50 protein-coding genes (2 of these 50 only partly in view) are annotated in these 56,713 nt (G+C 62.7%); 23 read left to right on the top strand and 27 right to left on the bottom strand.

Translation table 11 applies throughout. From position 1 onward, the window contains the following. Positions 1–574, bottom strand: the 5' portion of a protein-coding gene (locus ACYVL5_RS12325; RefSeq protein WP_460595877.1) for a transposase. It extends 380 nt beyond the left edge of the window; the window shows 574 of its 954 coding nt (coding positions 1–574); the start codon lies at positions 572–574; its stop codon lies beyond the left edge, outside the window. Between the two features lie 117 nt (positions 575–691). Beyond that, positions 692–3,817 (bottom strand): hypothetical protein, encoded by a 3,126-nt coding sequence (locus ACYVL5_RS12320; RefSeq protein WP_460595876.1) that lies wholly within the window; start codon positions 3,815–3,817, stop codon positions 692–694. A gap of 411 nt (positions 3,818–4,228) precedes the next feature. On the opposite strand from ACYVL5_RS12320, the gene ACYVL5_RS12315 reads away from it, so the two are divergent. Both ACYVL5_RS12315 and ACYVL5_RS12310 read left to right on the top strand, forming a co-directional pair. Continuing rightward, entirely contained in the window at positions 4,229–6,721 is a 2,493-nt protein-coding gene (locus ACYVL5_RS12315; RefSeq protein WP_460595875.1) for a PAS domain-containing protein, read from the top strand. A gap of 273 nt (positions 6,722–6,994) precedes the next feature. After that, complete coding sequence (locus tag ACYVL5_RS12310; protein WP_460595874.1) at positions 6,995–7,210, top strand: hypothetical protein; 216 nt, start codon at positions 6,995–6,997, stop codon at positions 7,208–7,210. Positions 7,211–7,321: 111 nt separating this feature from the next. Here ACYVL5_RS12310 and ACYVL5_RS12305 read toward each other — a convergent pair whose 3' ends face one another. Continuing rightward, a complete protein-coding gene (locus tag ACYVL5_RS12305) occupies positions 7,322–9,409 on the bottom strand; it encodes a methyl-accepting chemotaxis protein (protein WP_460595873.1) in 2,088 nt (695 codons plus the stop codon). A 236-nt stretch (positions 9,410–9,645) separates the two neighbouring features. Between ACYVL5_RS12305 and ACYVL5_RS12300 the strand changes: the two genes are divergently transcribed. Further along, entirely contained in the window at positions 9,646–10,107 is a 462-nt protein-coding gene (locus ACYVL5_RS12300) for a hypothetical protein (protein WP_460595872.1), read from the top strand. Between the two features lie 90 nt (positions 10,108–10,197). On the opposite strand, the gene ACYVL5_RS12295 is transcribed toward ACYVL5_RS12300, so the two are convergent. The 5 genes from ACYVL5_RS12295 to ACYVL5_RS12275 all read right to left on the bottom strand — a co-directional run bounded on the left by ACYVL5_RS12295 (position 10,198) and on the right by ACYVL5_RS12275 (position 15,058). Next, the gene (locus ACYVL5_RS12295) at positions 10,198–10,398 is read right to left on the bottom strand and encodes a cold-shock protein (RefSeq protein WP_460595871.1); all 201 of its coding nucleotides are present in this window, start codon (positions 10,396–10,398) and stop codon (positions 10,198–10,200) included. A gap of 175 nt (positions 10,399–10,573) precedes the next feature. Beyond that, the gene (locus ACYVL5_RS12290) at positions 10,574–11,461 is read right to left on the bottom strand and encodes a DUF4384 domain-containing protein (protein ID WP_460595870.1); all 888 of its coding nucleotides are present in this window, start codon (positions 11,459–11,461) and stop codon (positions 10,574–10,576) included. After that, the gene (locus ACYVL5_RS12285) at positions 11,458–13,233 is read right to left on the bottom strand and encodes a caspase family protein (protein ID WP_460595869.1); all 1,776 of its coding nucleotides are present in this window, start codon (positions 13,231–13,233) and stop codon (positions 11,458–11,460) included. The genes ACYVL5_RS12290 and ACYVL5_RS12285 overlap by 4 nt, the downstream gene beginning before the upstream one ends. Before the next feature lie 67 nt (positions 13,234–13,300). Beyond that, positions 13,301–13,651: a hypothetical protein gene (locus ACYVL5_RS12280; protein ID WP_460595868.1), complete on the bottom strand. Its 351-nt coding sequence runs from the start codon at positions 13,649–13,651 to the stop codon at positions 13,301–13,303. Positions 13,652–14,179: 528 nt separating this feature from the next. Then, positions 14,180–15,058 (bottom strand): AraC family transcriptional regulator, encoded by an 879-nt coding sequence (locus ACYVL5_RS12275; RefSeq protein WP_460595867.1) that lies wholly within the window; start codon positions 15,056–15,058, stop codon positions 14,180–14,182. A 465-nt stretch (positions 15,059–15,523) separates the two neighbouring features. Here ACYVL5_RS12275 and ACYVL5_RS12270 point away from each other — a divergent pair, with 465 nt between their 5' ends. Further along, a complete protein-coding gene (locus tag ACYVL5_RS12270) occupies positions 15,524–15,883 on the top strand; it encodes a cytochrome C (protein WP_460595866.1) in 360 nt (119 codons plus the stop codon). A gap of 29 nt (positions 15,884–15,912) precedes the next feature. On the opposite strand, the gene ACYVL5_RS12265 is transcribed toward ACYVL5_RS12270, so the two are convergent. From ACYVL5_RS12265 to ACYVL5_RS12245, 5 genes are all read right to left on the bottom strand, one after another. After that, the gene (locus tag ACYVL5_RS12265; RefSeq protein WP_460595865.1) at positions 15,913–16,581 is read right to left on the bottom strand and encodes a HesA/MoeB/ThiF family protein; all 669 of its coding nucleotides are present in this window, start codon (positions 16,579–16,581) and stop codon (positions 15,913–15,915) included. Then, positions 16,582–16,866, bottom strand: coding sequence for a MoaD/ThiS family protein (locus tag ACYVL5_RS12260; RefSeq protein ID WP_460595864.1), 285 nt, complete (start codon positions 16,864–16,866; stop codon positions 16,582–16,584). It lies immediately after the preceding gene. Between the two features lie 8 nt (positions 16,867–16,874). Next, positions 16,875–18,095: an NAD(P)/FAD-dependent oxidoreductase gene (locus ACYVL5_RS12255; protein ID WP_460595863.1), complete on the bottom strand. Its 1,221-nt coding sequence runs from the start codon at positions 18,093–18,095 to the stop codon at positions 16,875–16,877. A 252-nt stretch (positions 18,096–18,347) separates the two neighbouring features. Then, on the bottom strand, positions 18,348–20,153 hold the full coding sequence (locus ACYVL5_RS12250) for an aldehyde ferredoxin oxidoreductase family protein (protein ID WP_460595862.1): 1,806 nt from the start codon (positions 20,151–20,153) through the stop codon (positions 18,348–18,350). 1 nt (position 20,154) lies between these two features. After that, complete coding sequence (locus ACYVL5_RS12245; RefSeq protein WP_460595861.1) at positions 20,155–20,634, bottom strand: 4Fe-4S dicluster domain-containing protein; 480 nt, start codon at positions 20,632–20,634, stop codon at positions 20,155–20,157. A gap of 388 nt (positions 20,635–21,022) precedes the next feature. Here ACYVL5_RS12245 and ACYVL5_RS12240 point away from each other — a divergent pair, with 388 nt between their 5' ends. The 3 genes from ACYVL5_RS12240 (at position 21,023) to ACYVL5_RS12230 (ending at position 24,000) form a co-directional block, all read left to right on the top strand. After that, positions 21,023–22,666 carry a methyl-accepting chemotaxis protein gene (locus ACYVL5_RS12240; protein ID WP_460595860.1) on the top strand — a complete coding sequence of 548 codons (1,644 nt, stop codon included), beginning with the start codon at positions 21,023–21,025 and terminating at the stop codon, positions 22,664–22,666. Positions 22,667–22,954: 288 nt separating this feature from the next. Then, the gene (locus tag ACYVL5_RS12235; RefSeq protein ID WP_460595859.1) at positions 22,955–23,365 is read left to right on the top strand and encodes a response regulator; all 411 of its coding nucleotides are present in this window, start codon (positions 22,955–22,957) and stop codon (positions 23,363–23,365) included. A gap of 122 nt (positions 23,366–23,487) precedes the next feature. Then, positions 23,488–24,000, top strand: a complete 513-nt coding sequence (locus ACYVL5_RS12230) for a hypothetical protein (RefSeq protein ID WP_460595858.1) — start codon at positions 23,488–23,490, stop codon at positions 23,998–24,000. A gap of 89 nt (positions 24,001–24,089) precedes the next feature. On the opposite strand, the gene ACYVL5_RS12225 is transcribed toward ACYVL5_RS12230, so the two are convergent. Then, positions 24,090–24,797, bottom strand: a complete 708-nt coding sequence (locus tag ACYVL5_RS12225) for a hypothetical protein (protein ID WP_460595857.1) — start codon at positions 24,795–24,797, stop codon at positions 24,090–24,092. A gap of 444 nt (positions 24,798–25,241) precedes the next feature. Here ACYVL5_RS12225 and ACYVL5_RS12220 point away from each other — a divergent pair, with 444 nt between their 5' ends. The 5 genes from ACYVL5_RS12220 (at position 25,242) to ACYVL5_RS12200 (ending at position 31,380) form a co-directional block, all read left to right on the top strand. Continuing rightward, the gene (locus ACYVL5_RS12220) at positions 25,242–26,987 is read left to right on the top strand and encodes an ATP-binding protein (protein ID WP_460595856.1); all 1,746 of its coding nucleotides are present in this window, start codon (positions 25,242–25,244) and stop codon (positions 26,985–26,987) included. Beyond that, on the top strand, positions 26,984–28,681 hold the full coding sequence (locus ACYVL5_RS12215) for a sensor histidine kinase (RefSeq protein ID WP_460595855.1): 1,698 nt from the start codon (positions 26,984–26,986) through the stop codon (positions 28,679–28,681). Before ACYVL5_RS12220 ends, ACYVL5_RS12215 begins: the two co-directional genes overlap by 4 nt. Before the next feature lie 3 nt (positions 28,682–28,684). Beyond that, positions 28,685–29,047 (top strand): response regulator, encoded by a 363-nt coding sequence (locus ACYVL5_RS12210; protein WP_460595854.1) that lies wholly within the window; start codon positions 28,685–28,687, stop codon positions 29,045–29,047. Between the two features lie 118 nt (positions 29,048–29,165). Continuing rightward, entirely contained in the window at positions 29,166–30,833 is a 1,668-nt protein-coding gene (locus ACYVL5_RS12205) for a response regulator (protein ID WP_460595853.1), read from the top strand. After that, positions 30,820–31,380 carry a hypothetical protein gene (locus ACYVL5_RS12200; RefSeq protein WP_460595852.1) on the top strand — a complete coding sequence of 187 codons (561 nt, stop codon included), beginning with the start codon at positions 30,820–30,822 and terminating at the stop codon, positions 31,378–31,380. Before ACYVL5_RS12205 ends, ACYVL5_RS12200 begins: the two co-directional genes overlap by 14 nt. Before the next feature lie 19 nt (positions 31,381–31,399). Here the strand turns inward: ACYVL5_RS12200 and ACYVL5_RS12195 are convergent, their stop codons facing one another. Continuing rightward, on the bottom strand, positions 31,400–31,879 hold the full coding sequence (locus ACYVL5_RS12195) for a hypothetical protein (RefSeq protein ID WP_460595851.1): 480 nt from the start codon (positions 31,877–31,879) through the stop codon (positions 31,400–31,402). Between the two features lie 276 nt (positions 31,880–32,155). On the opposite strand from ACYVL5_RS12195, the gene ACYVL5_RS12190 reads away from it, so the two are divergent. The 3 genes from ACYVL5_RS12190 to ACYVL5_RS12180 are packed head-to-tail and all read left to right on the top strand — an operon-like array spanning position 32,156 to position 34,697. Then, positions 32,156–32,812, top strand: a complete 657-nt coding sequence (locus tag ACYVL5_RS12190) for a hypothetical protein (RefSeq protein ID WP_460595850.1) — start codon at positions 32,156–32,158, stop codon at positions 32,810–32,812. A gap of 50 nt (positions 32,813–32,862) precedes the next feature. Beyond that, on the top strand, positions 32,863–34,014 hold the full coding sequence (locus ACYVL5_RS12185) for a sensor histidine kinase (protein ID WP_460595849.1): 1,152 nt from the start codon (positions 32,863–32,865) through the stop codon (positions 34,012–34,014). Further along, complete coding sequence (locus tag ACYVL5_RS12180) at positions 34,011–34,697, top strand: response regulator transcription factor (protein WP_460595848.1); 687 nt, start codon at positions 34,011–34,013, stop codon at positions 34,695–34,697. Before ACYVL5_RS12185 ends, ACYVL5_RS12180 begins: the two co-directional genes overlap by 4 nt. 7 nt (positions 34,698–34,704) lie before the next feature. Here the strand turns inward: ACYVL5_RS12180 and ACYVL5_RS12175 are convergent, their stop codons facing one another. Beyond that, the gene (locus ACYVL5_RS12175; RefSeq protein ID WP_460595847.1) at positions 34,705–35,646 is read right to left on the bottom strand and encodes a DUF1207 domain-containing protein; all 942 of its coding nucleotides are present in this window, start codon (positions 35,644–35,646) and stop codon (positions 34,705–34,707) included. A 346-nt stretch (positions 35,647–35,992) separates the two neighbouring features. Between ACYVL5_RS12175 and ACYVL5_RS12170 the strand changes: the two genes are divergently transcribed. Both ACYVL5_RS12170 and ACYVL5_RS12165 read left to right on the top strand, forming a co-directional pair. After that, positions 35,993–36,535, top strand: coding sequence for an HDIG domain-containing metalloprotein (locus ACYVL5_RS12170; RefSeq protein ID WP_460595846.1), 543 nt, complete (start codon positions 35,993–35,995; stop codon positions 36,533–36,535). 248 nt (positions 36,536–36,783) lie between these two features. Beyond that, positions 36,784–37,044, top strand: a complete 261-nt coding sequence (locus tag ACYVL5_RS12165; RefSeq protein WP_460595845.1) for a hypothetical protein — start codon at positions 36,784–36,786, stop codon at positions 37,042–37,044. A 78-nt stretch (positions 37,045–37,122) separates the two neighbouring features. Here the strand turns inward: ACYVL5_RS12165 and ACYVL5_RS12160 are convergent, their stop codons facing one another. Together ACYVL5_RS12160 and ACYVL5_RS12155 are read right to left on the bottom strand one after the other, a co-directional pair. Next, entirely contained in the window at positions 37,123–37,554 is a 432-nt protein-coding gene (locus ACYVL5_RS12160; protein WP_460595844.1) for a hypothetical protein, read from the bottom strand. Between the two features lie 30 nt (positions 37,555–37,584). After that, a complete protein-coding gene (locus ACYVL5_RS12155) occupies positions 37,585–38,796 on the bottom strand; it encodes a radical SAM protein (protein WP_460595843.1) in 1,212 nt (403 codons plus the stop codon). Positions 38,797–39,181: 385 nt separating this feature from the next. Here ACYVL5_RS12155 and ACYVL5_RS12150 point away from each other — a divergent pair, with 385 nt between their 5' ends. From ACYVL5_RS12150 to ACYVL5_RS12140, 3 genes are all read left to right on the top strand, one after another. Beyond that, positions 39,182–40,309, top strand: coding sequence for an acyltransferase family protein (locus ACYVL5_RS12150; protein WP_460595842.1), 1,128 nt, complete (start codon positions 39,182–39,184; stop codon positions 40,307–40,309). Positions 40,310–40,476: 167 nt separating this feature from the next. Then, the gene (locus tag ACYVL5_RS12145; RefSeq protein ID WP_460595841.1) at positions 40,477–41,430 is read left to right on the top strand and encodes a DMT family transporter; all 954 of its coding nucleotides are present in this window, start codon (positions 40,477–40,479) and stop codon (positions 41,428–41,430) included. A 147-nt stretch (positions 41,431–41,577) separates the two neighbouring features. After that, positions 41,578–42,012: a hypothetical protein gene (locus tag ACYVL5_RS12140; RefSeq protein ID WP_460595840.1), complete on the top strand. Its 435-nt coding sequence runs from the start codon at positions 41,578–41,580 to the stop codon at positions 42,010–42,012. Between the two features lie 157 nt (positions 42,013–42,169). Here ACYVL5_RS12140 and gdhA read toward each other — a convergent pair whose 3' ends face one another. Continuing rightward, positions 42,170–43,519 carry a glutamate dehydrogenase gene (gene gdhA, locus ACYVL5_RS12135; RefSeq protein WP_460595839.1) on the bottom strand — a complete coding sequence of 450 codons (1,350 nt, stop codon included), beginning with the start codon at positions 43,517–43,519 and terminating at the stop codon, positions 42,170–42,172. A gap of 270 nt (positions 43,520–43,789) precedes the next feature. Between gdhA and ACYVL5_RS12130 the strand changes: the two genes are divergently transcribed. Beyond that, entirely contained in the window at positions 43,790–44,008 is a 219-nt protein-coding gene (locus ACYVL5_RS12130) for a hypothetical protein (RefSeq protein ID WP_460595838.1), read from the top strand. Positions 44,009–44,074: 66 nt separating this feature from the next. Here the strand turns inward: ACYVL5_RS12130 and ACYVL5_RS12125 are convergent, their stop codons facing one another. From ACYVL5_RS12125 to ACYVL5_RS12105, 5 genes are all read right to left on the bottom strand, one after another. After that, complete coding sequence (locus ACYVL5_RS12125) at positions 44,075–45,205, bottom strand: sodium ion-translocating decarboxylase subunit beta (protein ID WP_460595837.1); 1,131 nt, start codon at positions 45,203–45,205, stop codon at positions 44,075–44,077. Positions 45,206–45,236: 31 nt separating this feature from the next. Next, on the bottom strand, positions 45,237–45,398 hold the full coding sequence (locus ACYVL5_RS12120) for a hypothetical protein (RefSeq protein ID WP_199384664.1): 162 nt from the start codon (positions 45,396–45,398) through the stop codon (positions 45,237–45,239). 110 nt (positions 45,399–45,508) lie between these two features. Next, positions 45,509–45,919 (bottom strand): acetyl-CoA carboxylase biotin carboxylase subunit family protein, encoded by a 411-nt coding sequence (locus tag ACYVL5_RS12115; RefSeq protein WP_460595836.1) that lies wholly within the window; start codon positions 45,917–45,919, stop codon positions 45,509–45,511. A 12-nt stretch (positions 45,920–45,931) separates the two neighbouring features. Beyond that, entirely contained in the window at positions 45,932–46,204 is a 273-nt protein-coding gene (locus ACYVL5_RS12110) for a hypothetical protein (RefSeq protein WP_460595835.1), read from the bottom strand. A gap of 10 nt (positions 46,205–46,214) precedes the next feature. Continuing rightward, positions 46,215–47,768 (bottom strand): acyl-CoA carboxylase subunit beta, encoded by a 1,554-nt coding sequence (locus ACYVL5_RS12105; protein ID WP_460595834.1) that lies wholly within the window; start codon positions 47,766–47,768, stop codon positions 46,215–46,217. 646 nt (positions 47,769–48,414) lie between these two features. Between ACYVL5_RS12105 and ACYVL5_RS12100 the strand changes: the two genes are divergently transcribed. Next, a complete protein-coding gene (locus ACYVL5_RS12100; RefSeq protein ID WP_460595833.1) occupies positions 48,415–50,997 on the top strand; it encodes a sigma 54-interacting transcriptional regulator in 2,583 nt (860 codons plus the stop codon). Positions 50,998–51,060: 63 nt separating this feature from the next. Here the strand turns inward: ACYVL5_RS12100 and ACYVL5_RS12095 are convergent, their stop codons facing one another. Then, the gene (locus ACYVL5_RS12095) at positions 51,061–52,764 is read right to left on the bottom strand and encodes a methyl-accepting chemotaxis protein (protein WP_460595832.1); all 1,704 of its coding nucleotides are present in this window, start codon (positions 52,762–52,764) and stop codon (positions 51,061–51,063) included. 300 nt (positions 52,765–53,064) lie between these two features. Here ACYVL5_RS12095 and ACYVL5_RS12090 point away from each other — a divergent pair, with 300 nt between their 5' ends. Then, on the top strand, positions 53,065–53,871 hold the full coding sequence (locus ACYVL5_RS12090; RefSeq protein WP_460595831.1) for a hypothetical protein: 807 nt from the start codon (positions 53,065–53,067) through the stop codon (positions 53,869–53,871). A 225-nt stretch (positions 53,872–54,096) separates the two neighbouring features. Here ACYVL5_RS12090 and ACYVL5_RS12085 read toward each other — a convergent pair whose 3' ends face one another. Together ACYVL5_RS12085 and ACYVL5_RS12080 are read right to left on the bottom strand one after the other, a co-directional pair. After that, the gene (locus tag ACYVL5_RS12085; RefSeq protein WP_460595830.1) at positions 54,097–56,415 is read right to left on the bottom strand and encodes an OmpA family protein; all 2,319 of its coding nucleotides are present in this window, start codon (positions 56,413–56,415) and stop codon (positions 54,097–54,099) included. Between the two features lie 46 nt (positions 56,416–56,461). Beyond that, positions 56,462–56,713: the 3' end of a caspase family protein gene (locus ACYVL5_RS12080; protein ID WP_460595829.1), read on the bottom strand. 915 nt of this gene lie beyond the right edge of the window; only the last 252 of its 1,167 coding nucleotides appear in the window; the start codon falls outside the window, past its right edge — the gene reads right to left on this strand; its stop codon occupies positions 56,462–56,464.

The raw sequence follows: 56,713 nt of genomic DNA, 5'->3' as shown, positions 1-56,713 counted from the left end.
GCAGTAGAGGGGACTCGTATTCTTTCCCTATCATCTCCTCAACGTAACCCTGATACCTCTTCTCAGGGCTAATACCACCCTGACTCAACATGCCGAGAATGAAATTGGTGTGCAACCAACCAGGGGCTTGATCGTTTCCAATGTAGGCTGAGTAACTCGACCAGCGATACAGCACCGGAGTTGGAACGATTTCGGCGCGAACAGGGTTCAGGTGAACATACCTTGTTAATTCGAGGGCGTAGTGATCCGCCTCGACGAGGATCGCATGATATCTACCTTGGAACAGGTGGCCTGCATGTTTCCATTTGGTGTTGTAGTAGGTGGTGTAGGCACCGTTAATGTGCCTCATTATCTCAGACAGATTGCCATGCGGGGTCTGGAAGAATAGGTGGTAGTGATTCGTCATGAGGCAGTAACAGAGGATATTGGCTCCGTAACGCTCAGTAGCCGAGGAAAGGTATTCTAAGAATTTTCCCCGATCCCTGGGGCTCCGGTAGATCCCCTTCTTACCATCCCCCCGTGACGTTACATGGTAGTAAGCCCCAGGGAATTCAATCCGTAAGGGTCGTGCCATTGTTTCTTCCTCCTTGAAGGAGGGTACCACTTGTTGGGGCGGATTCCAGACCTGACCCCCCTCTACCTGAGACCTGACCCCCCTCTACCTGCCCCCTCTACCTGTGACAAAACTTGCTCACTGCGGTGCCTCGGGCGGCAGCGTGGATGGCTGAACAATGGTGAAACGGTCCGGGGCCTGGATCAGCTTGACGAATTCCTCCATGGCCGCCTCATCTTCAACTTGGTCCGGCCTGAGCAACTCCCGCCATTCGAGTAACGAATCCACCTCCCCGGTGATGTCACGAATCTTAAGGGTGTCTGTCGTCTGGTCGAAGTCCCAGCAATACCATCTGGCAGGTGTCTCGGTCGATGCCATCCGCGCAATTGAGAATTTCTGGCTGAACTTGTTGGTTGAGAAGTCGTAGAACATGCCCCATTGATCAGAGCCAAGGAGGACGGTGCTTTTCTCGACGCAAATACGCGCCAGGGTGGCGAGTTCGATTTGAGCAAAGCTTACCGCTTTGTGGTATTGCTTTACCGAGTAGAGCTTGAGATTCAACGCATGTACGATCCCATCCCCAGTCGTGTACATGTGGCCCTTTTCGGGGTCGATGCCGATGCAGGAGAGCTCCTGCCTCATCCCGACCCGGCTGCACCTTTTCGGCGGGGTCAGGTTGCTCTCCAGGGTCACGGTGGTCTCCTTCCCGACAACGACGAATTTGTCCGGGTGGGAGGAAAGCCTATGCACGGCCTTAATCTCGTCCCTTAGTTCGAAAGACGCGACGGTGCTGCCGCCAAAAGGGCCCAGGGTCTGCTTCACGCCCCGGGACCTTTCCGGTTCCCGAATAAACGCGTAGTAAGCGTTGTCCTTGCCGCTGGAAAGAAACAGTCCCGCGAAGCATGCCCCCGGTTGGTATGTGAATTGGCTGGTAAATTCGAAAGTGGCGGTGAACCTGCTTTCCGTCTCCGAAAGGATGGCCTTCCACACGTTGTTATTAGTTTTCGTGTTGACGAACAGAAACAGATCCTTCTCCGGCAGGAAGTCCATCACGGCGAGATCTTTGAAGTTGGGGGAGCGGTACCTGGTCGCCTTGTTACGAATGACGTTCACGACGACAATGGTCTCGTCGTCCTGGCTGAAAAGCAGATGACGCGGCGAGGAACAGAGCACCTCCATCCCGGCAGGAGCCGATGTTTCCGCGAGCGCCTCGTGGGGGGCGGGCAAATCAGCCATGTTGACTGGCTCGGCTGAGATCGCGAAAGTATTTTCTACTTCGTTGTCGATCAGCCTCAGGTATTCTTGCACATACTGGTGGTTATTTGCTTCTCTGAGCTCCGCCGCCTCCACGAGGTTCCCCAAAAGGAGGGCGCTGCGGTAGTCGAATATGCCGACGTTGCGGCCGGGGGGGGCGGCAAGAGATGCCAGGGTGGCTTCCGCATCCATCCGGTAGCCGGCCGCTTCCTCTGCAGGCAGTACCGGCAATCGCCTTCGAATGCGGACGACCAACCTTTTAGCCTCGGCAAGGAGAGCCGCCTTGGCCGGCCACATCGTCTGCTCCATATCCTCAGCACCCTCCGCCTCCTCCGTATCCTCCGTATCCTCCGCCTCCTCCGTATCCTCCGTTTCCTCCGTATCCGTATCCTCCTCCCCATCATCCTCACAGGCTTCCTCGGTTTCTACCATCTCCTCTATCTCCGTCCCAAGCTCATCGAGGCGCGCCAACATAAGGCGGATCTCGCCTCTCGCCTTTTCCTGTTCCGTTTCGAGAGCCCTGTCGTATTCCTCCCTGAAAGCGGGATAGGAGAGGAAGTACGGTTTCAAGGTCCGGGCAAGATCCCAGCAACCTTCGGTCGTTCCTTCCACAAGCAGCCGCTTCAGTCTCACGAAACCAAGCCACAGCTCTTTCGCTTCCGGGTCCGGGAGCCTTTGCAGTCTCGCGTTGCGGTACAAAACGGAGAGGCGGGTATCGACGCGGCAGGCACGCCGGTAGCACTCCGCGTCCCCCTGGCGCGCGAGCCAAAGCAGGATGTCGAAGCATTCGCTCCACTGTTGGCTGGCGCAGCAGGCATCGAGGGCCCTGAGGCGGTCTTCCAGCGCCTCCCGTTTCTGTCCGGCCTTTTCCCGTGCTATGAGCTCCCGGATCTTCTCCCCGTTCTCTTTGTCCAGCTCGAGAAGCTTGGCGAGCAGATCAAGCCTTTCCGCCGCCGTTACGCTGCCTCCCAGTAGATTCCAGAGCGTTTGCGCCTCGGTCGCGGACTTTCGGGCCTCGATCGTCACCTTCAACTGGCGGGCTTCGCGGCAGTGCGGATAAAGGGACAGCGCTTTTTGAACAAGCGATTCCGCCCGAGCCAGATCATTGCGGGCTAAGCTCTCCTCCACCTCGCGTAACAACGGCTCCACGTCGGCGAAGATAGCGGACTCTATCTCTTTTCTTAGACCGGCAATGGCGGCAACGAAGCCATTCTTTTCCTCGGCGAGGCTGAGAAGATCGTAGGCCTGTGAGAGCTTGCCGTCCCTGAAGGAGATGTCGGCGTAGGCATGGAGGGCGCTTTTCCCAAGATCCCCAGGATGGGCGGCGTCCAGCAGGGCCCGCGCCTCGGCGATCATTCCGTTGCCGTAATAGGCCAAGGCGAGTAGTTCGCGGACAGCCTTATTGTTCAGCACTGGCCGGGGCTGTGCCAGCAGGAGCTCGATGGTCCTCTGATAGGCCCCCATGTCCCCCATCAGCATCTGGGCCGCCTTCACCAGTCGCTGCAGATCGCTGGTGTCGGTGATACGGAGGCCCGCCAGCAATTCCTCCGCCTGAGGGTACTCGTACCGCTCGATCAGTAGTTCTGCATTTTTGACGAGTTCCCTGGGTGAGCACGATGTCGCATCTCTCGCGGGCTCCGCACCGAACGCGTTTTTGGTCGCGGGTTTAGTGGCGGGCGGAGCAATTTCCCCGACGGTGTCGAGTGCCTTGAGCGAGAGGGCGGAGTAATCCGCGTGGCAGGCATCAACGGAGGGGAGGGTTTTATGTTTGATAAGAACGATTCCCGGGCTGCAAGGATGGGGCACCAGGTGGAAGACTTCGCCGTAGTTTTCCAGCAGCAAGTTCTGTAGCCGGTTCTTGATCCGGTAGCCGTGTTCCCGGTCGGTCTCGCATAGCTGAAGCGAGGTAGGGTTGATCCGCTTTATAAGGGAGATGATTTCCTGGGAGTTTGGAATGTGGGTGGCGTCGAGGACTCCTTCGGCGGATTGGACAAGATGTTGCCAGCTCATACTCCCTCCTGTGAATGCGGCGCAGTGAACGGTGGAGCCCCTTCGGTTTGGCCTGAAGCAAGGCCCCGGAAGCACGGCGCAACGCTTAGCCCCCCGTTGCCTGACGGCAAGGAGGGAGCAGATGAATAATTTCTAACCATTTTAGGCTGAAGGATGTGGCTGTCAATGGCCGCAGGCTCCTGGTTGCCAGTAACAGAGAAGGCTGCGCGCTTGACGGTCTGGGGATCATCCAGAAGAGGTGGGGAGTTACGCTTTCTCTGTAATCCAGGAGGGCGGTTTTCTTTTCTGTAATGAAATCGATGGCGTTGCTGATATAGTTCTCAGACCGTTAAGACGGCAAACCTCCACTGAGTTTCTGCACCCCGGCTATTCCAACCACGCACATTTTCTGAATGGGAAGGAATCACTTTCATGGACGCCTCGAGCTATCAGGAAATCAGGGAACTCTTCGATAATTACATTCGGATGTACTCGACTCGCGACGATTTGCTGACGGCCTGGTTCAGTGACGATTTCTCGGGCATAACCGGTAGCGGCGATTATCTCGTCAAGGACCGTGAGGCGTGGGTCGCGGTCACCCGTCAGGACTTCGCACAGGTCAAGGACCCCATAAACATCGAACTGAAGGATCTCTCGATCCAGTTGCTGGCCGAAACGATCGCGGTGACCAGCAGCACCTTCGTCATCCATCTCCCCATCGAGGAGCACATACTTTCGAAAAAAATCGCCCGCCTCGTGCTGATATTCCGCAGGGAGGACGCCGGTTGGAAGATCTCCCATAGCAGCATCTCGGTCTCCTTCGGCGTCGCGGACGAGGGGGAGATCTATCCGCTCAAGGACCTGCAGGATCGCAACCGGCACCTGGAGGCGCTGGTGGCGGAGCGGACCGGCCAGCTCTCCGAGGCGAACGAAAAGCTTAAGCGGGTAAACGAGGAGTTGGCCCGGGAGGTCGAAAAACAGAAGGCGGCCGAACTGGCCAACGCGAGGTTATTGCTGCGCCAGCGGGCCGTTCTGGACAACCTGCCGATGATGGCCTGGCTGAAGAACACCGAGGGGCGGCTGGAGATGATCAACGAGCAGTACGCGAGATCGGCCGGCCGGACGGTGGAGGAGTGCCTCGGCAAGACCGACTTCGACCTCTTCCCCGGGGATATGGCCGCCGATTACGTGGCGGACGACCGGGAGGTCTGCGCGTCGGGAAGGACCAAGCACGTGGAGGAGCGGATAGCGACCCCGGCCGGGACCAGATGGCATTCCACCTTCAAGACGCCGCTCTTCGACGAACTGGGAAGGGTGGTCGGGACCACGGGAATCGCCGAGGACATCACCGAGAGAAAGCAGGCGGAGGAACTCCTCTCCTATGCCACCTCGCTGACCAGCGCCGCCCTCGAATCCACCCCCGATGGGATCCTGGTCGTCAACCGCAACGGGGAGATCGCGCGCTGGAACCGGAAGTTCGTCGAGCTCTGGGAGGTCCCGGAGGAGCTGCTGGTCACCGACGTGAAGGACCCCGTGCTCCCCTACATCGCCTCCCGGATGGTCAAGCCTGACGAGTTCCTGGCGAAAGTGCATGAGCTCTACGCCCGCCCGGAAGCTTCCGGCCAGGACCAGCTTGCCCTCGCCGATGGACGTCATTTCGACCGCTACACCCAGCCGTTGAAGATAGGTGACGAGATCGTGGGACGCTTCTGGTCCTACCGGGATGTGACCGATCTCAAGAAGCACCAGCTGGAACGGTTACGCATAGAGAAACTGGAATCGCTGGGACTCCTCGCCGGCGGCATAGCCCACGACTTCAACAACATCCTGACCGGCGTCATGGGTAACGTCTCCATTGCGCTGCTGTTTCTGGACGCTACCCATAAATCGTTCAAGCCGCTGGAGGAGGCGGAAAAGGCATCGCTGCGGGCCACGGAGCTCGCCCACCAGTTGCTCACCTTCGCCCGCGGAGGGGAGCCGGTCAGAAAGGTGGTTTCCCTCCCCAACATCGTCAACGAGTCGGTGGAGCTCGGGTTGAGCGGGTCAAACGTGAGGGGGGTGGTCGACATTCCCGACACGATCCACGCGATCGACGCGGACGAGGGGCAGCTTTGCCAGGTCCTGCACAACATAGTCATCAACGCCTCGCAGGCCATGCCGGGGGGCGGTACGCTGGCGGTGACCGCCCGTAACGAGAGGCTTGTCGATGGCAACGCCCTGGGCCTCGCTCCCGGAAACTACGTCCGGCTGACGGTGGCCGACCAGGGGTGCGGCATGACGGAAGAGGTGATGGGGAAGATATTCGACCCCTACTTCACCACCAAATCGGGAGGGAACGGGCTGGGGCTGGCTTCCGTCTATTCCATAATAACGAGGCATGGCGGACACGTCGGTGTCGCCTCCACCCTCGGCAGGGGGACCACCTTCACCATTCACCTCCCCTCTATCGGGGAGACCTATCAGGCCCATGCGGCCGAGTCTGCCGCCCAAGAGGGGGGCGACCAGCACGGGGGTGGAGCGGTTCTCGTGATGGACGACGAGGCGATGATCAGGGATTTGGCGGCCTTGATGCTCGTGGAGTTGGGCTACCGGGTAACCACCTGCGCGGAGGGCGCCGAGGCCGTCCGGTTGTACGGGGAGGCCCTCCGGGCGGGTACCACCTTCGCGGCGGTGATCATGGATCTCACCATTCCGGGGGGGATGGGTGGGAAGGAGGCGGCGGAGAGGATTCTGGCCATGGATGCCGACGCCAACCTGATCGTATCAAGCGGATACTCCAACGACCCGATAATGGCGGACTATCCCGCCTACGGGTTCCGGGCGGCGGTGGCCAAGCCTTACACGATCAAGAGCCTGGGGGAAAAATTGACCTCTTTGGGCTCGGTTAAAGGTCCCCTCTCACCGGGAGGGCCGCTCCACGTCTGATTTGTACTCAGATAGCGAAAGGTTGGCTGAGAGCCGGCACAAGAGGACCGGCTGTTACGGACGGAAGGGATCGGCAGGGGGCTTGGTGCCCTAGATGGGTGGCACCAGTCCCCTTCCACGTCTGGGCGCAGGATGACTCTGAGCTCGGAGGCCATTATCCTCAGGAGGTTGGGCCAAAGGAGAAGGGGGACAACGCCCATGCAATTATGCCTTTCGCCAAAGGACGAGGGAGATATCCGTGCAATTATGCCTTTCTCTCTTCGCGGCGACGACTTGGGCATAAGCTTGTCCACCTGCCTTTCCGGGGAGCTGATCCACCTGAGGGTAAAGGACAGCCAAGGCCAGGTCGTCTACCAGGTCTGTGGCCAAGACTGCGACGACCTGGGGAGGCAGTTGGCCCTGACGGCGATTCAGAAGATGTCGACCGACCAACTGAAAATCCTCCACAAGACGCCGCTCAAGAAAGTCTTGGGCCTTGCCGCCCGGTGACCCAGGGAGGGGAACTCCCGTGCGCCTCATGGCCGCGGGGAAAACTACCGCCGGATGCCCCCGGCATTGCGCCTGCGATGGCAAGATCCCGGCGGTAACAGGGGATGAGGGTCAGGAGGTGGTGCGGTCGGCGGTGCGGAAGGCGGACATCTCGCGGTGGAGGGCGTCCACCTGGGCGGTCAGCCCCTGAACGGCACGGGCGAGCCCCCCGCTGGCTTCGAGGTTGCCGCCCGCCGAGCGGGTGATGGTTTCCATCTCGGCGGCGATGCGGATGCCGCAGGCGCGCTGCTCGCTGCAGGCGTCCTTGATCCGCTGAACCATGGCGGTGATGCGTTCGGTGGCCTGGGCGATCTCGGCGCTGGCGCCGTTGTGTTCCCGGGCGGAGTTGCACACCTGGCTGTTGAGACTCTTCATCTGCTCCACGGTGACGACGATCAGTTCGCTCCCTTTCTCCTGCTCCCTGGTCGCCTGCCTGATCTGCCTCACCATGTCGGACATCTGCTCCATCCCCTTCATGATCATCTGACCACCCTTCCCCTGCTCGACGGTGGCCTGGGCGATCTCCGCCACGTGACCGGCGGAGACCTTCATCCCACCGACGATCCGCTCCAGGGCATCTCCGGATTGGCGGGAGAGCGCGGCTCCCGAGTCGATACTGGCCTGCGACGCCTGGAGGGTGTTCACTGCCGAAGCGGTCTTTTCCAGGACGTCGTTGATGACCCGGCCTATTTCGACGGTGGAGGATCTGGTCTGGTCGGCCAGCTGCTTGATCTCCCCGGCTACCACCCCGAACCCCTTGCCGTGCTCGCCGGCCTGGGCGGCGATGATGGCGGCATTGAGGGCCAAGAGGTTGGTCTGGGAGGTTATGCCGTCGATCACGTCGAGGATGGCCCCAATCCCGGCGGCGCTGCCGGAGAGGGCGGAAATGACTTCGGCGGTGCTCCGGTAGGCGGCCCGTATCTCGTCGATGCCGGCGATGGTGGCCTGGACGCAGGCTCTTCCCGCCTCGGCTTCGGCGAGGACGTCGTTGGAGATGCGCGCGGTGGTCTCCGCGTTCTCCCCCACCTGGCGGATGGAGTATTCCATCTGCTGGATGGAGGCGCCGGCGTTGGAGGAGACTTCCATCAGCCCCTGCACGCTCAGGCCGATCTGTTTTGCCGCGGCGCTCATCTCGGTCACCGAGGAACCCACCTCCTCGACCGCGGTGGCGAGCCTTTCCATGGTAAGTGCCACCTCTTCCACGCTGGCCCGCATCTCCAGGGTGGAGGAGGCTGTTTCGGCGGTGGAGACGGCAAGAACCTCGATCCCCTCGCTCACCATCTGGGCGGAGGCGTGGATGGCGTTGGCGGCCTGGGAGGCCTGGGCGACGGCGCGGGCCTGGGTCTGCGCCCCTTCGGTTACCACGTCGGCCGAGGCGGAGACCGTTTCGGAGATTTCGGAGAGCGACCGGCAGTTTTGGTTGACGTGATCGACCATGTCGTTCAGGCCGGAAACCATGGCATGCTGGGCGGTCAGCAGGGCCCCCACTTCACCCCCTAAGCCCTTAAGCCCGGTGTCGGTCGAGATGGCGAGATCGCCGGTGGCCAGCCGGTTGGCCAGGTCTGCCGCCTGCTGGACCGGTCGCGCGATCCTCCTGCTGATGAGGATGCTCCCGACGGAGAGAAGCAAAATGAGGACGGTGCCGCAGGCGATGTTCCATTTGAGGAAGCTCGACTTCAGCTCGTTGAAGTAGTCGGCCTTATTGACTCCCGGCACCACCCACACGTTCCAGGAGCCGATGTAGCGGTAGGCCACCATCTTCTCCTGGCCGGTGCTCTGGGCGGTGTACTCGTAGAAGCCGTCGCCGGGATGGCTGCGGATGTAGTCGATGTGCGGCTGGCCCGCCAGGTTTCTCCCTTCCTCCTTGTAGTGCACGATCAGGGTGCCGGCGGGGTCGAGCAGGTAGACGTACCCGCTCTTGCCGATCTTCACGTCGTAGATCGCCTTCTTGAAACTCTCGTCTCGCAGGGCGTCGGGCTTTACCGCGGCGATGTAGTTGACGCTCTTCTCCAGTGCGTCGGCAACCGCAGTCACGTCCGCCTTCATGATGTTCTTGATCTCGCGGACGGCGACGAAATAGGAGAGGGTGACGCTGGCGGTTACCGCAAGGAACCCCAGGGCGGTCAGGAGGGTAAGCTTGGCTTTGATGCTGGAGAACATACGGCCCTTTCACAAGAAGAAGAGTAATTCCGGCTCTCTTTCCCGCCGATGGCGCGAAGTTTCTCATTATTGCACATATCGGGGAAAACATACCAAATAGTTATTTTCCATGAAAGGTGGGTAACGGGGAGGTGCGAGGCCGCCTCAGGGTTTGTCCGTCTCACTCATAGAACATGCCCCTGCCTTTGACTGCCTCTGTTTCGTTGTCAAATACCGTCGAATCAAAAGGAGTGAACATGCAAAAACTGCTCTTGCCGCTTTTCGTCCTGCTCTTGTTGTTGGGATGCAAGCCCGGTACGGATGCGGGACCAAAAAGCGGGCCGGCGCCCAAGGCGGGTGCCATGAGGTACGCCCTCGCTGTGCGGGATTTGAAGAAAGAAGGTGCGAAGACCTCTCCTTTGGAGGAGAAGTTTCTGACTGGCATCATCCTGGAACTGAAGAAGCAAGGCGGTCTGGAGCTGGTGCAGTCTCCGGCGGATGCGGATTATCTATTGTCGGTGAGCGTGAAGAAGGCGGATAAGCTGAGTGCTGTCCTCGGCAGGGAGCACCTCCTGGAATCCGTCACCTACGTGAATTACGCCGGCAAGAACGGATGGAGTGCTCCTCAACTGGTCACGGGAGACGACGGGGCCATCAAGGAGGAGTGCTCCCGAATCGTCATCCAGTTCGTGCAGTTTCTTTCCGACCAAAAGAAGTAGCAAAAAAGGGGGGGGCCGCCAGTCAGGCAAAAAAAAGCCCCGGGGTTGCCGGGGCTTCTTTGTATCGTGTTTCTGGAATCTCGCTTGAGGCTAGATCCGGGTCACGTTGGCGGCCTGGAGGCCTTTCGGGCCTTTGACGACCTCGAATTTTACGCTATCGCCTTCAGCCAGGGATTTGAAGCCGTCGCCGCTGATGGCGGAGAAGTGGCAGAAAACATCATCGCCGTTCTCCTGCTGAATGAAACCAAACCCCTTGCTGTCGTTAAACCATTTTACAGTACCGTTTACCATTTACTTTGCTTTCCTTTGTTCTACTTGCGTTATTGTCCAGATTGGACCTGTGTCACCCTATCAGCTGTGCCGGGATAACGCAAGCTATATATGCGACAAATCGAAAAAAGATGAAATCGGCCACGGACGACCCCTTCTGGAGGGGTGACGGCTGGCGGGGCCGCTGGCCGGTAAGCTACGGTGTTATCGTGTAGGATGTCACCGCCTCTCCCCAGTCGGTGGCTTCCAGCTGGTTCAGCTTCCTGGCCAAATCGCCTACCAGCCCGGTGGAGCGAGCGTCGTAGACCTGAAAAATCCCCTCCTGGAACCCCTTCTCAAGGAGGATCTCTCGCCCGCGAGTCGCGATGAGCTTCACCTTCTCGCGGGACGGCTTATGCTTCATCCCCGGGAGGGAATTTGCTTCCAGGTGGATGGGGGTGTTGTCGGGAGGGAAAACGTACACCGTACCTGCCCGGGCATGATTATCGTTCAGCAGGCAGTTTGGAAAAAGAAGGGTCACCGAGTTGTCCGCGGCAATCGAGAAGATGTACACGTAACTGTCGGCGCTGACCTGGTAATGGATCTGGATCCGGTCCCCCTCCCTCAGTTCATGGCGCGAGAGCGCCAGCTTTATTTCCAGTCCCTGCTCCTGGGGGAGTACCGGACTGACGAGCGCCTTCAGCTTCACTCGGAAGAGGTTCGGGTCCCGCTTGTCCCTCTCTTCGCTGACCATCTTGACCTCTTCAATCCTCCCCCGGACCTGTGCATAGGCGAAGTCTTCCGCGAGCTGCCCGTTGCTGACCAGGGTGTGGGCCCGCAAAAAGGTACCGACCGCTTCCTCGATCGCCCTGCGTTTGGCCTCGTTACGGGCACGCTCCATCACTTCCTTTGGAGGGTCGTAGTCGCTTCCCTGCGCCTCTCCTACGGCTGCCACCCAGACGGGAGCCGAAACTCCGGCAGCCAGGGCGCTCCCGGTATCCGCGGCGGCGGCTGAAAGGCAAAAGAGCAAAAGGCGGACCACCGACAGAAGCGATGGTCCCGGGCCCTTCTTGCCGCCGGTCTGTAGGGGGGCTTCGGGGCTCATTTTTGTAACACGAATGTCTTTTTGAGCTTCGGCCCTTCGATGTTGACGGAAGGGGTCTGCTCGACGTTGTGCCTCTTCGCGTCATCCTCCACCTGGGGGCGCACGAACTCATATATCTCGGAGAGGTTCTTCTTCCCTTCGCTTATGGCCTTCAGGAAATACCAGGTGAAAAGCCCATGCCTGCCGTCTTTGTAGGTGGTGGAGATCTGCACGCCGGAGGTGGATGTAAGGACCGCGACATTGGAAGGGATCACCGCGGCGGAGGATTTCACCACCAGCGGCCGAACCCCCTTGGCCAAGAGCCCCCTCCCCCCGGTCCCGGAGAAGCAGCTGTCCAGCACGACGGTCACCTCCGCGGCGTTCAGCCTGCCGAGGCTGTCGTACAGCCTCGAAAGGGGATAGCCGGTGTCGGCGAGGTAGCTGGGGTCGCCGTCAAACGGCACGATGTATCCCTCTCCACTCACCGGGTCCGGTGCGCCGTGCCCCGAGTAGTAGAAGAACACCCGGCTCTCCCTCGTGATGCGGTTTTTGAGCTTGCGCTCCACGGACGCCCGTATGTCCGCCAGGGTCGCACGGTCATCTGTCAGGGTGTCGATGTTCCTCTCCTCGAAGCCCAAAGCCAGCAGGTAGCCCTTCACCAGTTGGGCATCGTTGTTTGAGTAGTCCGAGTTCGGCAGGTCCCCCCGGTAGCGTTCGATTCCGATGACCACTGCATGGTCGTTACCGGTAAAGGTTTGGGATTTGGCCGGAACCGAGATCTTGGCGCCACTGGATCCGAAAAGCTTCCTCGTGGTGGATGACAGAAACCCCATCGTGCTGTCAAGGAGGGCGGAGACTTTGGACGTCCCCTCCTTGCCGCCGGCGGGGACCGCGGCGGCCACGGCCTCGTGGTAGGGAAGTACGACCCGGGCATCGCTTGAGGTGCGCGGCGCACCGGTTGTGAGCGTGAGAGAGAGCGGCAGCACGTTGCTGCCCTGGAAGGCCTCGGCTATCTCGACATCGAAGGCCACCGTCATGCTCTCCCCACGAGGCAAGGAAACCTTGGTGGCGGCGCCGGGGGCGCGTACCAGGGCGCTGCTCTCGCCGGACCACGGCTTCCACCAGCGTCCGGAGCTCTCGATGACGACGTTGCTGTCATCCGGTTGGACCAGGACGCCGACCCCCTTGGCGTCCCCCAACCCGCTGTTCCTGACGGTCAAAACGACCCTGGAGCGCCCCTTGGCCAGAAAGGGGGCACCGGTCCCGGACTCGGCCTTGGCCGAGACCACTTCGAGTCTGGGGGGCGGCACCCTTCCGTCGTAGGCGAGGGTAACGCCCCTTTCGGACGTGGTGTCCGGGTTACGGGTGGAAAGCTCGATCCTCAGGGGGAGTCCCCGCGCGCCGGCAAAATCCTCGCCAACCATCACGGTGATGGCGACCTTCCCCTTTTGGCCGGGGGGGATGTTTGAGGAGGAATCGGCCACGAGCCAACGGGCCTCCACATGCTTGTCCGCGGGCTGGACCATGACCCTGATGCCGTTGGCGTCTCCCTTGCCGATGTTTTCGAGGGGGAAGACGACCTTGGACGGGAGCCCTTTTCCCACTGACGGGACACCGTCCGGGGAGTCGATCTCAGCGGGGCCGATTTTAAGATCGGGCAATAGGGGGGCCTTCGGCGGTCTCTGGACGGCCGGCGCGATATCGACCTGGGTTGATACCCTGAGTCCGGAGACGGGGGGCGGAAGCGCCATGAGCAAAGCCAGGACAATGGTGGCGATTCCCGCCGTTCTCATATTCGCATCCTCCCCTTCTGAAGATGGTAGTGGCCCCGGAAGGAGGCCGGAAACGGCCGGTGCAAAATCAGAGACTTGGAAGGGGGATGAAAGACGGCCCCACCGAAAGTCCGAGTTCCCAGGTGACCTCGCCCTTCAGGCCGGAGGGGAGATCCCGAAGCAGATCCCACGAGACCCGATTCCTGCCGCCGAACTTAACCTTCTTCCCGAAATTACCGGTTACGTGGAGATCGGTGACGGCGTAACGCTTGCCGCCGAATTCGATATAGACAACCACCTGCTGGTTTTCCTTGTTGCTGCCGACCAGATCGTATTCCAAAAGAACCTGGTCTCCCTCCTGGCGCGCGACCGGGTTGGCGATATCTGCCGACCAAAGAGGGGCGGCGGATACCAGGCCGGCGGCAAAGACCGCCGCCATCAAGCAAGATCGCGCTGCTGCGTGGTTTTTAGCGTACGGACTCCCTCCGTGCATGCCTCCTCCTCTGTGGTCGCCGCGCGGAGACGCTACCGGATCTCGGCGGGACACCTCGCCCGGGACCGGGTGAGGATGGCTGGCGGTATCAACAGGATGTTGGGGCCGGGAGGTAGGTGCGAAGAGGCGACCACTGTCTGAGGGATGGTGCTGATCGTGCCGGCGGATGGATATTTCTGGATTAGGAGGAGATGAGGATGTGGGATACAGGAGAAGCGGCGAGCCGGTCTTGAAAGAAGGTTGCTCCTCATACAAAAGCCTCCTTGGCAGGACACTTTCGGAGGTGAGATGACTAAGCAGAGTGCCTTTATGCTATCAGATAAGCCACTCATGTCAATGTATGCAGCCCGAGTTTCCAGGTGGGGAGCGGAGACGCGCTGCGGGGGGCCACGACGATGCCCTTACTTTGGCCGGAAGGGGCAGGGGGGGGAAGGACGAGGCGGTGCCATGGCCTGGCTGGGCCATGGCACCTTTTTATTTCAGCGGGAGGTAGATCTCGGTAGCCAGTTCGTGCTCGGCGACGTCGGGCATCAGGTTCAGGTAGCGGAAGAAAAGCGGGAAGTCGCGCAACTCCTCGCCGCTATCCGGGAGCCACTCGCGGTAGAGGGGATAGACGCTTTCGCCGATCCGGTCGTGGGAACCGAGATGGCGAACGACCGCACAGCGTCCCCCGGGGATGACTCCGTTCACGATACCTTGCGGGTTTTCCGGCACCGGGTCGCTCACCTCGCCGCAGATGTCGAAGCGGAACTCATCGGGGGGCGTGGCGTCGGGGTCGTCGTAGGCCACCCCGAAGGTCCGGCTCGTGTCCTTGGGCGACAGACCGCTCTCCTTGCGCCACTCGATGAACTTCATCGCGGAGTCGTTGAGCTTTCCGGGGGCGCCGCGATGCCGCAGGATGGCGACGCGGGTCTCGGCGAAGTCGGTAATCTTCACATCCATTTTCTCTCTCCTTTCACGGGGGGGCAGCCGGAATCGCTCGCTCCACGGCTGCCATTGGGGTGCTTTCCTGAATTGGGAGGGGGACTGGCCGAAGGCCTGCCGGAAGGCCTGCCGGAAGGCGCGGGCGAACGCTTCCGGGCTGTCGAAGCCTGCGTCCAGGGCGATGTCGGTGATCCGTTCCTGCCGGCGAAAGACGAGCCGGTAAGAGGCCTGCCGCAGACGGAGCAGTCTCACGTAGGCGAGCACCCCGATCCCCGCGTACAGGGAAAACTGCCGGTGGAAGTGGAACTTCGAGAAGTGCGCCACCTGGCTCAGTTCTTCGACGCTGAGCGGCTGGTCCAGGTGCCGCTCTATATAATCGAAGACCCTCTCGAAGCGCTGTGCGTATGCCTTTGCCGTATCCTTCCCCACGTGCTCCCCCTCAACTTGTTGGGCATCCTAGCATAGCCGCCGCGCCAATACCTGACCGAAATTGCTCACTTTGCTGAGGTCGAAAAAGGGGGCTGCCTTGAAGCCTCGAAACAGTAGGCGGCAAACCGTCTCCTTGGGCAATGACAGATAAATCTCATGAAATCAACACTCCCTCAAGAAGTGCCTCAAGGAGGTAGTGCGCGTAGTCGCGAATGGCATGGGCGGGGTGCAGTGAGGGTTGGAGTGCATGGCGGACAGCGTCGGGTGAGATGGCAAGGTGCAGGAATAATCCGTATACATTCATGCAGGAAGCCATATTTTGCTTGATTGTAATTTAAAAGTAATTATTATGTGGCCCTAAAGGTACTTTCTTCATCCGTGGTCCACTGGCCAGGCCACGAATGAGATTCACCCCACTCACCTCTAATTGGCTAGCTCTAATATTGCAATGGAGGATTTATTCACATGCGGAAAATTTTGATTCTGTTGGCGATGGTGGCTCTTTCAGCAACTTCAGCTCATGCGGCCCTGAGAACGGTTGGCAAGGGGGACTCCCTCCGCTTCGACCCCTCTTCCATTCCGGGGAACCTGAAGGGGCACTACGACATAGTCCGGGTCAGGTGCGTCAAATGCCATACCCTGGAGAGGACCGTCGTCGCGGTCCAGACCGGCGTGGCCCCGATTTCCGGGCAGCCTTTCGACCACAAGGCTACCAAGGCCTATGGCATCAAGATGCTCAGGAAGCCGGACTCCAACATGACCAAGGCCGAGGTGAAGGCGGCTGTGGATCTGTTGAACTACCTGGTAGACGAGGCGCAGCGCTAGAGGAAGGGGATGCGGCTGGCCGGCGGTGGTCAGACGTCGAGGTAGGAAAGGGTATGGTCGGTCAGGTCGACGACCAGGAAGCGGTCCACGAGCCTCGGCGAGCCGGCCAGCAGGTCGCACAGCTCGTTGCACATCAATCCCGCCACCACGAAGACGCTGTAGGGGCTCACTTCTATCGGCCCGCCGGGCTGGCTGCTGCCGGCGTAGATCTCTTGCAGCGGCTGGGATGCTCCTTTGACGAGGGTGAGGATCTGCCCGCGGTCCCCCTGCACCCCTCCATGCACGAAGCGGGTGCCGTCCGCCAGGGCGGCGTAAAGGTCGAAGCGGCTCGCATAGTTGTCCAGGCAATCCACGACGATCCGGACCTCCCCGGGCACGCTGAATCCCACCCCGATCGCTGTTTCCTCGACGTCAATCTCCACTTCCGCGTTGATGGCCCGAAGACGCTCCCTGGCCACCTGCACCTTGCTTTTGCCGATATCACACTCGGCGTAGAGGCTTTGGCGGTGCAGATCGCTCAGCTCAACCCTCCCCTGGTCGACCAGGCACAACCGGCCGATGCCGGCCCGTGCCATGATCTGGCAGACGGTGGCGCCCAGTCCTCCCACCCCCGCGACGAGCAGCGTGCCGGCTGCGATCCGCCGCTGCTTCTCGTCTCCCCACAACATCCTTTGCCGGGCGTAACGGTCGGCCGCCATTCAACCCCCCGCGCCCGGCGGGAAAAGGGCCAGGACGTCCCCGTCGTCTACCGGGGTGGCGAGCTTTTGCAGGTGCAGCACGTTTTTGCGGTTCAGCAGGATGATGGTGCCGGTGTGCAGGGACTTGCGGTCGTCGATGAGCTTGTGGGTGACGGGGATCCGCTCTCCCGCCTGGAAACGCTCGAGCACCGACGCGACGGTATCGCCCTCGCACCAGGGAAGTTCCACGGAGGCCTTTCCCGCCAGCATGAGCCGCAAGGTTCCATAGAGCTGGACAAGCACCATGGCTGTCGCTAGGCGATCTGCAGCATGAACGCACCGTAGCGGTTTTCCCCGTGCAGCATCCGCTTGCCGGGAAAGGGAAACCTGGCGCGTACCATCTGGTAGTAGAGTCCCGAATCGTTGGTCTCCCCGATCACCACGGCGCCGATGATGCGATCCTTCTCGTCGAGGAAGAGCTTCCGGAAGCGGCCGGCGGCGCGCGAGCCGTGGGTTACGGTCCGCGGCGCGTCGTCGGAGCAGTAGCCGAGCACTGCTACGTCGATGCCGAACACCTCGGTGATGTTGTTCTTCATGCTCCCCTCGTAGAGCTGGGCGAGCCCCAGCATGTTGAGGGCCGCCACCTCCCCCTGCTCGACCGCGGTGATCCAGTTCCCCTGGACCGTCGTCTCCCCGGTGACGAAATCCTTTCCCTCGGCTGCATCTCCAGCGGCGTAGATCGCCGGGTGCGTTGTCCGGCAATGCTCGTCCACCACGATCCCGTCCTTCACGGCAAGCCCCGCCTGGCGGGCCAGGGTGGTGTTGGGCATCACCCCCTTTCCCACTACGAGGGCGTCGGTGGTGAGCTTTTCGCCGGAGGCGAGGGTGAGCCGCAGCCGGTCGCCTTCGCTCACCTCCACGATGTCGTTTCGCTTGTGGAGGGTCACCCCGGCGGCGGTGAACTGCTCCTCCAGGATGGCTGCCGACTCGGCGTCGAGGAGCCGGCTGAAGATGCGTCCGGAGCTGACGACCAGGTGCCGCTCGACGCCGCGGGCGAGGTGGGAGAGCACCGGGACGCTCACGAGGCCCGCCCCCAGGGCGGTGACGCTGGCGGCCGGTTTGAGGAGCCCTTCCAGCTTGTCGGCGTCGGCCATGTGCCGAAGGGTGCTGACCCTTTTCAGGCCGGGGCGAAACGGGCGGGCCTCGCTTCCCAGCGCCAGGAGGAGGGAGCCGAAATGGAGGGATTCCCCGTTGTCCAGCCGGACCTCGCCACGCTCGGGATCGAGCTCGGCCGCGGCATGCCCGAAGAAGGTGGCGACCCCCATCTCGCGGTAGAAGGAGTGATCGACGATGAAGAGGTTGTCCCTGCCGGTCTTGCCGCCGATGAAGTAGGGGGTGAGGACACGGGAGTAGGCGGGGGAGTCCTCGCGGTCGACGAGGGCGACGGTGGTTCGGCGGCAGTGGCGGCGGATGGTGCGGATCGCTTGCAGGCCGGCGGCGCTGTTGCCGATGATGACGATGTCGAAGTGCGGCATGTTTCCTCCGGAGGGGTATCAAACCCCATCCTCACCCTGTTCCCCCCCTACCTTCGCCGAGGCTTCGGCCGGCAGGCATGAAGGGGAGGGAACCTTGCGTGGGAGCAAGAGCTGCAGGGTGGGCAAGCCCTCTGCCCACCATTCTCCTTGGGTACCGCGTGGGCACGGGGTGCCCACCCTACGCCCCTAAGGGACAAAGGGAAGGGACAAAGGGGACAGGCACCTGGCGGAGCCAGTCCCCTTGCCTTCACGTTAGGAGAGGCCGAGGGAGCTGGTCTTTTGCGGGGTCGGGATGCCGTTGGGATCCCAGCCGCGGACGGCGTAGTACTCGGGGAGCATCTCGGGCAGCCGCGAGACGCTCCCTTTCATCGGGCCGTCCGGGAGCGGGTCGGCCAGCACGCGCTTGGGGAGGGTGTCCTGGGAGGGATCGATCCCGGCCTTCAGGTTGAACAGACGCTCCAGGTTGTAGATCCGGTCGCCGGCCACCATCAGGTCGTCCTCGCTGAAGGCGCTGCCGGTCGCGGCGTTGATCAGCTTGGTCACCTGCGGGATGCCGATGCCGAAGGTGGTGAAGAGACAGACACCGGCGGAATCGACCACGGCGGTGATGTCCTGGAACGCCTTGGCCCAGGCGGCCTTCCCCTCGATGGCCTGTGGATCGAGCTTTTCGGGAACGCCGAGGATCTCCGGGGAGACCAGGTACCCCCGCACGTGACACCCGCCACGGTTGCTGGTCGCGTACTCGAGCCCCATCCCCTGGATGGCGCGGCCGTCGTAGGCGGGGAGCTCCTGCTTCTTGACGCTCATGGAGAGCTCCGGGGCTCCGTAGCCATCGGCCAGCCGGTAGGAGCCCATCCCGGTCTTGGCGCCGAAACCCTCTCCCTTGCCGGTCATTTCCACGAGCTTCACCATGGCGTTGGCGTCGCCGAATTTCAGCGGCATGCCGGCCTCGGCCTCGGTGACGAGCCCCCGCTCGTACAGCTCCATCGCGCACGCCACTGTGGACCCCATGGTGATGGTATCCATGCCGTACTCGTCGCAGAGGTAATTGGCCTTGACGATGGCGGCCAGGTCGGAAATTCCGCAGGCGGCCCCTAGAGACCAGAGGGATTCGTATTCGGGCCCTTCGCCGCTTCCGCTGAAGCGAGGGTCCGCGAGCCTGGTCACCCGGCCGCAGGCGATCACGCATCCCATGCACCCCTTGTTGCGCTTGAGGAAGGTCTGGACCAGCCGCTCGCCGGAGATATCCTCGGCAGCGTCGAAGGTTCCGCATTGGGAGTTGCGGGTCGGCAGCGCCCCGCTTTGGTTGATGATGTTGACCAGGATGGCGGTCCCCAGGGCGGGGAGCCCCTCGGCGGTCACCGGATGCTCGCGGAGAAGCTTCAGCGTTTCGCGGGCGGCGTCGCGGAAGCCCTGCTTGTCGGCGGCGGTGATCCCTCCGGTCCCCCGCACGGCCACGGCTTTGAGATTCTTGCTCCCCATAACCGCGCCGACGCCGCTGCGGCCGGCCGCCCGGTGCTTGTCGTTCACGATGCAGGCGAAGCGGACCAGCTGCTCCCCGGCCGGGCCGATGCTCGCGACCTTGGCATCCCCGTGGAACTCGGCGCGAATGATGTCCTCGGTCTGGTCGGTGGTCTTGCCCCACAGATGGGAGGCGTCGGCGAGCTCGGCCTGCTCGTTGTGGATCTTCAGGTAGAGAGGCTCTTGCGCCTTCCCCTCGATGATCACCAGGTCGTAGCCGGCGTACTTCAGTTCGCACGGGAAGTAGCCGCCGGAGTTGGAGCAGGCGATGGTCCCGGTCAGGGGGGATTTGGTCACCACCATGTAGCGCCCGTTGGCGGCCCCGTAGGTCCCGGTGAGGGGCCCGGTGGCGAGGATGAGCTTGTTGTCCGCGCTCAAAGGATCGACCGCCGGATCGATCTCGTTGACGAGGTATTTGGAGGCCAGCCCCCGCCCGCCGACGAAGGCGGCGGCCCATTCCATGTTGAGATGCTCAGTCGTGCAGCTCTTGGCGGTCAGATTCACCCGCAAAACTTTACCGTGCCAGCCGTTTCCCATCTCACACCTCCCCTTGGCCGTCTTTCATGGTTCTGGCGAATCGCAATACCTTCTCCCTTAGCGGGAGGTCCTCCTCGGAGTACTTGAGGCAGTGGGTGGGGCAAAAGGTCACGCACTCGGGAAAATCCGTGCCGCAGAGGTTGCACTTGTCGGCCTTCCCGGACTCGTCGAGGTACTTGATCATGCCGAAGGGGCAGGCGCTCACGCAGGTCCGGCAGCCGACGCACTTGAGCTCGTCCACCTCGACGATGCCGGAGGCGAGGTCCTTGGAGATCGCCCCTTTCGGGCAGGCCTTCAGGCACCACGGGTCGTTGCACTGCATGCAGGTGACCGTGATGAACTGCGCCTCCTCCATGAATACTTCGTTGACGATGCGGGACTTGCTGGGGGCGAACTCCCCGCGGTGCCTGAACGAGCAGGCCATCTCGCAGGATTTGCATCCGATACACTTCGACGGCTCGATGCGAATCAACTTCTGCATGGTGCGACCTCCCTGAAGTGAATGTCCCCGGAAGGCAATCGAAGAGGGTGGGGAACAGGTGAATGACCGACTGTATCAAGTGACAGCCTATGACAACACTTCCTGTTTCGATTGATATTGGAGGGATACGGATAGGTTGGAGCTCGTATAATTATCCATGATTTCCAGCGCGGTCAACCCAAAAAAATGAATGAATTGATTAAAGGGTGTTTGCTATGACAGCAAAAGGGAGGAGCGGGGATTTTGAGGGAGGGGAATGAGAGCCGGACTATCCTAAGGGCGTTTCCTTTGTGATTTCAGGTATTGGAGAATAGCTTTCAAGTTTTTCGCGGAGCCGGCCGATAAGCCGCTTCATTAAACAACCGTTCCGTGGTGGCAGGGAGGAAAGATGCAATTTTGGGCGGATTTAAAGGTTAAGGGTAAGTTGATGACTCTGGTCTCCATTGCCGTTTTGACCCTCGCCGTCGTTGTCTGGGTGGGGCTCTCCAAGATGGGGCGGATGGCCAGAAACGAAGAGGATATGAGCATCGCGGTCACCCACGTCTCGCTCCTGAACAACCTCAAAAACGACCTGCAGGGGATTCGCCTCGACCTCGTCTATCTCCTTTCGCTCAACGACCGGCAAATAGCCGCGGAGAAATCCCGGGATATCGTGCTGCGCAAGGGGCGGATCAAGGAGGGGCTGGCGGCCTTCCAGAAATACGACCTGGAGCCGAAGGAAACGGCGCTCGTCGATGCCTTCCGCGAGGGGTTCGAGGCATACGTGGCAAAGGGTGACCAGCTGGAGCAGATGTCGGTGGCAAGCATCGGCAACCCCCAGGGGAGGGCGGCCGCGGTCAATTTTGCCGTCGGCAGCGTGGCGCCGCTCCATGTGAAACCGGCCAAGGCCATCGACGATCTCGTGAGCCTCAACGTGGTCGAGGCGGCGGCGAGCTACCAGCATGACCTGGCCGGGTACAAGGAGTCGGTGGCCATCCTCATCGCGGTGAGCGTGGCGGTAAGCCTCTTCATGGCCGGCATCGGCTTTCTCATCGCGAGCTCGATAGTGCGGCCCCTGCAGATGGTGTACAACACCCTGGCCGAGGTGGCGGCGGGAGATCTCACCGCGCGCTCCTCGGTCTGCAGCCGCGACGAGATGGGGATGCTGGCGGGCGAGGTCAACCTGATGACCGAGAAGCTGCTCGTTACCCTGGGGAAGGTGGTGCAAAGCAGCGAGAGGGTCACCGCTGCCGCCAACGAGCTCAACACCGTGTCCGAAAAGATCGCCGCGGGGGCCGAGGAGGTCGCCTTCAACACCAGCACGGTGGCGACGGCCAGCGAAGAGATGATGGCCACCTCGTCGGGCATCGCGCAGAGCTGCCACCTGGCGGCATCCGGGAGCGAGCGGGCCAACGATGCGGCCAGGGCGGGGGTCTCGGTGGTCGAGAAGACCGTCGACGTGATGGGGTCCATCGCGGGACAGGTGACCACCTCCGCCCAGACGGTTGCCGGGCTGGGGGCCCGCAGCGACCAGATCGGGGAGATCATCGGGACCATCGAGGATATCGCCGACCAGACCAACCTCCTTGCCCTGAACGCCGCCATCGAGGCGGCCCGTGCCGGGGAGCAGGGGCGCGGGTTCGCGGTGGTGGCCGACGAGGTGCGGGCACTGGCCGAGCGTACCACCCGGGCCACCCGCGAGATCTCCGAGATGATCAAGTCCATCCAGTCCGAGACCAGGAGCGCGGTGGCCGCCATGGAGACGGGGGTGCGGGAGGTGGAGCTGGGGACCGCCGAGGCGGCCAGGTCGGGGGAGGCGCTCAGGGCGATCCTCGAACAGATCGGCGACGTGACCCTCCAGGTGAACCAGATAGCTACCGCGGCCGAGGAGCAGACCGCCACCACCTGCGAGATCACCAACAACATCCAGCAGATCACCGAGATCGTCCAGGGGACCTCCCGGGGCGCTCACCAGTCCGCCACCGCCGCCGGCGAGCTGGCCGGCCTGGCCAACGATCTCCACGACCTCGTGCAACAGTTCCGCCTCGCCTGACGGCGTCTCCTCGTCCTCTACCGGTTGTCCCATTGGTCGCGAGGCAGCCTGCACCGGCTGCCTCGCCTTGTTCATGCCGTAAGTTTTTTCGTCCGGGTGCTCTTCCTTCTCTGCCCTTCCGTAGCGGTATCTTCCGGCTGAATTTACCGGTACTTGGCGTGGCCTCGCGGCAGAGGCGACAGCATCGTGAGCTTCACGGTCACCAAGGGGGGGCTCAAGTTATTTCCCGGGGTGCCGATTGAGACGCAAGGCAGAAGATTGCGCAGCCGTTTCGCTGGAGGGCCACAGATGGACAGTACGCACAAGATAAAGCGGATCATGGTGGTGGATGACCAGGAGATTGCCCGGGCCCTGCTGTCCCAGCTCGTCTCGGGAAAGGGGCACGTGGATTGCGCGGAAAGGGGGGAGGAAGCCATCGCCCTGCACGCCAGCGCGCTCATGGACAAGTGGCCCTACGACCTGATCCTGATGGACGTCAACATGTTCGGCCTTTTGAACGGCAACCAGGCGGTACGCTGCATCCGGGAGCATGAGAACCGCATGAAGGTGGAGAACCCCGTTCCCATCATCATGGTCTCCGCCTCGAACCAGCCGGAGCAGATCGAGTTATCGGTCGAGATCTGCGGGGCGAACGGCTATATCTGCAAGCCGTTCAACAGGTCCCAGATCCAGGAAACGATCGAAAGATACCTCGGGTAGAAAGGATGATGGCTGGAGCAAATACTCCCCTTCCTTGACGAGAACGGATAATTGTTCTATGTTCCGGCAGCCGCAGTCAGTCGCGGTGCCGATGTTATGATTTCTTTTTCAATGGAGTCACCATGAACAAACTGTTCCGTGCCCTCGTCATGTCCCTCTCGCTGGTGATATTCGCCCAGGGCCTCGCCCACGCCGAAAAGGGGGTGGCGGTTTTGCAGCCCGACGCCCCCCTCGAGATCTTCCTCTACGAAAACGATTTCGACACCAAGGACAGCAAGCCCAGGATCAGGCACCTGGTGAAGTACCAGAACGTGTCGAAGCAGAAGGTCCTGTCGGCCAGGTTCGGGTTCCTCGAGTGCAACGACTACAACGAGCTGGTCGGCAGCTTCGTCGGCTACTCGCTGGAAGACGCCAAGGTCGGCGAGAAGAACAAGATCAAGTTCACCGACGAGGCTCCCTACGCCTCCTTTTTCAAGAAGTACGGGTCCGCCTTCGTCTGGGTGGACGCCGTCCGCTTCGAAAACGGCACGGTCTGGAATGCGGATCGTTCCCACCTGATCATCGACCTCAAGAACTACCTCCCGGGGATCAAGGAGAACGACCTGGCCGAGAAGAAGAGCCTGATGGAGGATTAGCAGGAGAAAAGCGTACGAAACCAACGATGAAGGCCCGCCGGCTCAAGCCGGCGGGCCTTTTCTGTGGTAGCCGCCAAAGGGGCGCATCGCTATTTTTTGTGGCAACTCAGGCAGATGAGGGAGTTTTCTTCCTTGGCCCAGAGCAGGAAGTTGTAGTCGTGGCCGGGGTCGGGTGAGACATTGTTCTTGTTGTGGACGTCGTGGCAGCTGACGCAGGTGAGGATCTCCCCCTGGTAGAGCAGGTCCACGATGCGGATCTTCGCCTCCCGGGTGACCCGGTTGTAGACGCCGGGAGTTTCACTGGGAGTTACCGCGGTGGCGTACTGCTCGGTCTTTTCGGCGAGCTGGTCGGTACCCCTGGCGGTCACCGCCTCGTCGTAACTGAAGCCGATCGGATGGGTGATGTTGAGGTCGGTGGAGATGGTTTTTTCCGCGGGCATCTTGGTGCCGTGGGGGTCGATGGCGATGGCGCCGTCATGGCAGGTCATGCAGAGCCTGCTCGGCCCGACCAGGGGATCCAGGTTCTGGCTGATCCTGAGATTTTCCGGGGCGGTCCAGGTGTAGGGGCGAAGGCCGGAGGCCTGCTGGTCAAGCGGCTTCGCCCAGAGGGTTCCCGCCTCGGAGTTGGCGTGGTGGGGGACATGGCAAAAGGCGCAGACCCTTCCCATCGAGTCGTTGAAGACGAAAGCGAAGGTGTTCATGTCGTGCACCGATCCGACCGTCCCGGTGCCGGGGGCCTGGCCGGCGAAGGCCGCTCCTCCGGCGATCAGGAGATGGAAGACGATGAACGCTACCACGTGAAGGTTTCGTAGAACGAAGCGGGTGCTGATTGTGCGTACCGTTGCTGCCATTGTCAATGCGGTCACTACATAAAATGATATCACTAAGAGATGAAGCTATCGCCCATAATCGGCGAGTTGTATAGCATAAGTGATAATTTATATGCAACAGTGATTTTTATGCGATAAAATCTGACCAATAATTTCAGGCAGATGATGAGGGTGGCGGATGCCTCGGAAGAGGGTGACGACCGGGCGGTCGAACGGTTGAAAGAGTGCGCGTCCCGAAAATCGACCGGATCTCGTGACACTGCAAATGGGTGGGGTAGAATTACTGCTCGCCAAATGCTTCTTAAAATGTTACTCACGGTAAAGAAGTAATAGTTGACGCTGTATGGGCATCGCTGGTTACTGTCTCGGTCCTGAACGGTGGTTGGAAACCGCTCGGAAAAGAGGTCCCACGTGTTGTTCTACCCCAACTTCTTCAAGAGTCTTCCCCGTCTGCAACGGCACGCTCCCCTCCGTCGTCTCTCCCTGTTACTGTTCACCGTCATCTTCTTTGCTTCGATCTCTGCCGCCCACGCCGCCCATCGGGTGGTCAAGGTCGGCGTCTACGAAAACCCTCCCAAGATCTTCACCTCCGATGCCGGCAAGCCGTCCGGCATCTTCATCGACATCCTCGAAGACATCGCGAAGACCGAAGGGTGGTCCCTGCGGTACCTCCCGGGCACCTGGGCGGAGGGGCTGGATCGCCTCGCCAAGGGGGAGATCGACCTGATGCCGGACGTGGCGTACACGACCGAGCGCGAGGGGCTCTACAGCTTCCACAAGATCCCGGTCTTGACCGTCTGGTCCCAGGTCTACGCCCGCAAGGGGAGCGGCATCCAGACCATACTGGACCTCAACGGCAAAAGGATCGCGGCCCTGGAGAGGACCGTCCAGCTGGAGACCTTCACCCGGCTCACCAACAGTTTCGGGCTGAAGTTCACCCTGATCCCGGTCCCCGACTACAAGACCGAGTTCGCCATGGTGTCGGAGGGGAAGGCCGACGCCGGGCTGACCAACCGCTTCTACGGGCTCATGTTCGCGCGCAAGGCGGGGCTGGAAGATACCCCCATCATGTTCGACCCGGATCCCTTCTTCTTCGCGGCGCCCAAAAACGCCCCGCCCGACCTGCTGGCGGCCATCGACCGCCACCTCGCCAAGGAGAAGCAGAACCCGCAATCCGCCTACTACCAGGCCATGAAGAGGTGGACCTCGGAGGAGGTGCATTTCCAGCTCCCGTTTTGGCTCGAGGTCGCCGCCCTCTTGCTCGGGGGCGCCCTCATCGCGAGCCTGGCCGGAAGCTTCGTGCTGAAGCACCAGGTCCGGGCCCGCACCGCCGAGCTCAAGGAGGTCAACCAGGAGATGGAGCGCCGGGTCGAGGAGCGGACCCAGACCCTCAAGGAGACCAACGAGAGGCTAAAGGCCACCCTGGAGGACCTGGCCGACGCCAAGGAGCGCGCCGAGGCGGCGGACCGGATGAAGTCGGCCTTTCTCGCCACCATGTCCCACGAGCTCCGCACCCCGCTCAACTCGATCATCGGCTTCACCGGCATCCTGCAGCAGGGGTTGAGCGGCCCGCTCAACGGCGAGCAGGGGAAGCAGCTGGAGATGGTCCGTAACAGCGCCGAGCACCTCCTCTCCCTGATCAGCGACATCCTCGACATCTCCAAGATCGAGGCCGGGGAGCTGCAGGTGGACCGGGAGCCGCTTCTCCTGGAGGAATCGATCCGGAAGGTGGTGCAGACGGTACGGCCGCTGGCCGAGAAGAAGGGGCTGGAGCTGTCGGTGGAGGTGGGGGCGCTCGCCCCGCTGACGGCGGACGTCCGCCGGGTGGAGCAGATCCTCCTCAACCTCCTGAGTAACGCCATCAAGTTCACCGAGCAGGGGGGGGTCGCGGTCCGCTGCGGCAGGGAAGGGAGATTCTGCGTCACCAGCGTGACCGACACCGGGATCGGGATCTCCCCGGACCAGATGGAGCGGCTGTTCCAGCCTTTCCACCAGGTGGACACCGGGCTCAGCCGGAAGTACGAGGGGACCGGGCTCGGGCTCTCCATCTGCAAGAGGCTCGTGGAGCTCATGGGGGGAAGCATCGAGGTCCGGAGCACCCCGGGGGAAGGGAGCCGCTTCCAGTTCTCCCTACCCATAGACGGGGACGCGGCATGAGGGGACGGGAGGGGATCTCGCGGCGGCCGCTTTTCCGGAACGCGGCGGTGGCGGCCGTCTACCTGGTCACCGCCAAGCTCGGACTGCTTTTGGCCATGGACCATACCAACGCCACCGCCGTCTGGCCCCCGAGCGGCATCGCCATCGCGGCCTGCTTCATCTTCGGCTGCCGGATCTGGCCCGGCATCTTCCTGGGGGCGCTCGGGGCCAACCTGCTCGTCCTCTCCGCCGCCGCCTTCGCCTCGCCGGCTGCCCTCGCCGTTTCCCTGGCCACCGCGGCGGGGAACACCCTGGAGGCGGTGGTCGCGACGCAGCTGGTCCGGCGCGTGAGCGGCCTGCCCGACCCCTTCGACCGGACGCGCGACACCTCGTGCTTCATCGTCCTGGGCGCCCTGGCCAGCCCGGTGATCAGCGCCACCATCGGCACGGTGAGCTTTTCGCTCTCCCGGGGGAGCTGGTCGCAGAGCGGGGCGATGTGGCTCACCTGGTGGCTCGGTGACGCGGTGGGGACGCTGGTCTTCGCCCCCCTCCTGATGACCTGGCAGAGGCGGCGAAGGGGGGGGGTGCGGTGGGCACGGGTGGCGGAGGGGGGAGCCCTGGTGGGGATCCTCCTGCTGATCGAGACGGGGATCTTCCGCTTCGACCTGCCGATCGAGTACCTGGTGTTCCCGGTGCTCTTCTGGGCGGCCTTCCGCTTCGGGCAGTTCGAGACGGCGGCCCTGGTCACCCTGGTGATGGGGACCTTCCTCCTCTGGACCCTGAGGGGGCTCGGCCCCTTCCTGGTGCGCGCCCCCGGCTATTCCCTGCTCTTTTTGCAGTCCTACCTCGGGGTGGCGACCGCCTCCATCCTGCTCCTTTCCACCCTGGTCAACTCGCGAAACCGCGCCGAGGGCCGGGTACGGGAGTACCAGGACAACCTGGAGCGCTCGGTGGCCGAGCGGACCGCGGAGCTCACCCAGACGCTCAAGGAGCTCGCCCAGGCCAAGGAGCAGGCGGAGACCGCGGACCGGCTGAAGTCCGCCTTCCTGGCCACCATGTCGCACGAGCTCCGCACGCCGCTCAACTCGATCATCGGCTTCACCGGGATCCTCCTCCAGAAGCTCGGAGGGCCCTTGAACGAGGAGCAGGAGAAGCAGCTCGGGATGGTGGCCAAGAGCGCCCGCCACCTCCTCGCCCTGATCAGCGACATCCTCGACATCTCGAAGATCGAGGCGGGGCAGTTCTGCCTGGACTGCGAGCCGTTCGCGCTCGACGAGCTGATCGGGCAGGCGGTGCAGGCCATCCGGCCGCTGGCCGAAAAGAAGGGGCTCACGCTCTCGGTCACCCTCGCCGATGAGGTGAAGGGGATGGAGGGGGATCTGCGCCGCGTGGAGCAGGTGCTCCTCAACCTCCTCAGTAACGCGGTGAAGTTCACCGAGCGGGGAGGGATCACCGTCAACTGCCGGCGCGAGGGAGCGCTCTACCGCATCTCGGTGACCGATACCGGCATCGGCATCGGCGGTGACCAGATGGGAAAACTCTTCAAGCCGTTCCGGCAGTTGGACACCGGTCTCAGCAGGGAGTACGAGGGGACCGGGCTCGGGCTCTCCATCAGCAAGAGGCTCGTGGAACTGATGGGGGGAAGCATGCAGGTGGAAAGCCGCCAGGGAGAGGGGAGTACCTTCAGCTTCCTCCTGCCGGCAGAAAGGAGGTGACGGATGCCGAAGAAGATCCTGTACATCGAGGACAACGAGCAGAACCTCTACCTCGTCAAGTTCATCCTGGAAAAGCACGGCTACCAGGTCCTTTCGGCCACCGACGGGCCGCAGGGGATCGATCTCGCGGTGAGGAGCGCTCCCGACCTGATCCTGCTCGACATCCAGCTGCCGCGCATGGACGGCTACGCCGTGGCCCGCGTCCTGCGGAGTAACGAGGCGCTGGCCCGGGTCCCCATCGTGGCGGTCACCTCGTACGCCATGGCGGGAGACCGCGAGAAGGCGCTCGATGCCGGCTGCTCGGGATACATCGAGAAGCCGATCAACCCCGACACCTTTATAAAGCAGGTCGAGCAGCACCTGTAGTAGGGACGGCCGGTGGGTAGATCGATAGTAGGGAGGCCGATGGTCGGGGCGGCGGTGGGGTAGGCCGATCACGAGACGGTACCGGTCCCATGGGGGGGGCGGTGCCGGGGAGGATGCCATGCAGCGGGTACTGATTGTGGACGATGTCGAGGAGAACCTCTATTTGCTCGAGGTGCTCCTCAAGGGGAACGGATTCGAGGTCGTTGCCGCCGGTAACGGCGCCGAGGCGCTGGAGTCCGCCCGGCAGTCGCCTCCCGATCTCGTCATCACCGACATCCTCATGCCGGTGATGGACGGCTACGCCCTTTGCAGGGAGTGGCGTGCCGACGAGCGGCTGAAAGCGATCCCCTTCATCTTCTACACGGCCACCTTCACGGGAAAGAAGGACGAGGAGCTCGCCCTGGGGCTGGGGGCCGACCGCTTCCTGATCAAGCCGATGGAGCCCGGCCTGCTGATGGCCTGCATCCGGGAGACCCTGGCGGGAGGTATCGCCGGCCGGGACGCGGGGGGGCAGGACGAGGCGCGGCTCGACAGGCAGTACAACGAGGCGCTCTTTCGCAAGCTGGAAAAGAAGATGGCGGACCTGGAGCAGGCCAACCGTGAGCTCCACCTGCGGATGGAGGAGCAGCAGCGCCTGGAGGGGCAGCTGCGGCAGGCGCAGAAGATGGAGGCGGTCGGCCGTTTCTCGGCCGGAATCGCCCACGATTTCAACAACATCCTGACCGTCATCCTCGGCTACGGCGGGATGCTGCGGATGTCGAAGGAGGTCAGCGAGGGGGTGCGCGAGAAGCTGGAGGTCATCCTGGCGGCGGGGGAGCGGGCCAGAAGCCTCGCCAGCAGCCTCCTCACCTTCAGCAGGAAGACCACTCCGCAGCTGCAGACCCAGGATCTCAACCGGACCCTGAAAGGGGTGGAGGTGTTCCTGCGCCGGGTGATCGGCGAGGACGTCGCCCTCTCCATCTCCACCACCTCGCAGCCGCTCACGATCCTGGCCGACAAGGGGCACATCGAGCAGGTGCTCATGAACCTGGCGGGCAACGCCAGGGACGCCATGCCGGATGGCGGGACCCTCTCCATCGAGACCTCGGAGGTGGAGATCGACGAGGCGTACACCCGCCTCCACGGCGTGGGCGAGCCGGGGCGCTATGCCCTTGTCTCGGTGACCGACACCGGCGTCGGGATGGATGCTTTCACCTGCCAGCAGATCTTCGAGCCGTTTTTCACCACCAAGGAGAGCTGCAGCGGGACGGGGCTGGGGCTGTCGATCGTCTACGGCATCGTCAAGCAGCACAACGGGCACATCCGGGTCTTAAGCGAGCCGGGACGCGGCACGGTGTTCCACGTCCTGCTCCCCCTGGTGGAAACCCTCCCCCTCACCGCCTCTGCCGAGGTCCCGCTGGCCCTCCCGCCCGGGGGTACCGAGACCATCCTGGTCGTCGACAACGAGGCGGCGATCCGGGAATACCTCGACCTGTTCCTCTCCGGGATGGGGTACAAGGTGTACCTGGCTGTGGACGGCTTGGACGTGGTGCGGCAGTTCCGCGAGAAAAAGGACGAGATCGACCTGGTGGTGATGGACCTGGTCATGCCGAAGAAAAGCGGCCGCGACGCCGCCGTCGCCATCAGGAACATCAAGAAGGACGCCAAGATACTCTTCATCACCGGGTATTCCCCGGATGTCTGCAGCGAACCGCTGATGGCGGAGGCGGCGATGATCACCAAGCCTTCCACTCCGACGGAACTGGCCCTCAAAGTCCGGGAGGTACTTGACCGTGACAACGATTGAACGCTCAAGCGGCAGGGAAATCTCGTGGTGGGGGTGGCCGCTAGCCTGGCGGCCGCATGACGGGCGGGAACGGTGCTACGGTCGGGCAAGGGCGCTGGCGTTATTGTCGGCTGCGGTCGGCTGGCTCTTTCTGGCCATGCCCGCTCCCTGCCAGGGGGCGGGCGAACCGGGGATCGACCAGTTGACCCGGGAGATAGCCGACCTGATGGGAAGTAACACCTCGACCTTCCGAAACGAAAGCTACGGTTACATCGAGTTCGACAAGTGCCTGATGAGATACAGCGTGTCCGGAACGGTGGTCGGCAATGACTACACCTACAAGTACGACAACATAAACTTCGCCAATCTCGACCTCAAGGAGTCGCGGGAAGGGGAGGACTATTCCCCCTACATCGTGTTGAGCTTCGACAGCAAGATCGCCATGACGGGCACCTTCAACCGGGAGGTGACCACGGTGGTGATCGGCGCGGCCAACCGGGAAGGCTCGAAAAAGCTCTTCGGGCTTTTCACGAAGCTAGGCAACCTGTGCAAGCCACCTCAGAAGTAGCGGCCGTCACCCCCGGACCCTAGAAGCTTGGTACCATCATCGCTTCGGTGGGACGGTCGGCGCGGGGCGGCGCGCTTTCCCAGGGCGCCCCGTCCCTGCGGGTGAGCATCACCGCGTTGGCGAGATCGTCGGTACCGTAGGAGACGATCGCTCTTCCCTGGGTCCCTTGCCCGGCCGTGAGCTCCAAAGGCCAGAAGACGAGCTCGGTCAGGCCGAGGGTGAAGAGGTCTCCGGCAATGTAGACGAGGATTCGGACCTTGGATTCGGAAGGAGAGCCGTTGACGAACTCATAGACATCGACCCGGTCGCTGTTGCGTTTCTCGGTCACCACCGGCACGCCGAGGGTGCCGACCACGGCGTCGCGGTGGGCGCCGACCCGGACGTTCTGGATCTGAACCGGGGCGGGTGCCGTCGCCGCATAGTAAATGGAACAGCCGGAAAGGACCGTGGTAAAGATAAGGACGACAAAGAGTCTGGTCACTACCTGTAGATCCCGCAAAGCATCCTCCTGGCACTCCGATTGAAATTAAAATTCCCATAACATATCCATTGAGGCCTTGCAACAGTTAAACGGGCAAAGGGCAAAAGGGCGACGGGATTAGTGAAGGGTATTGTGCAGAGAGCACGATGCGCGCTACACTTCGAAAAATAAAATCCCGCAAAGGGAGGAGTTTATAAAAGTTTTAGCGATCTTTATGGAAATTTAAGATCTCCTTCAGGACCAGTTAAAAATGGTTTCGTACAGTAGCAGCATCACAACCAAGGAGGATGCTGCATGAACAAGATCAAGCTGCTGTACGACATCGCCACCACCATGAAAAACTCCGAGAAGATCGCCGGCGTGCTGGGAGTCAGGGTCCGCAAGGACCAGGATGAGGTCTTCACCCTGCGTAACGAGTTCGAGAAGGGGGGTAACGGCCAGGCGAAGACCGTCGTCTCCGCCGAGCTCAATCTCGACGGCCGTCACGTGAAGCGGGAGAGCACCACCGAGTTCGAGCTCTCCGGCTGCTGCGGCCATGGCCATGGCCACGGGATGCTCCGTCGGATCTTCCACGGCAGGGCGGAGCGGGAAGGGTGCTGCGGGGTGCGCGGCTTCTTCGGTAAGCTCTCCTTCGCCTTCGGGATTCTCAACGGCATCGAGGCGCAGGAGCGCGCAGACGGCGGGGCGCGCCTCACCCTGAACCTGGACGCGCTCCCCGAGGAGCTCAAGGCGGGGCTTATGGAAAAGCTGCGCCACAAGGCGGAGCACTGCTGCCACCACGGGAGCCTGGCTGGGTGCCAGGTGGAAGCCGTCCACGGGCAGGTCACGGTGGAGGTCGACCGGGAGCGGAAGATCGAGAAGATCGTGATCGGCCTGGACGGGAGCATGAGCGGCCGGGACGACGGAGTCCACGAGGTAACGGCGAGCGGCGAAGTGGCCTTCGCCTGGTAACCGGAAAGGGGCGCAGGGGCTTCAAGGCTCCTGCGCCTTTTGGAGAAGAGATGAATTACGACGACACCTGGAGCAGACGCCGGGAGGATGCCTGCTGCGACCGGTTCTCGAGGTTGCGCAGCCATCTGCACCGCCATCACCACGAGTTCCTGCGCTACCACCGCATCTTCCGTTACGCCCGGCCGGTGGTGCTCCTTTTCAATCTGGTCATCCTCGTGCTGCTCTTTCGGTGGGCCGGCATCAAGGCGGTGGGGATCTTCTTCGCCGCCCTCATCGCCATCAAGGAGATCGCGGTCTTCATCTTCCTGATGCGGCTGGAGAAGCGGATCATCTTCCCGATCCAGGCCTTAAGGCGCGGGGTGGAGGAGATCGCCCGCGGGAACTACGACGTCCGGGTGGAGTGCAACGTCCCCAACGACCTGGGGCTTTTGACCGCCTCCTTCAACGACATGGCGTACCAGCTTTTGCTGTCCGAGCAGGTCAAGGCGGAGTACGAGGAGAACCGCAAGAACCTGGTGGCCAACATCTCCCATGACCTGAAGACGCCGATCACCTCGGTGCAGGGGTACCTGGAGATGCTCCTCGAGCGCGACGTCGAACCCGAAAAAAGGGAGCGCTACCTGAAGACCATCCACCACAACGTGAGCTACCTGAACCACCTGGTGGACGACCTCTTCCTCTTCTCCAAGCTCGACATGCAGAAGCTGGAGCTCAAGATGGAGGAGGTCCCGATCCGGGGCTACCTCGCCGATCTCATGGAGGATTACCGCCTCGAGCTGGAGCCGCGCCAGGTCACCCTGCGCTACGCCGACCGGCTGACCGGCGAGCCCTGCCTCAGGATGGACGGCAAGCGGATGTACCAGGCGATCAACAACATCGTCAGAAACGCGGTGGGGCACGGGCCGGAGCAGGGGCTGACGCTCGAGGTGACGCTCTACGATTGCGGCGGCCGGATCGCCATCGATATCAAGGACAACGGCCCGGGGATCGCCGAGGACCAGCTGCCGCTCATCTTCGACCGCTTCTACCGGATCGACCACGAGCGCCGCAAGAAGTTCGAGAGTACCGGCCTTGGACTCGCCATAACCAGGGAACTGATCCAGGCGCACGGCGGGGAGATCTCGGTGGCGAGCACGCAGGGGGTGGGGACCTGCTTCACCGTAGGGCTGCCCCGGACGCCGGGGGCGGGGGAGGATCGATGAAAAAGGTGCTGCTGATCGAGGACGATCTCGACATCGCCGAGCTGGAACGGGATTACCTGCAGTTAAACGGCTATCACACCGACATCGTCCAGGACGGGTCGGCCGGGTTGAAGCTCGCCACCTCCGGGCGCTACGATATCGTGGTGGTGGACCTCATGCTCCCCGGGGTGGGGGGGTACGACATCATCCGCGAGATCAGGAAGAACCAGGAGATACCGGTGGTCGTGGTCTCCGCCAAGAACGAGGACATCGACAAGATCAGGGGGCTCGACATCGGGGCCGACGACTACCTCACCAAGCCCTTCAGCCCGGCCGAGTTCGTGGCGCGGATCAAGTCGCACCTGAAGAGGTACGAACGGCTCAAGGGGAACGCCCCGGGGCAGGAGGTCATCCTCAACAAGGGGCTGGAGATCAACACGGCGTCGCACCAGGTGCTGGTGAACGGCAAGGAGGTGCAGCTCACCACCAAGGAGTACGAGATCCTCGTCTTCCTCGCTTCCCATCCCAACATCGTCTTCACCAAGGAACGACTCTTGGAGGCGGTCTGGGGAAACGAGTACTACGGCGACACGGCGACCATCGCGGTCCACATCCACAAGATCCGTAAGAAGATCGAGGCCGATCCGGTCGAGCCGGTCTACATCGAGACCATCTGGGGGACCGGCTACCGCTTCCTCCCGTAACTCCCTTTCACCACTCCATCCAGAACCCCACGTTGAGGTACTCTTCGGTCGCGGTGAAGAATTCGCCCACCGTGGGCCTGCCGTGGTAAAATCCGCCCCCCAGCCGCCAGAGACGGCCGAAGGAGCGCATGTAGAGCCCGGCCTGCAGCGAGAGGTCTCCCCTCCAATCCCGCTCTTCCATCGAGGTGGTGTCGAAGGCCGCGTAGTAGCCGACCCGGTTGCCGAGGTATTTCTGCGGGCTTTGGTACTCCACCCCTCCCTCCAGCCGCCAGGGCTTCATGACCGAGCGGTTCCCGAGCCAGGCTCCCCACCCCGTTTCCGCGTAGAGGTGCCATCCCTCGAACGGCGCGACGCTCACCCCGCCGGCAATTTCCTCCCTGGTATAGCCGATCCTTTTGCGCCCGGTCCGCTGGATGTACTCGTCGCCCAGGTGGCTGGAGCGGTGGTGCAGGCTCAGCATCCCGCCTAGGGCCCGCGACCAACGGCCGCTCAGCTCCAGGCCGTAATCCCCATCCCAGCCGATGGAATCGAGCTGTTTGCGGATGTCGTAGAGGCCGTCATAGGCGCCGATGAAGCCTAACTGCAGCAGCCTGTCGCTCTGCTCGGAGGAGGAGATGCCGGCAAGGCCAAAGATCCCTCCCACCTTCACGTTGAGCCTCTCAGGGCTGGCGTCGGGGATGGCGGTCCTGGTGTAGGAGAGGTGCTCCACACCGAAGCCCGGGCGGTGCGGGTCGGCCAGGTGCGGGGGATAGGGGCTTCCTGCCGGGAAGAAGTGGCCGAGGCAGCCGTCCCCGCAGGAGAAGGCCGGGCCCTGCATGGGCTCCTGCCCGGAGGCCGGGTCGCCGGCGGAGCTCTCCCCTCGACCGGGATCGTCCGCGGCGCTCGCTCCCTGGCCGGTCGCGAGGCAGGAAAGAAGGCAGAAACAGATGACTGCGAGAGGCCGGGTCAAGATTCCCCTCCACACGGGGCCGCTGCAACGAGATGCCATGGCGCCTGGTCGTGGGCGTCCGGCACGGAGGGGTGGCCGGTTTGGAGCGGGGGAGGGGATGGTGCCGGGGACGTCGTTGAAATCGACATATCCAGTTTGTCAGGAATTTTAAAGTATTCAATAGGAGCTCTTTGAATGTCGGAAGTTTCTGCACTGTCAATGTCACGGTCATGACTGGAAAGAGAAGGTGATCTTGCAAAGTTAGCTCGTTGGATGTATGAATAAGGCCCTGCCTGTATCAGAAGACCATCCACCAAAAGGAGCGACTATGTCAGCCACACCGACCCGAGAAGAAGCATGGAGACTCTTGACCGAATACGTACCGAGCGACAACTTGCAGCGTCACGCGCTGGCCGTCGAGGCGGTAATGCGTTACATGGCCCGCAAACGGGGCGAGGATGAGGAGACATGGGGGCTCATCGGCCTCGTTCACGATATCGATTACGAACGCTATCCGGAGGAGCACTGCCAGAAGGCCCCCGGGATCCTGCGGGAACACGGGTGGCCGGAGGAGATGATCCGCGCGGTGGTCTCGCACGGATGGGGGATCTGCAGCGATGTGGAGCCGCTCAGCGCGGCGGAGAAGGTCCTCTACACCATCGACGAGTTGACAGGGCTCGTGGCCGCGGCCGCCCTCGTGCGCCCCTCCAAGAGCGTGCTCGATCTCCCGGTGAAGAGCGTGACCAAAAAATGGAAGGACAAGGCGTTCGCCGCCGGGGCCGACCGCTCGGTCATCGAAAAGGGGGCCGCCATGCTCGGGATGGAGCTCTCTCAACTGATCGAGGATTGCATCGAGGGGATGAGGACCCAGGCGGAGGCCATCGGGCTGAAGGGGAACCCGGGTGCTTAAGCCGGCGGAGGACTACGATCTGGCCATGCTGATGGGGGGGGACCCTGCTCACTGAAGCTCGGCTACCGGTGGTTTATGAGCGAGAACGTCACTCTCAAAGGGCCGGAGGTTGGACTGTCTGTGAGGTGGTGACCGAGACGGCGGACAGAAGTAATTTCCCCTCCTTCTTGAATAGGCGGAATTCTGTGCTATTACTTTTCGATGTTGATAGTGAACGTCGGGCGGTAATGCCTGACCAAGGAGGAAACGTGAAGAAAATTGCTGTTGCTACTTTTGCCCTGAGCCTTATGGTGTCCGGAGCTGCCCTGGGGGGAGTGTTCTCCAACGGGCAGACCCTTTTGGAAAGCCGCTGCGCCGTCTGCCATCCCTCTTCCAAGGCGAAGGTCCTGAAGAGAACCTCCGCCCAGTGGGACGCCATCGTCTCCAACATGATGAAGAAGGGTGCCAAGCTGAACGCCGAGGAGAAAAAGACCCTGGTCAAGTACCTGGCGGAGAACTACAAGAAATAGCCGGGGAGACAAGCAGGAACACGGCAGTAAACGGAAAGGGCCAGCTGAAACCAGCTGGCCCTTTTTGCGAGCGGAAGGCTACACCGGTTGGACGTAGCAGCTGTAGCAGGTGCGGTAGCAGTAGCAGTGGTAGCAGTAGCAACTGTAGCAATTGTAGCAGTAGCAGCTGTAGCAGCTGTAGCAGGTGGCCTGGGCTCCGGCGGCCTGCGCCCCCTCCTGTGCCCCCTGGAGAAACGACTGCCCCCCCTGCTGCTGTTGTTGTTGGCCACCCTGCGGCATCCCCATCATCGGGTTCTGGACTGCGGACGGGTTCATGACGTTGATGACGACCCCTTGGGGGCTGCCGCCGCCACCCATCATCTCCTGTCCCATCCCCCCCATCTGGGCGTTGGCCATCCCGCCGCAGCACTGTCCCATCTTGGACTGGACCTCTTCGGGAGGAACCTTGTACTGGTCGGCCATGTCGTCGGGGATCTCGTAAAAGGTGCCGTCTAATCCTCTGGTGATCATGTTCTCCTCCTTTCTCGTTGTTGGTTGTCCTCACGCGGTACCGCCCTGGTCACCTCCTTTTGCTCCGGCTTCTCGACAGCAACGCTCGCCGGTGTTGCCGGCGGGGTGCGGCTTCATTCGCTGCTGCATCTTCTGCATGGTCATCTCGTGAACCCTGCGCGCCGTCTCCGGGTGCTCGTTGAAGTAGCTCCACATGAGCTTGGTGAACTGGCAGTGGTTGTCCCGGAAGCTCTCGGAAAGGTCGCAGGAGATGGGACAGCCATGGGTGCAGAAGTGATTGGCCGCGCAGTCGAAGCAGCGTATGTACCAGGTTCCTTTCTTGGGGAAATTGTCCCGCAGCCTCTGTACGTGTTTCTCGTCGATCCCATCCAGCCGGCCGAGGAGATACTCCTTGTTCCTGGTCCCTCCGCAGACGAAGATGTTTCCCTCCCCGTCGATGCCGATCTTGTCGGCGGCAGAATCGCAGGAACGGTTCCACTGCGGCTGCGAACTCCCTGGGTTGTTGGTCGCCACCAGGTACTGGTAGGCCATTCTCCCGACCCTCATGTCGTCCACCGACATACCGCTCTGCAGCATGTGGCCGATCTCGTCGACGGTGCTCCTGAACATCTGCTCGGCGGAGAGCTGCTCGGCATCGCCCCGCCCCTGGGCGACCACGAAGTTGGAGATCATCCCGGCCACCCCCTGCTCCCGCAAGTACTCCATCACCTCCGGCATCTTCTCGGCATTGTGCCGGTTGATGGTCACCACCACGCCGACCGGGATGTTCCGTTTCCTGGCGGTGACGAGCAGTTCGTGGAGCTGGTCCCCCCCCTGCCGGCAGGCATCGTGGAGATGGGGAGGGCCGTCACAGCTGATCGAGAAGGAAACTCCCATCCCGTGCAGCTTCACCAGGCGTTCCTCGTCAAGGAGGGTCCCGTTGGTGCTGAGGGGGAAGATGACTTCCTTGCCGTGCTTTTGGCCAAGCGGCCTCGCATAGGCGACGAAGTCGGCGATCCAGGAGTCGTCCATCAGCAGCGGCTCGCCGCCGTAAAGATGGAGAGCGACCTGCGGGTACTGGGAGTTCTCGATGAGAAGATGGGCGATCTTTTTTGCCGTCCCCAGCGACATCCTGGAATCGTTGGCGGGGGTGCAGTCGATGAAGCAGTACGAGCACCTCAGGTTGCAGCGGTCGGTCAGCAGCATGGACACGTTGGATACCGACCGAAAGAACTTCGCCAGTGAAGCGTTGCCATAAGTCATGCTCATCCCTCCATGTTGAAATCATTGCCATTACGCATCGATGGGCCTGCTCCCTTCCGGGAGAGACGGGTATTAAAATTAAAACTATTTAACAATATCGCGAGAGGCAACGCTGTCAAGACGGGCTTCAGGAGGGGGGCAAGAGGGGGGGGATGCGCCGGACAGCCCTGCGGCGACCGGTCCGGCCGCCGCAGGGAAGAACCGGACCGAGAGGAGAGGCGTAGGGTGGGAGACCCCTGCCCGCCATTTTCTTGGGGTTGGCGGACATTTGCCGGACCCGCGTGGGCACGGGGTGCCCACCCTACGTAAAAGCGCCGGGGAAAAATTGTTTGCCCCGAGGGGCGGGGTGTGTTACACCCTTGGCATTTTGCAGTAAAGGCCGACCATGGAGAAAAACAACCGCCCCATCCAGGACATGCCCCAGATTGACGGGCTGAGAACGATAGCTGTCTTCGCCGCCATGTGTTCCCACTACCTCCCCATCGGGATCGGCAAGTACTTCGCCTACGGCCACGCCGGGGTCCAGCTCTTCTTTACCATCAGCGGCTTCCTCATCACCGGGATCCTCCTCAAATGCAGGTCCGCCATCGACGACGGCGGCTCCAGCGGCTTCTACCTGAAGCAGTTCTATGCCCGCAGGTTCCTGAGGATCTTTCCCCTGTACTATTTCGTGCTGGCGACCCAGGCCTACATCCATCGGCTCGGGGAGTCGCTTCCCTACCACCTGACCTACACCAGCAACATCTACATGGCGGCCATCGGGAAGATCGTCGCGGCCTGCCATTTCTGGTCTTTGTGCGTCGAGGAGCAGTTCTACCTCTTCTGGCCGTTTCTCCTCTTCTTCGTACCTAAGGAGAGCCTCGGGCGATGGGTGCTGGGGCTTATCCCGCTCTCGATCCTATTCCGCGCCTACTGCCTGGCGAGCGGCCTCTCCGACCAGACCATCTACCTCCTGCCGGCCAATTTCGACTGCCTCGCGGCCGGAGCCCTCTTGGCCATCGCTTTCGCGGAGAAGAGGGAGGCGGCGAAGCTCGCGGCCTACACCCGGGCGGCCGGGGTGGCGGGGAGCGTGCTGCTGGCCCTGCTGATCGCGCTCTCCATCTTGTTCCAGGAGCGCCACGGGATCGGGCAGGCCGCCAGTTTCCTCCTCCTCGACACGGCGATCGCGCTGATCTCCGTCGCCGTGGTCTGGAAGGCGGCCCAAGGCTACTCCGGCCCGGTCGGGGCCTTCCTCAACCTCGCCCCGGTACGCTACCTGGGGAGGATCAGCTACGGGCTGTACGTGATCCACCTGTTCACCCCGCTGGTCACCAGGGATCTCCTCACCCGCACCGGCATCCACCTGTCGCCCGGCAACACCATTGCGGTCAACGTGCTGCTTACGGTGGTGATGGCGGCGGCTTCCTGGCATCTCTTCGAGGCGCCCATCAACCGGTTGAAGAGGTTCTTCCCCTACCGGCAGCCGGCCGGCGCGGCCCGGGGGTTCGAGGCGCAGAAGGCGGCGGCGTCGTAAGGACCCAGATGAGGCGGCAGGTAAGGGAGCTAGCGATGAGCGGAGGCGTGATGATCTCCGCCCCAAGTGGTGGGTAAGGCCGGGTGAGGTCGAGGAAGGTGTGGCCGGAAACCCGGATTAGCGGAGCACGGCGGGTAAAGCAGTGAGAGGAAGCGAGGAGGAAGGGGTTGGTTCGTAAGAATCTGGACGGTTTCGGAGTTGGGTTGATGCTGCTTCTCTGCATGATCTGGGGATTGCAGCAGGTTGCCATCAAGGCGGTCGCTCACGACCTCTCCCCCCTCATGCAGGTCGGGCTGCGGTCGGGGCTGAGTGCCCTGCTGGTCGGCGCGGTCATGGTGGCGCGCAGGGAGCGCTTCTCACTGTCCGACGGCACCCTGGCCCCGGGGCTCGTGGCGGGGATCCTCTTCGCCGCCGAATTCCTCTTCGTGGCCAAGGGGCTCACCCGGACCACCGCATCCCACATGGCGGTCTTTCTCTACACGTCCCCCATCTTCACCGCCTTGGGGCTCCACCTGAGGCTTCCCGCCGAAAGGCTCACCGCTCGCCACTGGGCCGGCATCGGCATCGCCTTCTTGGGCATCGTCACCGCCTTCGCCGGCGGGCTGCTGCGCGGCGGGGTCACCCCGCAGATGCTCGTCGGGGACTGCTTCGGCATCCTGGCCGGCGCCTCCTGGGGGGCCACCACGGTGGTCATCCGCTGCTCGGCCCTCTCCGAGGCGGCTTCCGGCAAGACCCTCCTCTACCAGTTGGCGGTCGCCTGTGCCGCCCTGCTCACCTACGCCCTCCTCTCCGGGCAGTTCGGCGTGGCCGCCATGACCCAGGCGGCCTGGGGAAGCCTCCTCTTCCAGGCGGTCGTGGTCTCCTTCGCGAGCTACCTGGCCTGGTTCTGGCTCCTCAGGCGCTACCTCGCCTCGCGGCTTTCCGCGTTCTCCTTCATGACCCCGCTCTTCGGGGTGAGCTTCGGTGTCGTCCTTTTGCATGAGCCGCTGGACGCCTTCTTCGCCGCCGGCGCGGTGCTGGTCCTCATGGGGATCACCCTGGTCAGCGTCGGCGCCGGGCGGGCCGGGTGGTGGCGACGATCACCGGCGAGGCTGGAGGAGGACCGCTGCCCGGGCGCGTGAAAGCGCCTGGCCCCGCGGTTAAGGCCCGCCGTTCAACCGGTGGGCTTTTTTTTCGGCCGCCGCGCGAAATCTCTTGTGGCCCGGTGACTTTTGCACTCCCGAGCGCAGCTGATACACTAAGAAGATCACGGTCAAAGGAGGTGAACTATGGTAGCAAAAGGTACCATCTGCGCAACAGTCATCTTCCTCTTGTCGGCATGCAGTACAATCGAGACGCGCACCACTCAGGATTCGAACCTCCCCTACTCTGAACACCACTATGCGGCCCACGATGTGAAGGTTGATTGGAAGACTGAGCAAGTCGGCCCCGACCTGCGAATCAAAGGAATGGTAAGCAATCCGCGCTATGACACTTCGTACAATGGCTTCGAACTCACGGCGTCTCTTCTGGATGCCAACGGCAAAACCTTTGCCAAGAAGGTTTTCGTCTTTTATCCGGGACCTGTGACGGGAACGCAACCGTTCGGGCTCGATTTCCCACAAATGGAGGCGCAGCAGCTGCAAAAGGTTAAATTCAGGTACGAATACAACGTCGGTGAAGGAGGGGATCACTTTACCGGCAACTTCGAATCGGTTCCCTGATCATTGCCGGTACCGATGCCGCAGTGGCGTCTGCCATCCCGCCTAGTGGCCCTTAGGTGACCGTGATTGAAGGGCACGGGCAAAAAAACATCATGCTATCGCAAAGGCCCGCCGGTCTGACCGGCGGGCCTTAATCGTTTCCGTTGCCGGGGGGGCTTTAGATCAGGCCGTGGGCGACCATCGCCTTGGCGACCTTGATGAAGCCGGCGATGTTGGCGCCGTTCACGTAGTTGCCGGGGGTACCGTACTCCTCGGCGGTCTCGTAGCAGAGATCGTGGATATTCTTCATGATCTCGGCCAGGCGCTTTTCGGTGTAGTCGAAAGTCCAGGTGTCGCGGCAGGCGTTTTGCTGCATCTCCAGGGCCGACGTCGCGACCCCGCCCGCGTTGGCCGCCTTGCCGGGGCCGTAGGCGATCTTCGACTCGAGGAAGATCTTGACACCTTCGGGGGTGGTCGGCATGTTGGCTCCCTCGCCGACGGCGAGACAGCCGTTTCTCACCAGTTTGGCGGCGTCCTTGCCGGTGATCTCGTTCTGGGTCGCGGAGGGCATGGCCACCTGGCAGGGGATCTCCCAGATGTTACCGGCCGGGGTGTACCGCGCGTCCTTGTGGTAGGTGGCGTACTCCTCGATGCGCACCCGTTTCACCTCCTTGAGCTCCTTGATCAGCTCGACGTCCAGCCCCTTCTCGTGGTGGATGACCCCGCTCGAGTCGGAGCAGGCGACGCATTTGCCTCCCAGCTGGTGGATCTTCTCGATGGTGTAGATGGCCACGTTCCCCGAGCCGGACACCGTGCAGATCTTGCCGTCGAAGGAATCCTTGCGCACCTTGAGCATGGCGTCGACGAAGAAGGTGGCGCCGTAACCGGTCGCTTCGGTGCGGACCAGCGAGCCGCCCCAGTCGAGTCCCTTGCCGGTCAAGACGCCCGGCTCGTAGCGGTTGGTGATCCGCTTGTACTGGCCGAACATGTACCCGATCTCTCTCCCCCCGACCCCGATGTCGCCGGCGGGGACGTCGGTATGCTCTCCGAGGTGCCGGTACAGCTCGATCATGAAGCTCTGGCAAAAACGCATGATCTCGTTGTCGGATTTCCCTTTCGGGTCGAAGTCCGATCCCCCCTTGCCGCCGCCGATGGGAAGACCGGTCAGGGAGTTCTTGAAGATCTGCTCAAACCCCAGGAACTTGATGATGCCGAGGTAGACCGACGGGTGGAAGCGCAAGCCCCCCTTGTACGGTCCCAGCGAGCTGTTGAACTCGACGCGGAAGCCGCGGTTGATCTGGACCTCGCCGCTGTCGTCCTGCCAGGGCACCCGGAAGATGATCTGGCGCTCCGGCTCGCAGATCCGCTGGATGATCTTCCGCTCGCAGTACTCCGGATGCTTCACGAGCACCGGTCCCAGCGACTCGAGAACCTCGCGTACGGCCTGGTGAAACTCGACCTCGCCGGGGTTGCGCCTCAACACCTCCTGGTAAATCGGTTCAATCTTCTCGTCCATCTGCGGGCTCATGCACGCCTCCTTTGGATAAAATTTCGGCAACCTTCACCGTTCAGGCTGAAAACTGTCAAAAAATTGTAATCAGTGAACGGTTTATATACAGTTGCTGCATAAAAAGCAAGCATAAATGCCCATAAAGTGGGCAGTGTGCCTGTCAAATGGGCAGCTCCCGCTCCTGGTAGGGAATAACCTGAGAGGCGCCGGCCCCACGAGGGGGGCGGCTGCATTGAATTAATCCGGAGAGGTGTGAGAAAATAAAGGAGTAAAGCGAGGTGAGAACATATGAGATGCGACTACAAAGACGATTTCAAAGTCGACTATTCGGACTCGCTGCATGTCACCAAAGGGGACGGTATCGAGTTCTCGGTCAAAGGGAGCGAGATCCCTTCCAACGTGAAAGCATGTCTCGATTCGGCGGTCGCTCGTAAAAGTTGTCACGAATTGCGCGCCGCGGCTAAGGCTTTCACCGGTTCGCTCTCGAAAGCTTTCGACGTGGAATAATACAGCCGGTTTTCCGGCAATGACAGAAGAACCAGGGGACGTGATGGAGACGTCCCCTTTTTTTGTCTACTTAACCCCCAGAAGCGCCAGCAGGATGCCGCCGGAGATGGCGGTGCCGAAGACACCGGCCAGGTTCGGCCCCATGGCGTGCATGATCAGGTAGACCTGGGGATTCTCCCGGATGGCCACCATGTGGGAAACGCGGGCGGCGATGGGGACCGAGGCGATGCCGGCCGAGCCGACCAGGGGATTGACCTTGCCGCCGCTCACCACGTTCATGACCTTGGCCGCCACCACCCCGGAGGCGGTGCCGAAGATGAAGGCGATGAGCCCCAGGGCCACGATCTCCAGCGTCTTCAGGGTGAGGAACTGTTCGGCGTTCATGGTGGAGCCGATCGCCACGGTCAGCACGATGGTGATCACGTTCATGATCTCGTTGGCCGCCGTCTTGGCCAGCCGGTCCACCAGCAGGCACTCCCTGAACAGGTTCCCCAGCATGAGCATGGTGATGAGGGGCGCGATGGGGGGGAAGAAGAGGTTGACCACGATGGCGATGATGATCGGGAAGGCGATCTTCTCGAGCCGGGTGACCTGCCGCGGCTTGTCCATGATGATCTGTCGCTCTTTCTTGGTGGTCAGAAGCTTCATGACCGGCGGCTGGATCAGCGGCATGAGCGCCATGTAGGAGTAGGCGGCCACCGAGATCTGCGGCAAGAGGTGGGGGGCGAGCTTCATGGTGACGAAGATGGCCATCGGGCCGTCGGCGCCGCCGATGATCCCGATGGCGCCCGCCTCGGGGAGGGTGAAGCCTAAGAGCTTGGCGCCGATCAGGGCCACGAAGATCCCGAGGTGGGCGGCGGCTCCCAGGATGACCAGCCAGGGGCTCGCGATCATCGGCCCGAAGTCGGTCATGGCGCCGACCCCCAGGAAGATGAGCGGCGGCACGATGAGGAGCGCCACCCCCTGGTAGGCGTAATGGAAGAGCCCACCCGGCTGGGTGAGCCCGGAGCCGGGAACGTTGGCGACGATGCAGGCGAAGCCGATCCCGATCAGCAGGAAGGGCTCGTACTTCTTGGACAGGGCCAGGTAGATCATCAGGGCGCCGACGCCCATCATGACGACGTTCCCCCAGGTCAGCTGGGCCAGGCCGGTCTGGTCCTTCAGCACGTTCAACAGTCCGACGAATTGCGCAAACATAGTGACTCCGCTTATGACGGGCGCTGGCGGTTCAGTGGGACTTCTTCAGGGTTTCGTCATCGACTTTCCCAAGCCTGTTGAGCAGGGGGAAAAGGGCGAGCACGACGCCGATCCCGCCGATGATGACGAAGCTCAGCACGAAGTCGATCGCGCTGATCAGGAGGGCTCCGTTAAGGTTGTCTTGTATGGGCATGGGGGGCCTCAAAACTGCGGTTCTAGGTTCTAGGTTCTAGGTTGAAAACCTGGTGGACGCGGTGGTGTCTGTCGAGGCGGTGGGCTGCGTCATCGGGGGCGGCGCCGGGGTCAGGGGCTTTCCTCGATCTGGACCAGGGGATAGCCTTCTTCGACGGCATCGCCTTCCCGGACCAGCACGTCGCGGACGGTGCCGGCATAGGGGCTGACGACCGGGGTCTCCATCTTCATGGCATCGAGCACTACCACTACCTGGTTGACTCCCACCACGTCCCCCCGCTTGACGAGACACTTGAAGACCAACCCCGCCATCGGGCTGGTCACCACCTTCCCTCCGCTTTGGTCGACCGGCACGGCCCGGGAGGCGGCGGCCGGCTGCGGCGGTGCCACCGGTGCCGCCGGCGCGGCGGCGGGCGCCCCGGGCTGCGGCGCAGCGCTCCCCGGGCCTCCCTGGTCGAGCACCTCAACCCCGACTTCGTAGCTCTTCCCTTCCAGCGTGATCCGAAGCATTTTCATGGTCATGGATTGTTTCCTTTATTTTCGTGGGCGATGTGAGTGGAGATCCATGCGTCCCTGCGCGACCCAGCTCCAGTTTCTCTGCGGCAGGGCGCGGAACTTACCGATCCGCACGGGGGCCTGCAGGACCTCGCACGCGGCGGCGGTCAGTATCGCCACCAGTTGCTGGTCGGTCAGCCCCGGGTGGATGGTCGGGGGCGCCACCGCTTCGGGCGGCGCTGAGGGCTCCGGCTCGGGCTCTTTGGGGTGGTGGCGGAAGACTTCTCCCAGGCGGGAAAAGAACTTGGACATTGCGCTCTCCTTACAGCGGGATCAGGCCGTGCTTCTTGGGCGGGCGCGACACCCGCTTGGTCAGCGAGATCCGTAGCGACAGCGCCACCCGCGCGCGGGTCTCGGATGGCTCGATGACGTCGGTCACCATGTCGCGGGAGGCGGCCTGGTAGGGGGTGGCGAACTTCTCCCGGTACGATTTGACGAGCTCGGCTTCCTTGGTCGGCTGGTCTTCCGCCTCCTCGATCTCCTTCTTGTAGATGATGCGGGCGGCGCTCTCCGCTCCCATGACGGCGATCTCGGCGGTCGGCCAGGCGAAGATGAAATCGGCCCCCATGTCCTTGGAGCACATGGCGAGATAGGCCCCGCCGTAGGCCTTCCTGAGGATGACGGTGATCTTGGGGACGGTGGCGGCCGCGTAGGCGAAGAGCATCTTCGCGCCATGGCGGATGATACCTCCCCGCTCCTGGGCGAGCCCCGGCATGAACCCCGGGACATCCACCAGGTTCACGAGCGGCACGTTGAAGGCGTTGCAAAACCGGATGAAGCGGGCCGCCTTGTCGGAGGAGTCGATGTCGAGGCACCCGGCCTTGTAGGCTGGCTGGTTGGCCACGATGCCGACCACCATGCCGTAGATGCGGGCGAAGCCGACCACGATGTTGCGGGCGAAGCCGCTTTGCACCTCGAGCCACTCTCCCGGATCGACCAGCCGGGCGATGACCTGGTAGACGTCGAAGCCGGCCCTCGGGTCGTCGGGGATCAGGTCGTTGATGGTTTCGTCGGGGGTGAGGTCGATCTCGTCGGGGATCAGGTGGGGCGGGTCCTGCATGTTGTTGAGCGGCAGGAAGCTCAAGAGCTTTTGGGTGATGGCGAGGGCGTCCCGGTCGTCCTCGGCGACGAAGTGGATGTTGCCGCTGACGGTGGCGTGGGCCTGGGCCGAGCCGTACTCCTCGATGGGGGCGACCTGGCCGGTGGCCGACTTGATCACCTCGGGGCCGCAGATGAACATGCTCGAATGGGTGCGGGTCTGGATCAGGAAGTCCATCAGCGCGGGGCTGTAGGCGGCCCCCCCGGCGCAGGGGCCGGCGATGATGGCGATCTGGGGGACCACCCCGGAGGCGGCGACGTTGCGGTAGAAGACCTGGCCGTAGCCTGAGAGGCTGTGGATACCCTCCTGGATGCGGGCGCCCCCGGAATCGTTGATGCCGACGATGGGGATCCCGGTCTCGCAGGCGATCTTCATGATGTCGCAGATCTTGCGCGCGTGCATGTGGCCGAGCGCGCCGCCGCCGACGGTGAAATCCTGGCTGAAGACCGCCACCGGCCGCCCGTCCACGTTGCCGGTTCCGGTGACCACCGCGTCCCCCGGCATGAACTTGGAGGCGAAGCCGGGCATATGGCAGGCATGGTTGACATGCATGCCGAATTCACTGAACGAGCCGTTGTCGAATAATGTCTCGACCCGCTCGCGTGCGCTCAAACGTCCTTCCGAATGCCTCTTTTCGATCTTATCCTTACCACCACCAGCCAGAGCTGCCTCACGCCGCTTGCGAAGTTCATCAAGCAGTTCTCTCCTGATTGCCATGAAATGCTCCTCGAAATGACAGAAGATCGGTGATCAGACACAACTATACTGCTAACTTCGCCAGTCACAAGCAGTGCGGATGATGGCAGCAAGGCCGGCGGGAATCGCGGGAAAGCAGGGGCAGGAACGAATATGGCATCTCGAAAAGGGGCACTCGTCCCATCGGTTGCCGGATGATGCTCCTCCAGGTGGGTAAACAAAGGGAGACTGAGGAGGATGTGCCTCTGGAGCCTTGAAAGGCAAATCCCCCCTGTCCCCCCTTCGCAAAGGGGGGGACCTCGTTTCGGCAGATTTCCCCCGTTTTATCCCTTCCCTGCCCGTCCACATCCTCTCTCCCTCCGGGAGAGGGTTAGGGTGAGGGAGATTTTTCGGCCAGACGGGACCTTCCCTCACCCCGGGCCTCTCCCGGGGGGAGAGGGAGAGTCTGGGCAAGGGGATATCAGCCTATTTCCGGATCATGTTTCAAGGGGGCGTCTGGAGACAGTGTATACGGCGGAGGGGCCTTCGGAGCGGTATACGTTTTGGATATCCTTGGGCTTTCAGGCTACCATCGGGTCCACTTTGGCAGCGTTGCCGCCAGCGGCAGGAAGGGCTCGGAAGGTCCTCCGGTCCGCGGGGGCGAGGCGCTGCCCTCCAAGGAGACCCGATGGAGGCCATCACCCGCGACACCCTTTCCGGCTTCACCCTCTTCGGCGGCGTCGACGACGATGACCTCGACCGGATCGCCCGGCGGCTTGACCTGAGGGAGTTCGACCCGGGAACCCTCCTTCTGGAGAGAAACGAAGCCCCGCGGGAGCTCTACGTGATCCTCTTCGGCAAGGTCAGGGTGGAGCTCGTGGACAGCTCCGGGCAGATCCTCAACCTGACCGAGCTCGGCCGGGGAAGCGTCATCGGGGAGCGCGCCATCATCACCGGCCAGCGGCGCTCGAGTAACGTGAGGGCCATGACCACGGTGGTGGCGGCGAGGCTCGCCCGCGCCGACTTCGAGGAGCTGCTCGACCGGATCCCCCGCCTCTATGCGAACCTCTGCCGGATACTGGCGACCCAGCTCGGGAGCTGGGCCCACCGGCACCAGCGGGAGGAGAGCGAGCACCGCGAGTCGATCACCAACATCATCGGCTGGCAGCTTCTCCCCGAGTTCGGAGAATTCCCCGGCGCCACCTCCTGGGTCCGTCAGCTCAACGATCGCCTGAAGACCCTGGCGGCCGGGCGCAGCCACGTACTCATCCTCGGGGAGCCGGGGACCTGGAAGGACCTCGCCGCCCGCCTCATCCATTTCCACAGCCAAAACGACCGCCCGGTCCTCTTCCTCGACTGCGCCGCTCCTCCGCCGGTGCTTCACGAGACGGCCCCCGCCGACGCTGGCGTCCCGGAAAGCTCCACCCTCCTCGGGCTCGCGCAGGAGGCCGCCCTCTTCGGGCATGCCCCCGAGGGGGCGGCGTACGCGCGGCGGGTCAGGAGGGGGATGATCGAGCTCGCCGCCGGCGGCGACATGATCCTCCGTAACGTCGACTCCCTCACCCGTCCGGTCCAGGAGGAGCTGGTCGAATTCCTGGAGAGCGGGCAATTCACCCGGCGGGGGGAACGAAAGCTGAGAACCGCCGAGGTACGCATCATCGCGACCAGCGGGAAGCCGCTCTCCCCCCTGGTCGAAGCGGGGAAGTTCAACCCCCTCCTCTACCGGCGGCTGGCCGGCGAGACGGTGGAGCTCACCCCGCTCAGGGAGCGGAAGAAGGACGTGGCCGTCACCGCCAGAAGCCTCTTGAAATCCCTCAACGCGAAGCACCAGAAGAACGTGCGGCGCCTCTCCCAGGATGCCCTCAATCTCCTGGTGGATCACGACTGGCCGCTCAACGCCACCGAGCTGTACCAGGTGGTGAGCCGCGCGGTGGTGGTCTGCAACGGCGACACCATCCAGCCTGAGGACATCTCCCTGCAGGAGCATCCCTTCGGGGATGGACGGCTGAACCTCCTCACCCTCCCTGCCGTGGAGCGGCTCGCCAGGGACCAGCGCTTTCCGCGGCGGCTCCGCTGGGTGACGGTCCCCCTGTTCCTGGGCATCACCATCGCTACCCTCAGCGGATCGCCTACCGGCAGCGCGGCCAACCTGGCGGCGTGGACCGTGGGGTGGCCGGGCCTGGTGGTCGTAGCCTTCCTGTTCGCGCGGGGGTGGTGCAGTTTCTGCCCCATGGAGGCCATCGGCGAGTCCCTCGGCGTCACCAGCCGCGTGGTCCGCGACCCGGCCCCGTGGCTCAAGAAATGGGGGCCCTCGGTCAGCCTGGTGGCCCTCGTTTTCATCCTGCTCCTCGAGCAGGCCTCCGGGATGTTCTCCTATCCCCCGGCCACCGGACTGCTTCTCGGCGGGATCCTCCTCGCCACCGTTACCGCCGACCTCGTCATCGGGCGCCGCGGCTGGTGCAAGTTCCTCTGCCCGCTGGGAAGGATCGTCAGCATGATCTCCAGGATCTCCCCGCTGGAGATGCACAGTAACCGCAACGTCTGCCTGAGCCGCTGCCGCGTGGACGACTGTGTGAAGGAGAAGGGGTGCCCGATGGGGCTTCATCCCTCGGCCATCGACAGCTCCGACCACTGCGTCCTCTGCCTGGACTGCGTCAGGAGCTGCCCCCATCACTCGATGCAGCTCGATCTCCGCAATCCCGCCGCGAGCCTTTGCCACAAGTCGCGCCGGGGGGTACGGGACGCCTTCTTCAGCGTCATCCTGCTGGGCGCCGTGCTGGCCGCCAGGGGGACGCCGCTTTTGGCCGGCAGGAAGCCGGAGGTCTTTCCTCACACGCTCTGGAGCGGAGCCGACTGGCTGACCGCGGTGGCGGTCATCGCCGGTTTCACCGGGCTGGCGGTGGCCGCCTCCATGGGAGGAGGAAGGTCCCGCTGGCGGGCGGTCTTCGCTACCTGCGGGCTTTGCTATCTCCCGCTGGCGACCGCGGGGCTCTTCATGATCTTTTTCAGGGCTTTCGTGGAAGGGGGGGCGCGGCTGGTTCCGCTGCTGCTCGCTGCGGTGGGGCTTGACCGGGTGGTGGATCCCGCGGCGCTCACGCCGGAGCTTGGGACCCTGCGGCTGGTCATCTACCCGATGATCGTGATGGCGGGGCTCATTTCGTGGATGGTACTCGGGAGGCTCCAGCGCCGGGACGGGGTGGGAGAAGGCTCCCTTCGCCGGCACCGCCTGCTGATGGCGGCGGCGACGGCGGGGCTGATCGCTATCGTGTAGATCGACGGCTCTCCCGGGCTGGTCGGAATCCCGCAGGCCGACGGAGCCCCCGCCGAGAGGGGGCTATTCCGGGGAGGGGAGGGCGGGGCGGAAGACGGCCATCTCGCTCTGGATGGCGCCCAGGGTGCGGTTGATCTGCTCGATCTCCCCCATGATCCGCCGGGCCTCCTGGGCGTTCACCTCCATCAGGCGCCCGACCTCGTTGATGTCGTTACGGAGCCGGTCTCCCCTGGTGATCTGCTCGACGCAGGTGCCGTTCAGCATCCGGACCTTGTCGTTGTCGTCCTGGACGCTCTTCATGTACAGGCGGTTCCCGCGCGCCTGCTCTTCGGTCGAGTTGGCGATCCGCTTGGCCGATCCCCGCATCTGCTCGAGGCTCTTCACGATCATCCGCGCCTCGTGCTCCTCCCCGGTCACCGCGGCCGTCATCCGTTTCATCCGCTCCAGGTTCTTCTCGGCCTCTTCGATGATGACCCGGCTCCCTGATGCCTGCTGCTCGGTGGCCCGGGCGATCTCCTGCACCATGCTGGACGCCTCGTCGGCGCTCTCCTTGATCCGCTCCAGGGCGGCGCTGGCGCTCTCCGAGACCCTGACCCCCTGGGAGACCTTCTCCTTCCCCTGGCGGGCGGCCTCTTCCGCCGCCACCGTCTCCTGCTGGATGTTCTTCACCAGCTCCTCGATCTCCTCCGTGGAAGAGGCGGTCCTCTTCGCGAGCCCCCGTACCTCCTCGGCCACCACGGCGAAGGCGCGCCCCTGCTCCCCCGCCTGGGCGGCGATGATCGAGGCGTTGAGGGAAAGGAGCGCGGTCTGGGCGACCACCTCCTTGATGACGTCGAGGAAGGCGCCGACCCGCGAGGTGTGCTGGGAAAGGCGGGTGATGGCGTCGACCAGCTGGTCGCTCTTCCCCTCGATCTCCCTCATGGTGGCGATGGTGGCGGTCATGGAGCCCATCCCCTGCTCGGCCTCGCGCATGACCTTTTCCGAGGAGGCCGAGGTCCGCTGGGTACGGTCGCGGACTTCCACCAGGGAGTCGGAGATGGCGATGATCGAGTGGTAGGTCTGCTCGGTGGAGTCGTTGAGGTCGCGGGCGTTGGCGGTCGTTTCCCGGATGCTCCGCGCCATGCGGTCGATGGCGTTGGAGGTGTCCAGGAGGAGGGCGGAGTACTCCTGGACGTTGCGGTCGATCTCGTCGGTGGCGGAGCTCATTTCGGTCGAGATCGAGGCGCGCTGGGCGGTGCGGGCGGCGATCTCCTCGATCTCGCGGATCACCTCGGTGAAGAAGTCGTTCATCTGGCCGACCGCTTCCAGTGACTGCTTGCCGCGCCTGGCCTGCCCCTCGTTGCTGCTGACCATGGCGGAGAACTCGCCGGTCAGCCTCCCGTGGCGCTGGCTTATGTCGGCGGTCAGGCGGGAGACGTTGTCCACCATGACCAGCACCTTGTTCATGAGGGCCTCGTTGCACTCCATCAACTGCTGGAGCTCGTCCCCCCCTCCGGCGGTGAGGTTGATCCCCTCCCCGGTGATGGCCTGCAGCACGGAGAGCTGGCGCTCGACGTACATCTTGAGCGCCTCCCGGATCACCCGGTAGCAGAAGGTCCCGACCGTCAGGCCGGCCGCCACGCACCCGAAGGCGTACAGCGGCGAGAAGGCGCGGGTGCCGAAGAAGAGCCAGGAGTAAAACGGGAAGATCACCCCCATCAGCAGACCGAAACAGACCATGAACAGGTAGGTTCCGCGCAGGGTGGACAGGTATTTGCGTAGGAACATGAGAAGCCCCCTATTAATTTTGAAATCTGAATACTCTCATAATTACCATCTTCCGTCAATGGGGTAAATGCGGGAAAACTCGACGAAACCGCCTGAGACCAGGACCCGCCGTTTGCCCCCGACCTGGCAGGAAAAGCAGCGGTTGCTTCCGGGGAAGGGCATGGTATTACAAAAAAGGCTCACCAAACTGCCGGTTCTGCCGACAGGAGATAAAGAGGATTACTCTTTTCGCCGCCTTAGGGGCGGCACCTCAAATCTCGAGCCCGTGGGAAGCGATGACGGGCCAAAGGGAGTACCAAGATGACCTCTGCGACAATCGGCTTTTACCTGGTGGGAGGGTTGGTGGGATTCATCCTCCTCATCGGTCTTTGCTACTGGTCGGTCAACTTCTTCATCAGGCAGTTCACCGAGCACAGCTACCACCAGTTCCGCGAGCGGATCAACCGCGAGGCGGAACTGGCGCTGCAGCTTTTCCGGGAGCACCTTTGCGAGCAGATCGTCAACCAGGAGAACAAGTCCGATGCGCTGGCGCGTCTGTACTCGAGCCTCATCGACATGCTGCGGATCGGCCGGGAGCTGACACCGAGCCTCGTGAAGGGGGACGTGATGGTGGGGCAGCACAGGATGGCGCAGTTACGCGACTGCTGCAGCACCTTTTCGGATACCTTCCATAGACAGAGCCTTCATCTTCCCGAGGAGTTCTGCCATCAGGTGGAGGGCTTCATCAAGGAGAAGGATGCCTCCCTCGAGTTTATCGAAGGGTTGGGGTATGCCCGCCGCCGCGAGGAGGCAGAGAACGTCCAGAGGGATACCGAGATCAAGCAGAAATGGGCGCAGTTCGAGGACCGCGTCACCGCCATGATGGGGCTGGTTAAAAGCGAGTTCCGCACCAAGCAGTCGGCTCCCGCCAGCATCATGATGAAGTGGCTGAGCGATTCGCCCGAAAAGGGAACCAAGGCAGGGACACCGGAGACGGCGGGTGCCTCGGCGACGGCGGCGACAGCGGGGAAAACGGCGACAGCTGGGAAAACGGCGGCGACAGCGGGGAAAACGGCGACGACAGCGAAGTCGGGGCCGGCGGGTACCTCGGGGGCGGCGAGGACTTAGAGGGGAACTTCGAAGAGACCGGGAAGAGACCGGCAAAAGAATAGGAAGAGAGGGGAAGGGCCTTCGGCGGTGGTCGAAGGCCCTTTCCGTTTGCCGATCGCGATGATCTTCTCGCTACGCGTCCCTCCCCCTTCAAGGGGAAGGACAGGATGAGGATGAGGGCCTCTCCTTGAAGGAGAGGGAGAGTTGGTCCCAGCGGAAGATGGTCGCTGATCAGGTTCCGCTTTAGGCGCCCGCCTCGGTGATCCGGCCCTGGATACGGCGATTCTGGGCCCGGCCGAGGGCGGTCTTGTTGTCGGCAACCGGCCGGGAGGAGCCGAATCCCTCGGTCTGGATCCGCACCGGGTCCACCCCAAACTTCTCCACCAGGTACTGCTTCACGGAGACGGCGCGCCGCTCGGAGAGCCGCTGGTTTATCTGCTCGCTACCCACGCTGTCGGTATGCCCTTCGATCACCCCGCGCAGCTTGGGGAATTTCTGCATGGCGACCCCGATCTTGTTCAGGGTGTCCATGAACTCCGGCCTGATGTTGGCCTTTCCGATGTCGAATTCCACCTTCACGTCGAACTGCAGCTCGGTCGGGTCGACCGCCTCGCTCGGCTGCAGCGCGCTGGCCAGCATCTCGCGCACCTCGGACGACGGCATCGCCTTCTCGTCGATGATGGAAAGCATGTGCTCCTCGAGACGGGCGGTCTCCGGCATGTTCTTCACCATCTCCAGGACGTCGTAGCTGTTCACCTTGTTCATCAGGGCCGGCTTGCCGCTCTCCGGATCGAGGTAGGAGGCGCCCAGCCCGAAGTTGATCTTCATCCGCTGGGCCTGCTCGGCGGTCAGGTTGTTGTACTTCGCCATCAGCCCGAGTTCCCTGTCCATGACGGCGGTGAGGGAGATATCCTTGACGGTCTCGCCGGGGGCGAGCTCCATCTGGTGGTCGAGGATGTTGTCGACGAACTTCCCGTTGTAGTAGAGCGACATCTGCTTCAGCTGGACGGTGCGGTCGCTCTTGTTGGTGATGCTCATCTTTCCGTCGTTCAACGAGACCCGCAGGTTCCGGTCCTCGTTCTCGTAGGCGGGGAGGAGCGATTTTACCTTTCGGGAGAGGATGTTGGACTTCAGCTCGACCGGCTGGTTGCCGCTCGGGTCGATGACCGGCAGCTCGACGTTGCCGGTGAAGTCGCCGGACTTGAAGAAGATGGTCTTCTGGATCGGGACCAGCCGGTAGGTCGATTGTCCCACCGCCTCGGCGGAGGCCTCTTTTTGCTCCGCCAGCCGGTTCATGGCGCTCTCCTGCGCGGAGACGCCGTTGGCGGGAGCATTGGTGTCGCTTTCCCTCTGGGCGACGGCGTCCTCGCGGTCGAGCCTGTTGGCGGAGCGGTTTTCCTCGGCGGCCGTGGCGTTGGCGGTGTTTTCCTTCCGGGCGACGGCGTCCTCGCGGTCGAGCCTGTTCGCCGAACGGTTCTCCTCGGCTAAAGCGTTGGCGGAAGCCTGCTCCTGGGAGAGGGCCGCCTCACGGTCGAGGCGATTGGGCGAACCTTTCTCCTCCTGCGCCAGCGCGTTCTCCTGGGAGGCTGCCGTCCCCTGGTCGGGGGACATCCCCTGGGAGGCGGCGCTCTCCATCCGGTTGGCCTCCCGATCGAGCCGGTTCGCGGAGTGTTCGTCCTGGGCGACCCGGTTCCCCTCCCGGCCCGGGGGGAGGTTGGCGATCTTCTCGAGGCGGTAGTACTTGGGGAGCTCGCTGCGCAGCTTGTCCAGCAGCTTGTTTTCGTTGCGGAAGAAACCGCTGCGGTCGGTGAGTTGCAGGTTCAGCTTGTTTTGCTCGCTAAGCTTGCCGAAGACGCTGTTGACGGTGACCGGCTTGGGCTTGGGAGGCGTGTAGTCGGAGGTGGTCCTGAGCTTGCTCCCTTCGAGGTCCCAGGCGAGATGGGTCTTCTTCTCCTGGCGATCCAGGCGGTCGATCACGTCGGAGGGAAGCTTCACCACGCCGTCGCTCGACGGGGTGAGCTCGATGCTCTCGCCGTTGAAGGCCACCTTCACCTTCTCGGTGGTGGCAGGAGCGGTGCTGCAGGTCTTGCTCACCTGGTCGGGGAATTCCCGGGTGATGGTCCCTTCCCCCTTCTCCGTCCGGACGTCCAAGCGGGTCCCCCACTCCTTCTGCATGACCTCCCTGGTCAGCTTGAAGCCGGTAAAGATGTCGAAGAGGGGGTAGATCCCCATGCTTGCCAGGGTGACCATCGGATAGTAGATGAAGGTGGTCTTCAGCACCTGCCCGGTGGTGGGGCCCTTGACCTGGTACTCGGTCCTCTCCATGGCGGCGTATTCCGCCTGGACCGTGTTGACGGTGCAGGTGGTGACCTCGGTGCCTGCGCTGTACCGGTCGATCCTCTTCAGGTGGTACCTCTTGTCGGTCACCTTCTTCCCGATCACCTTCCGTGAGAGTTCATCCCCGGCCACCCGCTCGCTGGAAAGCCTCGTGCTGGTGGAACAGGCGGTGAGTGAGCAGATCAAGGCTGCGGAAATAGCGACACTGGCTGGTCTGTGGAGCATACGGTCATGTCCCTCCCTCGGTGGATACCTGCAACCCCGGCGGGGCTTATCTCAGCTTGCTGAACACGAAATCGCCGCTGTCGTGGCCGGAATCCCGGATCACCTTGTACTCCGGGGTCTGGGCGCTCTGGCCGGCTACCGCCTCCTTGAGATGGCGGGTCATCAGTTCCTCGGCGGTGAAACGGCGCTCGAAGGGGTTCCGGAGTGCCTTGAGGAAGATGTCGGCGAAGATGGAATGGCCGGTTGCGCCGGAGTCGCTCACCGGTTCGTTGCCGCCGGAGGCGATCAGGATCCTCGA

It is taken from the genome of Geomonas sp. Red276, from assembly GCF_054784495.1.
Note: the sequence above shows the minus strand (reverse complement) of the source record. Positions and strands in the feature narration are given on the sequence as shown.

What these genes read in the sequence shown, in the direction of transcription:
- ACYVL5_RS12320 (WP_460595876.1), bottom strand. Translation starts at nt 3,817, where the DNA reads ATGAGCTGGCAACATCTTGTCCAATCCGCCGAAGGAGTCCTCGACGCC.
- ACYVL5_RS12315 (WP_460595875.1), top strand. Translation starts at nt 4,229, where the DNA reads ATGGACGCCTCGAGCTATCAGGAAATCAGGGAACTCTTCGATAATTAC.
- ACYVL5_RS12305 (WP_460595873.1), bottom strand. Translation starts at nt 9,409, where the DNA reads ATGTTCTCCAGCATCAAAGCCAAGCTTACCCTCCTGACCGCCCTGGGG.
- ACYVL5_RS12300 (WP_460595872.1), top strand. Translation starts at nt 9,646, where the DNA reads ATGCAAAAACTGCTCTTGCCGCTTTTCGTCCTGCTCTTGTTGTTGGGA.
- ACYVL5_RS12295 (WP_460595871.1), bottom strand. Translation starts at nt 10,398, where the DNA reads ATGGTAAACGGTACTGTAAAATGGTTTAACGACAGCAAGGGGTTTGGT.
- ACYVL5_RS12290 (WP_460595870.1), bottom strand. Translation starts at nt 11,461, where the DNA reads ATGAGCCCCGAAGCCCCCCTACAGACCGGCGGCAAGAAGGGCCCGGGA.
- ACYVL5_RS12285 (WP_460595869.1), bottom strand. Translation starts at nt 13,233, where the DNA reads ATGAGAACGGCGGGAATCGCCACCATTGTCCTGGCTTTGCTCATGGCG.
- ACYVL5_RS12280 (WP_460595868.1), bottom strand. Translation starts at nt 13,651, where the DNA reads ATGGCGGCGGTCTTTGCCGCCGGCCTGGTATCCGCCGCCCCTCTTTGG.
- ACYVL5_RS12270 (WP_460595866.1), top strand. Translation starts at nt 15,524, where the DNA reads ATGCGGAAAATTTTGATTCTGTTGGCGATGGTGGCTCTTTCAGCAACT.
- ACYVL5_RS12265 (WP_460595865.1), bottom strand. Translation starts at nt 16,581, where the DNA reads ATGGCGGCCGACCGTTACGCCCGGCAAAGGATGTTGTGGGGAGACGAG.
- ACYVL5_RS12260 (WP_460595864.1), bottom strand. Translation starts at nt 16,866, where the DNA reads ATGGTGCTTGTCCAGCTCTATGGAACCTTGCGGCTCATGCTGGCGGGA.
- ACYVL5_RS12255 (WP_460595863.1), bottom strand. Translation starts at nt 18,095, where the DNA reads ATGCCGCACTTCGACATCGTCATCATCGGCAACAGCGCCGCCGGCCTG.
- ACYVL5_RS12250 (WP_460595862.1), bottom strand. Translation starts at nt 20,153, where the DNA reads ATGGGAAACGGCTGGCACGGTAAAGTTTTGCGGGTGAATCTGACCGCC.
- ACYVL5_RS12245 (WP_460595861.1), bottom strand. Translation starts at nt 20,634, where the DNA reads ATGCAGAAGTTGATTCGCATCGAGCCGTCGAAGTGTATCGGATGCAAA.
- ACYVL5_RS12240 (WP_460595860.1), top strand. Translation starts at nt 21,023, where the DNA reads ATGCAATTTTGGGCGGATTTAAAGGTTAAGGGTAAGTTGATGACTCTG.
- ACYVL5_RS12235 (WP_460595859.1), top strand. Translation starts at nt 22,955, where the DNA reads ATGGACAGTACGCACAAGATAAAGCGGATCATGGTGGTGGATGACCAG.
- ACYVL5_RS12230 (WP_460595858.1), top strand. Translation starts at nt 23,488, where the DNA reads ATGAACAAACTGTTCCGTGCCCTCGTCATGTCCCTCTCGCTGGTGATA.
- ACYVL5_RS12215 (WP_460595855.1), top strand. Translation starts at nt 26,984, where the DNA reads ATGAGGGGACGGGAGGGGATCTCGCGGCGGCCGCTTTTCCGGAACGCG.
- ACYVL5_RS12210 (WP_460595854.1), top strand. Translation starts at nt 28,685, where the DNA reads ATGCCGAAGAAGATCCTGTACATCGAGGACAACGAGCAGAACCTCTAC.
- ACYVL5_RS12205 (WP_460595853.1), top strand. Translation starts at nt 29,166, where the DNA reads ATGCAGCGGGTACTGATTGTGGACGATGTCGAGGAGAACCTCTATTTG.
- ACYVL5_RS12190 (WP_460595850.1), top strand. Translation starts at nt 32,156, where the DNA reads ATGAACAAGATCAAGCTGCTGTACGACATCGCCACCACCATGAAAAAC.
- ACYVL5_RS12185 (WP_460595849.1), top strand. Translation starts at nt 32,863, where the DNA reads ATGAATTACGACGACACCTGGAGCAGACGCCGGGAGGATGCCTGCTGC.
- ACYVL5_RS12180 (WP_460595848.1), top strand. Translation starts at nt 34,011, where the DNA reads ATGAAAAAGGTGCTGCTGATCGAGGACGATCTCGACATCGCCGAGCTG.
- ACYVL5_RS12160 (WP_460595844.1), bottom strand. Translation starts at nt 37,554, where the DNA reads ATGATCACCAGAGGATTAGACGGCACCTTTTACGAGATCCCCGACGAC.
- ACYVL5_RS12155 (WP_460595843.1), bottom strand. Translation starts at nt 38,796, where the DNA reads ATGACTTATGGCAACGCTTCACTGGCGAAGTTCTTTCGGTCGGTATCC.
- ACYVL5_RS12150 (WP_460595842.1), top strand. Translation starts at nt 39,182, where the DNA reads ATGGAGAAAAACAACCGCCCCATCCAGGACATGCCCCAGATTGACGGG.
- ACYVL5_RS12140 (WP_460595840.1), top strand. Translation starts at nt 41,578, where the DNA reads ATGGTAGCAAAAGGTACCATCTGCGCAACAGTCATCTTCCTCTTGTCG.
- gdhA (WP_460595839.1), bottom strand. Translation starts at nt 43,519, where the DNA reads ATGAGCCCGCAGATGGACGAGAAGATTGAACCGATTTACCAGGAGGTG.
- ACYVL5_RS12130 (WP_460595838.1), top strand. Translation starts at nt 43,790, where the DNA reads ATGAGATGCGACTACAAAGACGATTTCAAAGTCGACTATTCGGACTCG.
- ACYVL5_RS12125 (WP_460595837.1), bottom strand. Translation starts at nt 45,205, where the DNA reads ATGTTTGCGCAATTCGTCGGACTGTTGAACGTGCTGAAGGACCAGACC.
- ACYVL5_RS12120 (WP_199384664.1), bottom strand. Translation starts at nt 45,398, where the DNA reads ATGCCCATACAAGACAACCTTAACGGAGCCCTCCTGATCAGCGCGATC.
- ACYVL5_RS12115 (WP_460595836.1), bottom strand. Translation starts at nt 45,919, where the DNA reads ATGACCATGAAAATGCTTCGGATCACGCTGGAAGGGAAGAGCTACGAA.
- ACYVL5_RS12110 (WP_460595835.1), bottom strand. Translation starts at nt 46,204, where the DNA reads ATGTCCAAGTTCTTTTCCCGCCTGGGAGAAGTCTTCCGCCACCACCCC.
- ACYVL5_RS12105 (WP_460595834.1), bottom strand. Translation starts at nt 47,768, where the DNA reads ATGGCAATCAGGAGAGAACTGCTTGATGAACTTCGCAAGCGGCGTGAG.
- ACYVL5_RS12100 (WP_460595833.1), top strand. Translation starts at nt 48,415, where the DNA reads ATGGAGGCCATCACCCGCGACACCCTTTCCGGCTTCACCCTCTTCGGC.
- ACYVL5_RS12095 (WP_460595832.1), bottom strand. Translation starts at nt 52,764, where the DNA reads ATGTTCCTACGCAAATACCTGTCCACCCTGCGCGGAACCTACCTGTTC.
- ACYVL5_RS12090 (WP_460595831.1), top strand. Translation starts at nt 53,065, where the DNA reads ATGACCTCTGCGACAATCGGCTTTTACCTGGTGGGAGGGTTGGTGGGA.
- ACYVL5_RS12085 (WP_460595830.1), bottom strand. Translation starts at nt 56,415, where the DNA reads ATGCTCCACAGACCAGCCAGTGTCGCTATTTCCGCAGCCTTGATCTGC.